The organism is Treponema sp. Marseille-Q4132, assembly GCF_014334835.1.
Lineage (GTDB): Bacteria > Spirochaetota > Spirochaetia > Treponematales > Treponemataceae > Treponema_D > Treponema_D paredis.
In genome coordinates, this window is record NZ_CP060591.1 from 2592732 (window position 1) to 2650402 (window position 57671).

At 49.2% G+C, this 57671-nt stretch carries 50 protein-coding genes, 3 tRNA genes and 5 rRNA genes (2 of these 58 cut by a window edge); 36 read left to right on the forward strand and 22 right to left on the reverse strand.

Annotated features, from left to right (window positions below):
- From H9I35_RS11745 to H9I35_RS11780, 8 genes are all read left to right on the forward strand, one after another.
- Positions 1–369 (forward strand): 23S ribosomal RNA (locus H9I35_RS11745) (it extends 2573 nt beyond the left edge of the window).
- Between the two features lie 144 nt (positions 370–513).
- Positions 514–625 (forward strand): 5S ribosomal RNA (gene rrf, locus H9I35_RS11750).
- A 66-nt stretch (positions 626–691) separates the two neighbouring features.
- Positions 692–764, forward strand: a tRNA-Phe gene (locus H9I35_RS11755).
- A 124-nt stretch (positions 765–888) separates the two neighbouring features.
- Positions 889–2031 (forward strand): undecaprenyldiphospho-muramoylpentapeptide beta-N-acetylglucosaminyltransferase, encoded by a 1143-nt coding sequence (gene murG, locus H9I35_RS11760; RefSeq protein WP_187419538.1) that lies wholly within the window; start codon positions 889–891, stop codon positions 2029–2031.
- Positions 2032–2037: 6 nt separating this feature from the next.
- Positions 2038–2526, forward strand: coding sequence for a CvpA family protein (locus H9I35_RS11765; RefSeq protein ID WP_187419539.1), 489 nt, complete (start codon positions 2038–2040; stop codon positions 2524–2526).
- The gene (locus H9I35_RS11770) at positions 2526–3755 is read left to right on the forward strand and encodes a DNA polymerase III (protein ID WP_187419540.1); all 1230 of its coding nucleotides are present in this window, start codon (positions 2526–2528) and stop codon (positions 3753–3755) included. Before H9I35_RS11765 ends, H9I35_RS11770 begins: the two co-directional genes overlap by 1 nt.
- Entirely contained in the window at positions 3748–5034 is a 1287-nt protein-coding gene (locus H9I35_RS11775; RefSeq protein ID WP_187419541.1) for a two-component system sensor histidine kinase NtrB, read from the forward strand. Before H9I35_RS11770 ends, H9I35_RS11775 begins: the two co-directional genes overlap by 8 nt.
- Positions 5031–6389, forward strand: coding sequence for a sigma-54-dependent transcriptional regulator (locus H9I35_RS11780; RefSeq protein WP_187419542.1), 1359 nt, complete (start codon positions 5031–5033; stop codon positions 6387–6389). The genes H9I35_RS11775 and H9I35_RS11780 overlap by 4 nt, the downstream gene beginning before the upstream one ends.
- 24 nt (positions 6390–6413) lie before the next feature.
- On the opposite strand, the gene H9I35_RS11785 is transcribed toward H9I35_RS11780, so the two are convergent.
- Complete coding sequence (locus tag H9I35_RS11785) at positions 6414–6980, reverse strand: DnaJ domain-containing protein (protein ID WP_187419543.1); 567 nt, start codon at positions 6978–6980, stop codon at positions 6414–6416.
- A gap of 14 nt (positions 6981–6994) precedes the next feature.
- Positions 6995–8284 carry a glucose-1-phosphate adenylyltransferase gene (locus H9I35_RS11790; protein WP_187419544.1) on the reverse strand — a complete coding sequence of 430 codons (1290 nt, stop codon included), beginning with the start codon at positions 8282–8284 and terminating at the stop codon, positions 6995–6997.
- 110 nt (positions 8285–8394) lie between these two features.
- Here H9I35_RS11790 and flgF point away from each other — a divergent pair, with 110 nt between their 5' ends.
- The 3 genes from flgF to H9I35_RS11805 all read left to right on the forward strand — a co-directional run bounded on the left by flgF (position 8395) and on the right by H9I35_RS11805 (position 11479).
- Positions 8395–9195, forward strand: a complete 801-nt coding sequence (flgF, locus tag H9I35_RS11795) for a flagellar basal-body rod protein FlgF (protein WP_187419545.1) — start codon at positions 8395–8397, stop codon at positions 9193–9195.
- Positions 9196–9438: 243 nt separating this feature from the next.
- Positions 9439–10233: a flagellar basal-body rod protein FlgG gene (gene flgG, locus H9I35_RS11800; protein ID WP_016520395.1), complete on the forward strand. Its 795-nt coding sequence runs from the start codon at positions 9439–9441 to the stop codon at positions 10231–10233.
- Between the two features lie 718 nt (positions 10234–10951).
- Positions 10952–11479 carry a rod-binding protein gene (locus H9I35_RS11805; RefSeq protein WP_187419546.1) on the forward strand — a complete coding sequence of 176 codons (528 nt, stop codon included), beginning with the start codon at positions 10952–10954 and terminating at the stop codon, positions 11477–11479.
- Between the two features lie 5 nt (positions 11480–11484).
- On the opposite strand, the gene H9I35_RS11810 is transcribed toward H9I35_RS11805, so the two are convergent.
- Positions 11485–12729 (reverse strand): WG repeat-containing protein, encoded by a 1245-nt coding sequence (locus tag H9I35_RS11810; RefSeq protein WP_187419547.1) that lies wholly within the window; start codon positions 12727–12729, stop codon positions 11485–11487.
- Positions 12730–12857: 128 nt separating this feature from the next.
- On the reverse strand, positions 12858–13004 hold the full coding sequence (locus H9I35_RS11815; protein ID WP_187419548.1) for a hypothetical protein: 147 nt from the start codon (positions 13002–13004) through the stop codon (positions 12858–12860).
- Positions 13005–13054: 50 nt separating this feature from the next.
- On the opposite strand from H9I35_RS11815, the gene murC reads away from it, so the two are divergent.
- The 5 genes from murC to H9I35_RS11840 are packed head-to-tail and all read left to right on the forward strand — an operon-like array spanning position 13055 to position 18036.
- The gene (gene murC, locus H9I35_RS11820; protein WP_187419549.1) at positions 13055–14551 is read left to right on the forward strand and encodes a UDP-N-acetylmuramate--L-alanine ligase; all 1497 of its coding nucleotides are present in this window, start codon (positions 13055–13057) and stop codon (positions 14549–14551) included.
- Complete coding sequence (locus H9I35_RS11825) at positions 14548–15414, forward strand: YicC/YloC family endoribonuclease (protein WP_187419550.1); 867 nt, start codon at positions 14548–14550, stop codon at positions 15412–15414. The genes murC and H9I35_RS11825 overlap by 4 nt, the downstream gene beginning before the upstream one ends.
- Positions 15415–15454: 40 nt before the next feature.
- On the forward strand, positions 15455–16024 hold the full coding sequence (gene cmk / locus H9I35_RS11830) for a (d)CMP kinase (RefSeq protein ID WP_187419551.1): 570 nt from the start codon (positions 15455–15457) through the stop codon (positions 16022–16024).
- A gap of 22 nt (positions 16025–16046) precedes the next feature.
- The gene (locus H9I35_RS11835; RefSeq protein WP_252722669.1) at positions 16047–16874 is read left to right on the forward strand and encodes an HhH-GPD family protein; all 828 of its coding nucleotides are present in this window, start codon (positions 16047–16049) and stop codon (positions 16872–16874) included.
- A 52-nt stretch (positions 16875–16926) separates the two neighbouring features.
- On the forward strand, positions 16927–18036 hold the full coding sequence (locus H9I35_RS11840) for a tetratricopeptide repeat protein (protein WP_187419553.1): 1110 nt from the start codon (positions 16927–16929) through the stop codon (positions 18034–18036).
- Between the two features lie 236 nt (positions 18037–18272).
- Here the strand turns inward: H9I35_RS11840 and H9I35_RS11845 are convergent, their stop codons facing one another.
- From H9I35_RS11845 to nrdD, 3 genes are all read right to left on the reverse strand, one after another.
- Positions 18273–19100 carry an ATP-binding protein gene (locus H9I35_RS11845; RefSeq protein WP_187419554.1) on the reverse strand — a complete coding sequence of 276 codons (828 nt, stop codon included), beginning with the start codon at positions 19098–19100 and terminating at the stop codon, positions 18273–18275.
- Positions 19101–19232: 132 nt separating this feature from the next.
- Complete coding sequence (gene nrdG / locus H9I35_RS11850; RefSeq protein ID WP_187419555.1) at positions 19233–19727, reverse strand: anaerobic ribonucleoside-triphosphate reductase activating protein; 495 nt, start codon at positions 19725–19727, stop codon at positions 19233–19235.
- Positions 19727–21889: an anaerobic ribonucleoside-triphosphate reductase gene (nrdD, locus tag H9I35_RS11855; protein ID WP_187419556.1), complete on the reverse strand. Its 2163-nt coding sequence runs from the start codon at positions 21887–21889 to the stop codon at positions 19727–19729. The genes nrdG and nrdD overlap by 1 nt, the downstream gene beginning before the upstream one ends.
- Positions 21890–22063: 174 nt before the next feature.
- On the opposite strand from nrdD, the gene H9I35_RS12490 reads away from it, so the two are divergent.
- The 4 genes from H9I35_RS12490 to H9I35_RS11870 all read left to right on the forward strand — a co-directional run bounded on the left by H9I35_RS12490 (position 22064) and on the right by H9I35_RS11870 (position 23744).
- Entirely contained in the window at positions 22064–22348 is a 285-nt protein-coding gene (locus tag H9I35_RS12490; protein WP_252722670.1) for a fructosamine kinase family protein, read from the forward strand.
- Between the two features lie 26 nt (positions 22349–22374).
- A complete protein-coding gene (locus tag H9I35_RS11860) occupies positions 22375–22974 on the forward strand; it encodes a fructosamine kinase family protein (RefSeq protein ID WP_252722764.1) in 600 nt (199 codons plus the stop codon).
- Between the two features lie 86 nt (positions 22975–23060).
- Positions 23061–23249 carry a hypothetical protein gene (locus H9I35_RS11865; protein ID WP_016520384.1) on the forward strand — a complete coding sequence of 63 codons (189 nt, stop codon included), beginning with the start codon at positions 23061–23063 and terminating at the stop codon, positions 23247–23249.
- A gap of 69 nt (positions 23250–23318) precedes the next feature.
- A complete protein-coding gene (locus H9I35_RS11870) occupies positions 23319–23744 on the forward strand; it encodes a bacteriohemerythrin (protein ID WP_187419557.1) in 426 nt (141 codons plus the stop codon).
- Between the two features lie 129 nt (positions 23745–23873).
- Here the strand turns inward: H9I35_RS11870 and uvrB are convergent, their stop codons facing one another.
- Positions 23874–25871 (reverse strand): excinuclease ABC subunit UvrB, encoded by a 1998-nt coding sequence (gene uvrB / locus H9I35_RS11875; protein WP_187419558.1) that lies wholly within the window; start codon positions 25869–25871, stop codon positions 23874–23876.
- 120 nt (positions 25872–25991) lie between these two features.
- Between uvrB and H9I35_RS11880 the strand changes: the two genes are divergently transcribed.
- Both H9I35_RS11880 and H9I35_RS11885 read left to right on the forward strand, forming a co-directional pair.
- Complete coding sequence (locus H9I35_RS11880; RefSeq protein WP_187419559.1) at positions 25992–26306, forward strand: hypothetical protein; 315 nt, start codon at positions 25992–25994, stop codon at positions 26304–26306.
- Positions 26303–27376, forward strand: a complete 1074-nt coding sequence (locus tag H9I35_RS11885; RefSeq protein ID WP_187419560.1) for an SPOR domain-containing protein — start codon at positions 26303–26305, stop codon at positions 27374–27376. The genes H9I35_RS11880 and H9I35_RS11885 overlap by 4 nt, the downstream gene beginning before the upstream one ends.
- Before the next feature lie 90 nt (positions 27377–27466).
- On the opposite strand, the gene H9I35_RS11890 is transcribed toward H9I35_RS11885, so the two are convergent.
- Positions 27467–27931, reverse strand: a complete 465-nt coding sequence (locus H9I35_RS11890) for a hypothetical protein (RefSeq protein ID WP_187419561.1) — start codon at positions 27929–27931, stop codon at positions 27467–27469.
- Entirely contained in the window at positions 27915–28565 is a 651-nt protein-coding gene (locus H9I35_RS11895; RefSeq protein ID WP_187419562.1) for a sister chromatid cohesion protein PDS5, read from the reverse strand. The genes H9I35_RS11890 and H9I35_RS11895 overlap by 17 nt, the downstream gene beginning before the upstream one ends.
- Positions 28566–29176: 611 nt before the next feature.
- Between H9I35_RS11895 and tyrS the strand changes: the two genes are divergently transcribed.
- On the forward strand, positions 29177–30421 hold the full coding sequence (gene tyrS / locus H9I35_RS11900) for a tyrosine--tRNA ligase (RefSeq protein ID WP_187419563.1): 1245 nt from the start codon (positions 29177–29179) through the stop codon (positions 30419–30421).
- Positions 30422–30458: 37 nt separating this feature from the next.
- Here tyrS and H9I35_RS11905 read toward each other — a convergent pair whose 3' ends face one another.
- Together H9I35_RS11905 and H9I35_RS11910 are read right to left on the reverse strand one after the other, a co-directional pair.
- On the reverse strand, positions 30459–31328 hold the full coding sequence (locus tag H9I35_RS11905) for an SPL family radical SAM protein (RefSeq protein ID WP_187419564.1): 870 nt from the start codon (positions 31326–31328) through the stop codon (positions 30459–30461).
- Positions 31329–31338: 10 nt separating this feature from the next.
- Positions 31339–32613, reverse strand: a complete 1275-nt coding sequence (locus H9I35_RS11910; RefSeq protein WP_187419565.1) for an SH3 domain-containing protein — start codon at positions 32611–32613, stop codon at positions 31339–31341.
- A 483-nt stretch (positions 32614–33096) separates the two neighbouring features.
- Between H9I35_RS11910 and H9I35_RS11915 the strand changes: the two genes are divergently transcribed.
- The 5 genes from H9I35_RS11915 (at position 33097) to rrf (H9I35_RS11935) (ending at position 40049) form a co-directional block, all read left to right on the forward strand.
- On the forward strand, positions 33097–34266 hold the full coding sequence (locus tag H9I35_RS11915) for an ISAs1 family transposase (RefSeq protein ID WP_187418599.1): 1170 nt from the start codon (positions 33097–33099) through the stop codon (positions 34264–34266).
- A gap of 744 nt (positions 34267–35010) precedes the next feature.
- Positions 35011–36547 (forward strand): 16S ribosomal RNA (locus H9I35_RS11920).
- A 118-nt stretch (positions 36548–36665) separates the two neighbouring features.
- Positions 36666–36739 (forward strand) — tRNA-Ala (locus H9I35_RS11925).
- A 112-nt stretch (positions 36740–36851) separates the two neighbouring features.
- A 23S ribosomal RNA gene (locus H9I35_RS11930) occupies positions 36852–39793 on the forward strand.
- Positions 39794–39937: 144 nt separating this feature from the next.
- Positions 39938–40049: ribosomal RNA gene (gene rrf / locus H9I35_RS11935) — 5S ribosomal RNA — on the forward strand.
- The 16S, 23S and 5S rRNA genes sit together here with 1 tRNA gene alongside, the layout of an rRNA operon.
- A 197-nt stretch (positions 40050–40246) precedes the next feature.
- Here rrf (H9I35_RS11935) and H9I35_RS11940 read toward each other — a convergent pair.
- Positions 40247–40894, reverse strand: coding sequence for an RluA family pseudouridine synthase (locus tag H9I35_RS11940; RefSeq protein WP_187419566.1), 648 nt, complete (start codon positions 40892–40894; stop codon positions 40247–40249).
- 29 nt (positions 40895–40923) lie between these two features.
- Between H9I35_RS11940 and H9I35_RS11945 the strand changes: the two genes are divergently transcribed.
- Complete coding sequence (locus tag H9I35_RS11945) at positions 40924–42114, forward strand: hypothetical protein (protein WP_187419567.1); 1191 nt, start codon at positions 40924–40926, stop codon at positions 42112–42114.
- A 38-nt stretch (positions 42115–42152) separates the two neighbouring features.
- On the opposite strand, the gene H9I35_RS11950 is transcribed toward H9I35_RS11945, so the two are convergent.
- Both H9I35_RS11950 and H9I35_RS11955 read right to left on the reverse strand, forming a co-directional pair.
- Positions 42153–42800: a PTS sugar transporter subunit IIA gene (locus H9I35_RS11950; protein WP_187419568.1), complete on the reverse strand. Its 648-nt coding sequence runs from the start codon at positions 42798–42800 to the stop codon at positions 42153–42155.
- Positions 42801–42902: 102 nt separating this feature from the next.
- The gene (locus tag H9I35_RS11955) at positions 42903–43331 is read right to left on the reverse strand and encodes a cytidine deaminase (RefSeq protein ID WP_187419569.1); all 429 of its coding nucleotides are present in this window, start codon (positions 43329–43331) and stop codon (positions 42903–42905) included.
- A gap of 69 nt (positions 43332–43400) precedes the next feature.
- Here H9I35_RS11955 and H9I35_RS11960 point away from each other — a divergent pair, with 69 nt between their 5' ends.
- On the forward strand, positions 43401–44462 hold the full coding sequence (locus tag H9I35_RS11960) for a WD40 repeat domain-containing protein (RefSeq protein ID WP_187419570.1): 1062 nt from the start codon (positions 43401–43403) through the stop codon (positions 44460–44462).
- A gap of 10 nt (positions 44463–44472) precedes the next feature.
- Positions 44473–45348 (forward strand): M23 family metallopeptidase, encoded by an 876-nt coding sequence (locus tag H9I35_RS11965; protein WP_187419571.1) that lies wholly within the window; start codon positions 44473–44475, stop codon positions 45346–45348.
- Between the two features lie 68 nt (positions 45349–45416).
- Here H9I35_RS11965 and H9I35_RS11970 read toward each other — a convergent pair whose 3' ends face one another.
- The 6 genes from H9I35_RS11970 to H9I35_RS11995 form a co-directional block, all read right to left on the reverse strand.
- On the reverse strand, positions 45417–46208 hold the full coding sequence (locus H9I35_RS11970) for a MetQ/NlpA family ABC transporter substrate-binding protein (protein ID WP_187419572.1): 792 nt from the start codon (positions 46206–46208) through the stop codon (positions 45417–45419).
- 257 nt (positions 46209–46465) lie between these two features.
- Positions 46466–47641: a tRNA 2-thiouridine(34) synthase MnmA gene (gene mnmA / locus H9I35_RS11975; RefSeq protein WP_187419573.1), complete on the reverse strand. Its 1176-nt coding sequence runs from the start codon at positions 47639–47641 to the stop codon at positions 46466–46468.
- A 51-nt stretch (positions 47642–47692) separates the two neighbouring features.
- Positions 47693–48064: a DUF488 domain-containing protein gene (locus H9I35_RS11980; protein ID WP_016519673.1), complete on the reverse strand. Its 372-nt coding sequence runs from the start codon at positions 48062–48064 to the stop codon at positions 47693–47695.
- A gap of 722 nt (positions 48065–48786) precedes the next feature.
- Positions 48787–48859, reverse strand: a tRNA-Gly gene (locus H9I35_RS11985).
- 139 nt (positions 48860–48998) lie between these two features.
- Positions 48999–50414, reverse strand: coding sequence for a threonine synthase (thrC, locus tag H9I35_RS11990; protein WP_187419574.1), 1416 nt, complete (start codon positions 50412–50414; stop codon positions 48999–49001).
- A 49-nt stretch (positions 50415–50463) separates the two neighbouring features.
- The gene (locus tag H9I35_RS11995) at positions 50464–51450 is read right to left on the reverse strand and encodes a hypothetical protein (RefSeq protein ID WP_187419575.1); all 987 of its coding nucleotides are present in this window, start codon (positions 51448–51450) and stop codon (positions 50464–50466) included.
- A gap of 324 nt (positions 51451–51774) precedes the next feature.
- Between H9I35_RS11995 and alr the strand changes: the two genes are divergently transcribed.
- From alr to H9I35_RS12010, 3 genes are read left to right on the forward strand one after another with little or no spacing between them, the layout of a single operon-like run.
- Entirely contained in the window at positions 51775–52917 is a 1143-nt protein-coding gene (gene alr, locus H9I35_RS12000; protein ID WP_187419576.1) for an alanine racemase, read from the forward strand.
- 54 nt (positions 52918–52971) lie between these two features.
- Positions 52972–53202 (forward strand): BrnT family toxin, encoded by a 231-nt coding sequence (locus tag H9I35_RS12005; protein ID WP_371809445.1) that lies wholly within the window; start codon positions 52972–52974, stop codon positions 53200–53202.
- A gap of 37 nt (positions 53203–53239) precedes the next feature.
- Complete coding sequence (locus H9I35_RS12010; RefSeq protein WP_187419577.1) at positions 53240–53575, forward strand: BrnA antitoxin family protein; 336 nt, start codon at positions 53240–53242, stop codon at positions 53573–53575.
- Here the strand turns inward: H9I35_RS12010 and H9I35_RS12015 are convergent.
- The gene (locus H9I35_RS12015; RefSeq protein WP_187419578.1) at positions 53572–54903 is read right to left on the reverse strand and encodes a bifunctional folylpolyglutamate synthase/dihydrofolate synthase; all 1332 of its coding nucleotides are present in this window, start codon (positions 54901–54903) and stop codon (positions 53572–53574) included. The two genes, H9I35_RS12010 and H9I35_RS12015, sit on opposite strands and share 4 nt — an antisense overlap.
- A gap of 312 nt (positions 54904–55215) precedes the next feature.
- On the opposite strand from H9I35_RS12015, the gene H9I35_RS12020 reads away from it, so the two are divergent.
- Complete coding sequence (locus H9I35_RS12020; RefSeq protein WP_187419579.1) at positions 55216–57240, forward strand: aconitate hydratase; 2025 nt, start codon at positions 55216–55218, stop codon at positions 57238–57240.
- A gap of 30 nt (positions 57241–57270) precedes the next feature.
- A protein-coding gene (locus H9I35_RS12025) for a late competence development ComFB family protein (protein ID WP_187419580.1) crosses the window boundary here: on the forward strand, positions 57271–57671 show its 5' portion. It continues 313 nt past the right edge of the window; the window shows 401 of its 714 coding nt (coding positions 1–401); the start codon lies at positions 57271–57273; its stop codon lies off the right edge, out of view.

Sequence of the window (57671 nt, forward strand, 5' to 3'; positions counted from 1 at the left end):
TCCCAAGGGTTTGGCTGTTCGCCAATTAAAGCGGTACGTGAGCTGGGTTCAGAACGTCGCGAGACAGTTCGGTCCCTATCTGTTACGGGCGGAGGATGTTTGAGAGGAGCTGCTTTTAGTACGAGAGGACCGAAGCGGACGAACCTCTGGTATACCGGTTATCCTGCCAAGGGTAAGTGCCGGGTGGCTACGTTCGGAAGGGATAACCGCTGAAAGCATCTAAGCGGGAAGCCCGCCTCAAGATGAGACATCCCTGAGGGTATAACCCTCCTAAAGACCCCGGAGACACTATCCGGTTGATAGGCTGCAGGTGCAGGCACGGCGACGTGCACAGCCGAGCAGTACTAATAGGTCGTGAGGCTTGACCATATTATCGTTCCCGTGCCTATGCGCGAAACACTATACTTACGAGCACATAAAAGCTCGTGTGAAACGACGGCAGGTGATTGAAGGCGTAAAATGTTTTGAGATGCCTGCCCCTTCTTCCTTTTTCTTTTTGTACGGCAATTATTGCCCGGTGGCCATGGCGGGGAGGAAATACCCGTTCCCATTCCGAACACGGAAGTCAAGCTCCCTTGCGCCGATGATACTGCTTATCTAGCGGGAAAGTAGGTAGCTGCCGGGCTCTTTTTTACCCTTTACCTTTAAACCGCTTGACATAAAAATGCAAATAGGGTAAAGTGATAGATATGCCGCTATAGCTCAGTTGGTAGAGCAATGGACTGAAAATCCATGTGTCGTTGGTCCGATTCCAACTGGTGGCATACGAACGGCAGCACGGCTGCCGTTTTTTTTATTCGTGCGGAGGGTTAATATTCCGGCATTCTGCGTCGGGCTTATTGCCGCGCGATCTTACGCATACGGTCGGAACTTTGCACTTAAAACTATATGAAAGACGATAAATCGATTACAGCGGTATTTACGGGCGGCGGTACGGGCGGACACATCTATCCGGGACTTGCCGTCGCGGACGAGCTGCGCAAAAAGGCTGCGGCGCGAGGAGTTGCCGTTACTATCTGCTGGATCGGATCTTCTTCCGGCATGGATAAAACTGTCGTCGAAAAAAACATCGACGAAGAGGGAAGAAAAAGTGCGGACGCATTTTACGGAATTCCTGCAGGAAAACTTCGCCGCTATTTTTCTCTGAAAACCCTTTCCGATACGTTTAAAGTCGTCGGAGGTTTTTTTGCCTCGCTTGCGATTTTAATAAAATTAAAACCCGCCGTTCTTTTTTCCAAAGGCGGTTTTGTGAGCGTCCCGCCGTGCGCGGCTGCAAAGCTGCTCGGCATTCCGGTGTATACGCACGAATGCGATTTTACGCCGGGACTTGCGACGAAAATCAACAGCATCGCGGCAAAGCGTATCCTCGTGTCGTACAAAGAAACCGAAAGATTTTTTAAGGCATCTTACCGCAAAAAGATAATCGTAACGGGGAATCCCGTTAGAGAAGCTTTTTACCGCGCTTCACCCGAACGCGGCCGCGCATTTTTAAATATTTCCGGCAATACAAAGCCCGTTCTCCTCGTACTCGGCGGAAGTTCCGGAGCCGTGCAGATAAACGAACTTGTCAGAGAAAATCTCGACCGCTTGTGTGCGTCATTTTTCGTCGTACATCAGACGGGAGTAAAAAACGCCGACAGCGTCCGGCACGCGGACTACGTGCAGTATCCGTTTTTGTATTCCGAAATGAGCGACGTCATCGCTGCAAGCGATATCGTGCTTTCTCGCGCGGGAGCGAATTCTATTTGGGAATGCGCCGTTTTAAAAAAGCCGCTCGTACTCATCCCGCTTACAGGCTCCGGTACGAGAGGCGATCAGGAAGACAACGCGCGCTATTTTGCGGAGAGGGGTGCGGCTGTCGTGCTTTCGCGGGAAAAAGCGAATTCGGAAGAACTTTTGCGTGCTCTTGAAAAACTTTCATCGAGTGAAGAGCGGCGTCTCATGAGCGAAAACTGCGCCGCTCTTGTCGGAAGCGGAAAGCCTAGTGAAAAGATTGCCGAAATCGTGTATACTGCAATGTTCGGAGGATGATGAGCGATGCCGTATTCCTATGCGCCGGTCGATATCGTTTTTTTATTGATTTTGCTTTTTTTCGTCATAACGGCGGCTTCCCGCGGTTTGATAAAAGAATTTTTCGGTAAAGCAGCCTTTGTCGCAGGCATCGTCGCTGCGGTTTTGTGTACGCCGCTTCTCGAACCCTTTGTCCGCGACGGCATCCGTAACGCGCTCTTGGCAAAAGTCGTTTCGTTTTTATTGATTTTCGTTATCGCCTTTCTCGTCGTAAAGATCATTCAGGAAATCGTGAGCCGTATTTTTTCCGGTGAGATTTTGCAGGGACTCGACCGCGCGCTCGGATTCGTGTTCGGTATCGTCGAAGGGCTTGCCGTCGTTTCCCTCATCATCGTCGCACTCAAAGTACAGCCGTGGTTTGACACCCGTCCGCTCTTCGATTCAAGCATCTTTTACCGTCTGCTCGACGGCATTATCAGAGTTTCGGAAACGAAGCTTCAGGAGCTGCCTGCCTGATGTTTGAAAACATTATCCGACAGGAAGCGTCTTCGCTTCTTGAAAACGACATACGTTCATCGTCCCTTCCGGGCGCTCTTCTTTTTTACGGACCCTCGTCGTCGGGAAAGCTTTCGTGTGCGCTCGAGTGTGCCCGCGTTCTTTCGTGCACGGGAGAAGAAAAAGGCGCGTGGCAATGTACGTGTCCTTCGTGTCTTCGTCATAAAGCGCTCGTTCATCAAAATACGATACTCGCAGGCCCGCGCGACTGCACGCTTGAAATCGCTTCGTGTCTTGCGGTTTTTCTTTCGGCGCACAAAAAGAGCGCGTCCTATGAACGGAGCGCCCGCTATCTTTTTTTGCGCAGTGTGAGAAAATTGACGATGCGCTTTAATCCCGTCGTGCTGCAGGACGACGACAAGCTTTCGAAAATCGCGCCCGTCATCGCTTCCATAGACGAATACATGGAGACGATCGATTTTCCGCACGAATTACCGGACGCAGAAACGCTTGAAAAAACGTGCGGAGAAATACAAAAATTGTGCCGAAAACTCGAATCCGATTTTTTACCGGACGCGATTCCGATCAAACACATACGCGCCGTCTCCGCATGGGCGCATATAAAATCGTCCGAAGGAAAAAAGACGGTCGTTTTGGAAAACGCCGAGCGCATGAACGAAAGCGCGCGGAACGCGCTCTTGAAAATTCTCGAAGAGCCGCCGGAAGACGCGGTTTTTATTTTGACGACGGAAAAACGTTCGTCCGTTATGCCGACGATCCTTTCCCGAGTGAGACCGTATCGATTTCGCGAGCGGACGGAAGCCGAACAGCTTGAAGTCGTGCGCCGCATTTTCCACGACGATGCGTGGAACGGAACTCTCGGCGAATACGTTGAAACTTTTCTTCCCGTCGCTCCCGAAAAAATCAGAGAATATGCGGCATCTTTTTTCAAGAGCATCGCATCGAACGCGATCCCCGACTGCGCAAAGATTTTAAAAGACTGCGCTTCGTTCGAAGTGCGTCTCATGTTCCGTATTTTCCTCGACGGCATCGCGCGCGCGCAAAAGCCGCTTGTAAAAAGCGCTTCGGGCGCCGAAAGTTCGGCAGAATGTATGGCGTCTCTGAGGGAATGTTGGCTCGCCGTTTCCGTCTACAACGAGTCTCCCCTCGCCGCATTGGAAAACCTTACGCGAACGTTTTTTAAAATCAATAAAACGCACGATTTCGTCTTCAAGGCAGCCTATGAGTGATTATTTCAGGCGCGTCAGCGAAAAAATCGCAAAGCTTCCTTCCGAACAGGTAAAAGAATTCCTCGAAGACGTATGCAGCGAAAACGAAATTTTCGATTCGGTTTTGGAGTCTCTTTCGACGGGGCTCGTCATCGTCGATAAAAATTGGAAATTGATTTTGACGAATAAAGCGGCCGAACGCTACGTGCCCTTTTCGATTCGTCCCGACGATCCGAAAGCGGAAAGCATTCCGCTCCCGCGTCTCGTCGACAACGCCGAAATCGCAGATTTTTTAAATGACTGCAGAGAGCACAACCGATCGAACGTTTCCGACGAATTTACGACCGAGACGGCCGGCGGCAGCGTGCGCTTTATCACGCTCACGGTTTTGCCGCTCGTCAAAAAGCGCGAAGTCTCCGGTTCCATCGTTACCGTGCGCGACATCACCGAAAAACGCAACCGGGAGATATTGCTGCGCCGTATGGAAAACCTCGCGGGCTTGACGAACCTCGCGGCGGGCATGGCGCACGAAATCAAAAATCCGCTCGGCGCCATCGGCATTCACGTGCAGCTCGTACAAAAGGCGGTAAAAAAAGCGAGAGAGGGGAGCGGTATGCTGCCCGATAAAAAATTTCTTGAAGCGCACCTCGATACCGTAAACGAAGAGATCGATAACCTCAACAAAAAGGTGATGGACTTTCTCATGGCCGTGCGTCCGGTCAACGCGAAGCTCGAGCTTATCGATATCGGAAAACTTATTAAAGAAACGGCAGCCTTTATTGCGCCCGAATTCCACAACAGCTGCATCACGGTGAGCGTCCGCGTAAGCGAGCGGACGGTGAGACTGCTCATCGACGAAAAACTTTTTAAAGACGTGTTTATCAATATGGCGCAAAACGCTCTTTCGGCGATACAGGAAAAATATTCGGACTGCACGGCGGCAAGATCGGGCGCACAGTGTCCGGGACTCTTTGCCGTCGAAACCTTTGTCAAAGACGACGCTTATATCATAACGATTTCGGACAACGGGATCGGCATGAGCGAAGAAACCGCTTCTCATATCTTCGAGCCTTATTTTACGACGAAAGCGAAGGGGACGGGACTCGGCATGACGATCGCGTATAAAATTATTAAAGAATTTTCAGGCGATATTCAAGTGTCGTCCGTCTCGGGCGAAGGCACCGTTTTCACGATAACGCTTCCCGTGCCGCAGACGGATAGAAAATTGCTCGGCGAACATAAAACGAAACGGATCGAAGACGATTCGGCAAAGATTGCGGACAAGATGGCGAAAAAATGAAATTCACGATCCTTATCATCGACGATGAAAAAAATATCCGCGAAGGGCTCGGCGCCGCTTTCGAAATGGAAGGCTATGAAGTGCGCCTTGCGGCGAACGGAAAAGAAGGGCTCGACCGTATCGCAAAGGGCGACATCGATTTGGTCATCACCGATCTCCGCATGGACGGTATTTCAGGCGAAGAAGTGCTCCGCCGCGTGACGACGGAAACGCCCGGCATACCGGTCATCGTGCTTACGGGACACGGAAGTATCGATGCGGCCGTCGACGCGATGAGAAACGGCGCCTACGATTTTTTGACAAAGCCGCTCAACCTCGACCGGCTTTCGATGCTCGCTAAGCGCGCGCTCGAACGCAGAGAGCTTTCGCTGCAGCATACGCAGCTGAAAGCCGAAGTTTCAAGCGCCCATACGCTCGACAATATGATCGGCAAAAGCGGCGAAATGCAAAAAGTGTTTACGCTTATAAAAAAAGTCGCTCCGACGAAAGCGTCCGTTTTGATAACGGGCGAAAGCGGTGTGGGAAAAGAACTCGTCGCCGATGCGATTCACAATCTTTCTCCGAGAAGCGCTCACGAAATGATAAAAGTGCACTGCGCGGCTTTGAGCGAAACCCTGCTCGAAAGCGAACTGTTCGGCCACGAAAAAGGCGCGTACACCGGAGCCGAAAAAATGCAAAAGGGGCGTTTCGAACTCGCGCACGAAAGCACGATCTTTCTCGATGAAATCGGCGAAGTCAACGCGGGCGTGCAGGTAAAGCTTTTGCGCGTGCTGCAGGATCATAAAATCATGCGTGTCGGCGGAGAAAAAACGATCGACATCGACGTGCGCGTCATCGCCGCGACAAACCGCGATATGGAAAAAGAAGTAAAAGAGGGAAGATTCCGCGAAGATTTGTATTACCGGCTCAACGTCGTACACATAGCCGTGCCTCCGCTTCGCGAACGGCGCGACGATATTCCGCTTTTATTGAATTCATTTTTAAAAGAATATGCAAAGGAAAACGGCAAAAACATCACCGGCATCGATAACCGAGCCCGAGCGCTTTTGTACAAGTACGATTGGCCAGGCAATATCCGAGAGCTCCGCAACTGTATCGAAAGCGCCGTCGTTATGTGCGGCGGAAACGAAATCACTCCGGAAGATTTACCGCCGACGGTGAGCGCATCGATCGCCGCACCTTCGATTACGATACCGGTCGGCACGACGCTTGACGATGCGGAAAAAGCGATCATCTGTGAAAACCTCGCCGCGAATAAGGGAAACAAAAGCAAAACGGCCGACATACTCGGCATAGGCCGGAAAACGCTGCATCGAAAACTGCAGGAATACGGCATAGGGGAAAGCGAAGTTTAAGAGGCTCGTCGTTTTGCGGTGCGTTTAACGGAGCGAATCTTTATACGCGAGTATCGCTTTATACGCTTCGACTATCTCTTCGGTCTTTTTGTGCGCGACGCGCTGCACCGTTTCGTTTTCGGCGTTCGAATCGGGATGAAAAAGCTTGAGTTTTTTGCGGTACGCGCTCCGTATTTCGCTTTCGTCCGCACCCGCTTTTACGCCGAGCGTTTCACAGGCTTTTTTGATATGATCGGGCAGGGCTTCGAAAGGACGCGCCCGCTCGGCTCCGTTTTCGCTTTTGAGCACTTCCCCGATATTTTTTTTATTTTTTGAACGTAAGATATTTTCAATCTTGAGCTTCGTGCCGCCTCTTTGCCCGCCGTGCATTGCCGTACGCAGCGCTTCCGTTTTGTTTTTTGTCCGCTCTCCGCCGTTTGATGCACGAAGCATATCCGCTTCTCCGGATTTGCTCCTCGTTTCGAAACCGTGCGGGCGCTCGTCCGTGCCTGTATTCGTTTCGGCTTTTTTTTCACCGCTTTTCGGGATCTCGCCTTTTTCGAGCGCGGTTTTGAGCAAATCGCCGAGCTTATCGTACATCGAATCCGTCACGAAAAGGAGCCGCCTTAAATCACCGTACCCGAAGGGATGACCGCACCTTTTCTTATGACGATGATGCCGTCTGCGCAATAAAACAAGCCGTGGTCGCCTTCTTCGTACTGATTTCCGCTTACGTTGATGGAGCAGTTGTCGCCGATGTGTACGTCTTTATCGATTATGGTGCGCGCGATGCGGCAGTTTTTTCCGATGCCGAGATCAGGTATATTGTGTTCGGCATTCCAGCGTTTGGACGCTTCGGTTTCGTAGGCATCGGCGCCCATCATGATCACGCCGTCGAGCGTGCTTCCCGTTTCGATGATCGATCGGATGCCGATGACGCAGTGATTGAGGCGGCTTTCGGTGATGATACATCCTTCCGCTGTGATCGAAGCGTTTATGTCGGCTTTATTGATTTTCGACGGCGGAAGGTTCGAAATATGCGTATAAATCGGCTCGTTTTCGTCGTAGATGTTGAACTGCGGAGTCGTTTCGGTCAAATTGATATTCGCTTCGTAAAAACTGCCGATCGTTCCGATATCTTCCCAATAGCCGTCGAAGATGTACGAATTGATTTTTTTCGTTTTTATCGCTGCGGGAATTATCTCTTTTCCGAAATCGGTCATATCGTTGTCGAGCATTTCATCCATGACGGGAGCGTTGAAGATATAGATACCCATCGACGCGAGGTATTCTTTTTCCGGCGGCAGCTTGCCGCGCGAACTTTCGGGAATTTTCCAGTCGTCGATATTCATGTCCCGTGCGGGCTTTTCCATGAATTCCGTGATGCGGTTTTCGCCGTCTATCTTCATAATGCCGAAGCCCGACGCGTCGCTCCGGTTTACGGCCGTTGTCGCGATTGTCACGTCGGCGCCGCTTTCGAGGTGGGATGTCATAAAAGCGCGCAAGTCCATGCGGTACAGCTGATCGCCTGAAAGGATGATATAGTGCGTCGGTTTTTGCGGTTTGAAGTGCGGGAAATTTTTCCGCACCGCGTCGGCGGTTCCTTCGTACCAGCCGGTGTGTTCGAGCGTCTGTTCGGCGGCCAGTATTTCGACAAAGCCGTGTGAAAAGCGGTCGAAATTGTACGAATTGCTTATGTGCATGTGCAGCGAAAACGAATTGAACTGCGTGAGCAGGTATATTTTTTTATAACCCGAATTGATGCAGTTTGAAATCGGCACGTCGACGATGCGGAATTTTCCGCCGAACGGAACGGCCGGTTTTGAGCGGACTTTTGTGAGCGGAAAAAGCCGTGTTCCCTTTCCGCCGCCGAGAATGATTGAAAGAACGCATAAATCTTTTTCTTTATCCGGCATGGTAATTCCCCTTTTTTGTATTTCAGTATAAAGCATGACTGCGTATTTTGCAAATTATTTTTGCTAAACACGGCGTTTTTCTTCGCCGATACAATAAAGAGAGGATATTTATGATACGCGGTTGGTATATAGGCGCAAGCGGCATGAACGGCGAGCAGAACAGACTCGATGCGATTTCGAACAATCTTGCAAACGTGGATACGACGGGCTACAAACGAGATGTCCGTGTGAGCAAATCGTTTTCGGAACTCCTTTTACGGCGGACGAACGCCGACGGTGTTTACGAAACGCCCTTCGGCAGCGCGGATGCCGCTCCGATTATCGGAAAGCTCGGACTCGGTATCGAAACGAACGAACAGTTTACCGATTTCGAACAGGGTTCATTTAAAACGACTGGTACGAAAACCGATTTTGCGCTCGGCGGCAAGGGATTTTTTACCGTGCAGACGCCGATCGGCGAGCGCTATACGCGGAACGGAAACTTTTTTATCGGTAAAGAGCGCATCCTCGAAACGAAAGACGGCTATCCCGTTATGGGCGAAAAAGGCATCATCACGCTTGAAAACGATCGGTTTACCGTGCGGGAAGACGGGAAGATAATCGACGAAGAGGGCAACGAAATCGACAGACTGAAAATCGTACGCTTCGACAACGAGCGCTATTTGAAAAAGATGGGAGAGAGCCTGTACAACACGAACGATATCGCAGGTCCCGCCTATATCGCCGAAGGAAACGAAAGACCGCGAGTTTTGCAGGAATACGTTGAAACGTCGAACGTCAACGTCGTCAACGAAATGGTGCGGATGATCGAAGTGAACCGCGCCTACGAAGCGAATCAAAAGACGATTCAAAGCGAAGACTCGATGATGGAAACACTGTGGTCGCGCGTCGCGCTCTATCAGCACGGATAAAGGGCTGTCTCAAAAGTCGGTTACTTTTTCGACAGCCTGTCGAGTTTAAAATTAAGTCTTTATATTGTAACGACTTAATTTTAAACGTCGCATAGTACATCAAGGAAGCTGGCCAAAAACTGAAGTTTTTGGCCAGGCTCTGCTGGAAACTTCGGTTTTTAGAAGTTCGTAAATATCGATTTTGCCGATACTGCAGGTTTCCGGTGAAAAGTAAAAGCCTTAGGCAAAAAAAGCGAGGACGATATGGTCAGAAGTTTATGGACGGCTGCGACGGGTATGAACGGTCAGCAGACGAATATCGATGCGATTTCTCACAACCTTTCAAACGTCAATACGACCGGCTACAAACAGCAGCGTGTCGAATTCGAAGATTTGATATATCAAACGGCAAAGCTCGCAGGTACGCCCGCGACCGAAGACACGGTGACGCCCGTCGGCATCCAGCAGGGACACGGCGTCAGAGTCGGCGCGACGCAGCGCATCATGCACCAGGGATCGCTCCAGCACACCGGAGTTTCCACAGACGTCGCCATCGTCGGAGACGGATTTTTCCGTGTGCAAAAATACGACGGCAGCTACGCCTATACGAGAGACGGTTCGTTTCAAGTCGATTCGACCGGCCAGCTCCTCACATCCGACGGTAACCGCGTTATGCCGGAAATCATTTTACCGGAAGGCTACGACGTGCAGACCCTCGTCATCAGTCAGGACGGAAGGGTCGGCGTAAAGATAAACGGAGAGACGGAGCCGACGGAAGTAGGACAGCTCGAACTCTACCGCTTTCCGAACGAAATCGGACTCGAAGCCGACGGCGACAACCTCTTTAAAGTGTCGAACGCGTCGGGCGCTCCGATCGCGAGCCGCCCGGGCTTTGAGGGTATGGGAAAACTCGAACACAAATTCCTCGAAATGAGCAACGTATCCGTCGTCAACGAAATGGTCGCGATGATCGTCGCGCAGAGAGCGTACGAGTTTAACAGCAAAGCGATTCAAACGTCCGACACTATGCTCGGCACTGCGGTGAGCTTAAAGCGCTAAACCGCGCACTTGAACGAGCGCGGAGCGCGAAGTTCCCCGAGCAAACGGCAGTGTTGCTGCCGGGAATGTAGTTGATTTTTTATGTTACACGTTATTTTTAGAAAATAGCGCGTCTCATGCGTAAGCCATTGGATATCCGTGATGGGTTACGTATGAGAAATGTATACATAAAAAAGAAGCGTATATACATAAAAAAAGGCGGAACGCGAGGCAGCGGCAATGCCGCCGAGCCGCTCAGACCGAGTTTAAACTGGGCGCTAAAATAGCGCGTCCAGTTTAACTCCAAGTTTGCGAAGCAAACTTGTGTATATGCGTGTGCGCTTACGCGCACGAGTGCGGTATTTTCGAAAATTGACATTTTCTGCAATACCGCACTATGAGGAATGGCAAGCAAAATTTCGAAGAAATTTTGCGCAGTCCGATTCCGATTACGGTCTGCCGCGGTGAACGGCAGTGCTGTTGCCGGGAGTGTAGCCGATTTTTTACGTTACACGTTATTTTTAGAGGATAGTATGTCTCATGCGTAAGACGTGGGATATTCGTACTTTGCGCAAAAGTTTTTTGGAGGAACGATAAAAAGCGGTGTCTAAGATATCGCCGCCGCTTTTTATCTCGAGTTTGCAAGGCAAACTCGACTATTCGACGTGTGCGCTTGTGCGCACATCAAAAAACTTTTTCGAAAACTGAAGTTTTCTGCAAAAGTTTTTTTGGAGGGAAAATGAAAATAAGCAGCGTCAACTCGTCGTTATTGAATGGAACGGAAACGATGCAAAAAGTGCGGGAAGCGGGCGAGGGTGCTTCTTTTTCCGATTTGGTAAAACGCATACGCTCATCCGAAAATTTCAAAGGCGGGGGATCCGTTTCATCGGCAAACGTTATTCAAGACGGGCGGTTGAACGGAGACTTCGCTTCCGGTTTTGCGAATACGTTTACGAGCGAAAGCGATAAAAAAGCGCTTCCCGTAGGAGCCGCGGCAAACGGCGCGGGCGTTCATGCAAAAAGCGCGACGATCGACAGGACGAGCAAACTCTACGAAAAATCGCTCGAACTCGAATCCTACATCGTTAAAATCATGGTATCGTCGATGCGCAGTACCGTTACGAAAACCTCTCTTTTCGGCGGCGACAGTTTCGCTTCGCAAATGTACGAAGATATGATGTACGACGAATACGCGACACAGCTTACGAAAAACGCCGGTTTCGGTTTGGCGGATCAAGTATACTTGCAGCTCAACGTACAAGCGTAATTTTTTCATTTTACACTCTTGAAATCCAAATATTCTTCCGGATCCAAAATTCCTTCACCTTCCTTAAACAACATCCATTTATCGTTGATGAGCACTTGCCAATAGCCGTTGTCAGGAAACGGTTCGATTTTTTCGCATAGTGCATTTAAAATAATTTTTCCTTTTGAATTGATAAAACCGTATTTTTCGTTACTCGTATCAAAATAAACCAAGTAATCGAATTCGCTGTTCGTCGAAAATATGTTGATGTTATTGACTAAAGAATAATTAATGTTTAATTTCAATGATTCTTTTGTTTTTATATTGTGTAATATCCAATAGTCGGAATTATGTTCAATCATCCATAATGCAACAACTGAATCCGTTATCGGTACTATATAATTATATTTTTGTTCAAGAATCCAATTATTATTCAAATCCAGCAGCCCAAATTCCGCTTTCTTTTCCCAAACCGGATCTTTACACGTTTTTGAAGCTGTTGCGTAACCTTGTTTCCTGTACTCTAAATAAGAATATTCACATGGTATTAACAGATTTCCTTCCGTATCGATAAGTCCGTATGATTTGGATAATCCGTAGGTAGTTGACTGTTCATCTTTCATTGCAACTTTTGCATAACCGTTAAAAAAGTTATAACAGTCATCATAATAATTATTATTCGGTAGGTATGAATTCTTAATGATATTAAAATATGTCATTTTTCCGTTTTTGTTGATAATTGCAAAATCACCGAACATAGTAACAATTCCGTTTCGGTTTATTATATTTCCGTTTTTATCTATTACATAAGAATAATCATTTTTATTATCATAAGTTGAATATATTCCATATCCGTAAAAACTTTCATAAACTTCCGGAAGTTCGAATTCCGTATAAGTTTTTCCTGTGCAATCTATTGCAATGTTTGCAGAATAATTTTTCTGTAAATAGCTGAAACCGCCGATAAAAGGAGGAATAATTCCTTCCCCGTATAGAAGAACATTCTTATCTTCGTCAAAAATACCCGAGTATCTTTTGCCTGTTTTACCGTCTGTCATGCTGAATCTTGTGACATTATTGTTTGCTTTTATGATAGGATGCCGTATTGGACTCTTACTGCATGAGAATATGCAGAAATTGAATAATAATATGACGATTAATAGCTTATTTTTTTCCCCATACGTCCGGCCGATTCTTGGAGATACAACCTTATCAGAGGTATAGTGTGAAAAATCTATTAATCCATCATCTCTAACATATATAACGACCATATACGGATCTATAACTCTTCCTTTTTTAACGTTTCATTCCATTTTTTCGTAATCCATTCCCAAGCCCTGCTGCAAGTTGTATCAAATTATACCGGTCGTCGGTAAGTTTTCCGTCTTTATGTGCTTGTTCAATTACACCGAGTGTAATCTTTTCCGGATTTTTTGTCCACTTCGTTATGATATTCTTTTATTGCATTTTTAATTTTCAAATCTCCGTAAAGTTCAAGTTTTTCAAGAGACTTTTCAATCAGTTCCGGATTTGTGTTTTTATTCATGTCCGATTTCCCGCATTGTGCGTTTTTTGCGCTTGTGCTAAAATAGCGCCATGTCATCGATTTCTCTTCCGAAAGATTTTACCGGCGTTCGCGTTCACTTCGTCGGCATCAAAGGCACCGGTATGGCCGCCCTCGTCGAAATCCTCAAAAAACGCGGCGCCCTTATAACCGGAAGCGATGTTGCGGAAAGGTTTTACACCGACGCTGTCCTCGAAAAGCTCGGTATACGCGCCCAAGCGTTTTCGAAAAAAAACATCACAGGCGATATCGATTATGTCATCTATTCGTCGGCATACGATCCCGAAAAAAATCCCGACTTGATCGAAGCGCGCTCTCGCAGCATACCCTGTCTTTTATACACCGAAGCGCTCGGGGAAGTTTCCGCGCAGTCTTACAGCGCCGCCGTTTCGGGCGTCCACGGTAAAACAAGTACGACCGGAATTGTCGGAACGATTTTCGAAGAAACGGATATCCCCGTGCAAGTGCTTGCGGGCTCCTCCATCGCCTCTTTCGGCGAAAGCTGTACGATGACGACGAAAACTTACGACATAAAAAAAGCGCGCAATTATTTTGTCGCGGAAACCTGCGAATACCGACGCCACTTTATGTCTTTCCATCCTCAAAAGATAATTTTGACGAGCGTCGAAAGCGATCATCAGGATTATTATCCGACCTATGAAGACATAAAAAACGCCTTTATCGATTTTATCTGCAAGCTGCCCACAGGCGGCACTCTCATCTATTGTGCGGACGACAGGGGCGCCGTCGAAGCGGCCGAAGCGGCATATAAAAAGAGGGGCGATATCGAAATGATCCCCTACGGCGAGCGCGCGCAAGGCGATTACCGCTTGACGATCGGCAAAACCGAAAACGAAGCGCAGCATTTTTCGATCGGTTTTTTGGGAAAAGCTTCTCTGTGCGTTCCCGGAAAACACGAAGTGCTCGACGCGTGTGCGGCTTCCGCCCTCGTGCGGGAAATTATTAAAAGCGACGGAAAAGATCCCGATCTCTACCGCGAGCGAATCGTACGCGGTCTTGCAAATTTCCGCGGCGGAAAGCGGCGGAGCGAAGTTATCGGAAAAGCGTTCGCGGGCAAAAACTCCGTCGTCTTTATCGACGATTACGGTCATCATCCGACGGCGATCAAAACGACGCTCAAAGGTTTCCGCGAATTTTACGGCGGCAGAAAAATCATCGTCGATTTTATGTCGCACACCTATACGCGCACTGCATCTCTTCTCGAAGAATTCGCTTCGGCTTTTTCCGATGCCGACGAAGTGATCCTGCATAAAATATACGCTTCCGCTCGTGAAAGCGCCGAAGGGAGAACCGTTACCGGAAAAACGCTTTTCGAAAAAACAAAAGCGCATCACGGAAACGTTCATTATTTTGAAGAAGTGCTCGATGCGAAAGACTTTGCGCTTTCAGAATTGGCAAAACCGCTTTCAGCCGATTTTCCGAACGGCTGTCTTTTCGTAACGATGGGAGCGGGCGACAACTGGAAACTCGGCACCGCTCTTTTTGCCGCGTGCAAGGATGCGCTATGACGAGCATGACGGGCTATGCCTACAGCGAAGCGGATAGCGGAGACGCTTCCGTTTCGGTCGAAATAAAATCCGTAAACGCGCGGTTTTCCGATGTGACGATAAACCTCCCGCAGTATTTAAATCGGCTCGAAAAACGTTTCCGTGAAGCGATCGCCGAAAAAGTTGTGCGCGGAAAAGTCGATGTCTTTATCCGCATAAAAGAGACGAATGCCGACTGTACCGTTACCGCCGACATTCCCGCCGCAAAATTTTATGCCGAAGCGATTTCGACGATTGCGTCAGCTGTCGGTGTACAAAAGGATGATCTCCTTTCCATTGTCGTTTCGCAGCCCGGCGTGCTCAAAACCGAAATGAGCTATGACATGGAAAAATATCGGAATATGATTTTTCCGGTTTTTACCGAAGCTCTCGAATCTTTTTGCAATGACCGAAAGCGTGAAGGCCAAAGCCTCGCCTGCGACATAGAAGAAAAACTTAAAACGCTTTTCCATGCCGCGGATTTTTTTAAAAAGCGGCAGGGTGAAATGGAGTCTCTTTTTAAAAAGCAGATTGTGCAAAAATTCAACGAGCTTTTGGGGAACGCTGTCGATGAGCAGCGCATCATGACCGAAACCGCCGCCATGATCGTAAAATATACGATAAACGAAGAAGTCGTCCGCCTGCAAAGTCATCTCGAAGCGCTGAAAAACGAAATGCTGACAAACGCCGCGCCCGGTAAAAAAATCGATTTTTTGTGTCAGGAAATAAACCGTGAAATCAATACGATCGGCAGTAAAAGCCAGTTCGCCGACGTCAGCGCACAAGTGATCGCCGCAAAAGACGCCCTCGAAAACATACGCGAGCAGGCTCGAAACGTCGAATAAATTAATAATAATCGATAAAAAGAAAATATAAGGAAAATGTATGGCACGGTATAAAATCAAAGACGGCAGGGAACTCCGCATCGCTGTTTCGGGAAAATCCGGCTGCGGCAATACGACGGTGAGCTCGCTCCTTGCGCGTTCTCTCGGCATCAAACTTGTCAATTATACGTTCCGTCAGCTCGCCGAAGAAAGAGGGCTTACGCTCGAACAAGTTATCGAAAACGCGAAAAGCGACGACGGCTATGACAGATATATCGATACGCATCAAGTGGAACTTGCCGAAAAGGAATCCTGCGTACTCGGCTCGCGCCTTGCGATTTGGATGCTCGAAAAAGCCGACATAAAAGTCTATCTCAAAGCGAGCGATTTTTCGCGCTCTCGGCGCATCTTCAAACGCGAAGGAGGCGATCTGCAGCGCATAGCCGATTTTACCGCGATGCGCGACAGAGAAGATACGAAACGCTATAAAAAAATCTACGGTATCGACAACGACGCCTACGAAGAAGTCGCCGATATGGTCATCGACACCGAACGCAAAACGCCGGAAGAGATCGCGGACGATATCCTTTTGGAGCTTGCATCGCGCGGCTTTGTCGAAAAGGTCGGTTAAGCGGATGCCTTGCGGAAAAAACATGACATTGACTCAAGATGCGGTCGACGATTTTCGCTCGGCGATTATTAAAAATTATAAAGAGAGCGCGAGAGTTTTTCCGTGGCGGAAAACGCGCGACGCGTACAAAATACTCGTTTCGGAAATGATGCTGCAGCAGACACAGACGCTTCGCGTCGTTCCGAAATACGAAGCGTGGATCGAAGCGTTTCCCGATGCGCCCTCTCTCGCTTCGGCGCCTTTTTCGGATGTGCTTGCGCTCTGGAACGGACTCGGCTACAACAGGCGGGCGAAGTATTTGCAGGAAGCGTGCAGGGAAGTGTGCGCTTTTTACGGCGGAAAATTTCCCCGCGAAAGAAAACTCCTCGAAACTCTTCCCGGGATCGGACCGTATACGGCGGGCGCCGTAGCGGCCTTTGCGTTCAACAAAGCCGAAGTCTTTATCGAAACGAATATCCGCTCCGTGTTTATTTTTTTCTTTTTCGGAAACACAAGCGAAAAAGTATCCGATGCGGAAATTCTTCCTCTCGTCGAACGGACGCTCGACAAAACAAATCCGCGCGAATGGTATTACGCTCTCATGGATTACGGAGCCGAGCTTAAAAAGCGCGTGCAAAATCCGTCGCAAAAAAGTGCGCACTATGTGCGCCAGTCCCCTTTCCGCGGCTCTCTCCGCGAAGCGCGCGGCGCCATCGTTCGGCAGCTTACCGAAAAAAAATCGGCCACGCTTTCGGAAATCGCGCGCTCGGAGCGCATCTCTCTTTCGCGCTTGGAAAAGGCCGCCCTTCATTTGCTCGAAGAGCGCTTCGTGTGCGAAACGAAGGGCGTGTACCGCGTGCGGGAAGACTGAGCGGGAGCCGTATATTTATGTGGCGGCGTTATGTAACTTTAAGAGGGAAGGGATGAAAAAAACTATCATTATTATAGCCGCGGCAACGATATTGTCTTCTTGCGGAACGCTTACACTGTCGGACGGAGCTGTCGATATCCTTATGAGAGGTGCAAAGACGGCAACCGAAGTGGGCGCCTATGAAGATGCCGTTCATTTCTATTCGAGGATATTGTTTCAATATCCGGATGACGATGCGGTACGTTTAAAACGCGCTCTTATTTATTACCGGACATTATATATGCAAAATGCCATCGATGATTTAAGTTATCTCTTGAAAAAAAATCCGGATGATAAAACGTTGTTGTTAAACAGGGCTCTTGTCTTAACCGATATGCGTGATTACGATGCCGCCCTTCGCGATGTGAAAAGGATTCTTCAAGATAATGATAACGATGCTGCCGTGATTGAATTGAATGAAAACTTACAAATGCTTCACGATAGAGATACGAAAACTATTTCCGACTATAATATGATTCTTTCCGAAACCCCTGATGATCCTATTGTATTGTATAAACGCGGTATGTTCTTTTTCGATTCCGGCGATACGGAAACGGCGGTATCTGATTTGACAAAATTCGTTTCGTTGTCCGATGACGCTGTTATGCTGAAAGACGCTTATACGATATTAGGCGATATCTTCGCAATGGAAAATATGTATAATGATGCGCTCGTATATTATGAAAAAGCATATGCGCTGCAAACCGCTGATGCGGAAATTTATAAACGTATAGGATATATGCATTATTGCAATGCCGATTATGAAACAGCTATAACATATTATAATCGAGCGATTAGAATAATAAAAAAATCCGATTTTCTGTATGGACGGGGATTGTGTTATTATGCGTTAGGAAAATATAAAAAAGCGCTTTCCGATTTCAATGCATGTATTTTTAATTACGACATCAGTTTTAATTTTTGTAATTCTGAATTTTATAAGATTCGTGCATTGACGTATGATAAAACAGGAGCTAAAGATCAAGCGAAAATCGAATATCGTAACGTATCGCGTTATATGAACGTTAAAGCGGATTGCGGACATCGCCTTTTTATGGGCATCTCGAAAAACTCACCTTTAGTGATTTTTCAAGCGAGCAAAGTAAAAAGAATTTCGCAATAGACCGTATATTTATGCAATGGCGCGGGCAGTAAAAATTAATAATTTTTTTTCCGAATTTGCAAAAAAGTACGAAAAATCCGCCTGTTTTGAGAGGATCGGAGTGATTTTCATTCGGCGATTTGATTGTATAAATATACGATATCAAAGTATATTTATACGTATTTAAAACCGATCTGTAAAGCGATGCACCCGCTGACATTATGCGCGAAGCGTTCAGCGATTGCACCCGCAGTGCTTCACTCGTCCAAAATACGGCCGTCGCATGAAACGGTGACGACTTGCCACGGAATAAATTTTCCGCTCGCTTTAAGCGCGTGTACCGCAGCGTTTTCGATGCCGCCGCAGCAGGGCACTTCCATGCGGACGACGGTGAGGCTTTTGATATTGTTTTCGCCGATAATCGCAGCAAGCTTTTCCGTGTAGTCGCCTTCGTCGAGTTTCGGACAGCCGATGAGCGTCGTTTTACCTTTAATAAAATCGTTGTGAAAATTCCCGTATGCGTAAGCGGTGCAGTCCGCCGCGATCAAAAGATGTGCGCCGTCGAAATACGGAGCGCGGAGCGGGGCGAGTTTGATCTGTACCGGCCACTGCCGAAGCTGCGATGAGGGGACGTGCATAGCTTGAAAAGACGGGGAGGGCGAAGCGCCGGCGTCTTCTCTGTCAAACGCTCGGAGTGCGGAACCCGGACATGCAGTCTGACGGTGTACATGCAGGGGGAATGCGGCATTTCGATCGAAGGTGTGCGAAGCGGATCCGGGGCAGCCTCCCGCACGGTGAAAACTTCTTTCGGGTCTGCTCTCGCTCTCCCGCCCCTGAAGAGAAGCGCGTGCGGCTTTGTGCGCTTCGACCGCTTTTTCATCATAGGCTGCAGCTTCTCTTTCTTCAAAGGTGATAGCTCCCGTCGGGCATTCGGGAAGACAGTCTCCCATGCCGTCGCAGTAATCGTCGCGGATGAGTTGCGCTTTGCCGTCTACCATGGCGATAGCGCCTTCGTGGCATGCAGTCACGCATGCGCCGCAGCCGTTGCATTTTTCCTCATCGATATGAATGATTTGCCGTTTCATAATTTTTCCGTAAAAGTTTCCGTGTGATAAACGCGCGTTTTTAAGCGAACGTTGTTGATTGAATTGTATCGTTTTTTATGAAAGTAATATGTTGTAAAAGCAACACAATATAAAAAATATGCGGCCGGCAATTTATTCGCTGCGGTTTTTCAAATACAGGATGCGCTGGTTTCGTGAGCCTCGGAACGCGAGCGTTATGTCCCGTTCTTCTTCGATAAAAGGTCCGTCGATAAGCACGTCGATGAGGGAAAGCATTTCATCCGTCGCTTCGCAGTGTTTCCGTCCTCCGGAAAGTAAATCCGCTTCGTACACGTAGCCCGTGTAGCACCATATCGTTTTGTGAGGAAAAGCTTTTTTGACGCGTCGCAAAAAGGGGAGGATATCCCGCTGGTTTTCTTCTTCGAAGGGTTCTCCTCCGAGCACGGTGAGACCCGCGATATAATCGGGTTCGAGTGCACAGAGGATTTCATCTTCGGTTTCCTTTGTGAATTTCTTGCCGTAGAGGAAATCCCACGTCTCTTTTTGGAAGCATCCCTTGCAGCAGTTGCGGCAGCCGGAGACGAAGAGCGAAACGCGTACTCCTTCTCCGTCGGCCACATCCGTTTTTTTGATGGCGCCGTAGTACATTATAAGTGCAGCACACGCTCTTTTATCTCCTGCGTGCGTCCCTGATTCCAGTACTGCGTGCCGATATAGCCGCAGGTACGGCGCGCTACGTTCATCTTCGCCTGATCGCGGTTGCCGCAGTTGGGGCATTCCCATACGAGCTTGCCGTCGGTATCGGAAGCGATACGGATTTCGCCGGTAAAGCCGCAGCTTTGGCAAAAATCGCTTTTCGTATTGAGTTCGGCGTACATGATATTGTTGTAGATGTGTTTTAAAAGCGCCATAACCGCTTCCATATTGTTTTCCATGTTCGGCACTTCGACATAGCTGACCGCACCTCCGGGAGAAAGCTCTTGGAACTGCGATTCGAATGTCAGCTTTGCAAACGCGTCTATCGGCTCGGTGACGTGCACGTGGTAGCTGTTGGTGATATAGTTTTTATCGGTAACGCCCGGGATGATGCCGAAGCGCTGTTTTAAACACTTGGCGAATTTATACGTCGTGCTTTCAAGCGGCGTGCCGTACAGCGAAAAGGCGATAGTCGTTTCTTTTTTCCATTCGGCGCACGCATCGTTTAAGCGGTGCATGATTTCCATTGCAAAGGGCGTCGCTTCGGGATCGGTGTGCGATTTTCCCGTCATATAGCGCACGCATTCGCAGAGTCCCGCGTATCCGAGTGAAATCGTCGAATAGCCGTTGAACAAAAGCTTATCGATTTTTTCACCCTTTGCCAGGCGCGCGATCGCTCCGTTTTGCCACAGGATCGGAGCCGCATCGCTTTTCGTTCCGAGAAGACGTTTGTGGCGGATCATGAGCGCGCGGCGGCACAGTTCGAGCCGTTCATCCATAATGCGCCAAAATTTTTCCGTATCGCCGCCTGAAGAGCAGGCGACGTCGACGAGGTTCAGCGTGACCACGCCTTGGTTAAAGCGTCCGTAAAATTTCGGCTTGCCGTTTTCGTCGCGATAAACCGTGAGGAAAGAGCGGCAGCCCATACACGGATAGCAGTTGCCTTCTTTGAGTTCGAGCATCTTTTTTTCGGAAATATAATCGGGCACGAGACGCCGCGCCGAACACTTCGCCGCAAGCTCGGTGAGATAATAATATTTCGAATTACGCTCGACATTGTCGTCTTCGAGCACGTAGATGAGCTTCGGAAAGGCGGGCGTGATCCACGCACCAGCTTCGTTTTTGACACCCTGATAGCGCTGCTTGAGCGTTTCTTCGATGATGAGCGCCAAGTCCGCTTTTTCCTGCGCGCTTTTCGCTTCGTTCAGATACATAAAGACCGTGACGAAGGGCGCCTGCCCGTTCGTCGTCATCAGCGTAATCACTTGGTATTGGATCGTTTGCACGCCCCGTTTTATTTCATCGCGCAGGCGGTTTTCGACCATGTATGAAAACTGCTCATCCGTTACGGAAAGCTTTGTCGTCGCGATCATCTCTCTCGTTTCTTTTTCGATTTTTTTGCGGCTCACATCTACAAAGGGCGCGAGGTGTGCGAGCGAAATGCTCTGTCCGCCGTACTGACAGCTTGCAACTTGAGCGATGATTTGCGTCGCGATATTGCACGCGGTCGAAAACGAATGCGGCCGGTCGATTTTCGTATTGCTGATGACCGTACCGTTTTGCAGCATGTCTTCGAGATTGACGAGATCGCAGTTATGCATGTGCTGCGCAAAATAGTCGGCGTCGTGAAAGTGGATGATGCCTTCGGCGTGCGCTTTTGCGATATCTTCGTCGAGCAAAAATCGCCTCGTGATGTCTTTGCTCACTTCTCCGGCCATATAGTCGCGCTGGACGCTGACGACCGTCGGATTTTTGTTCGAGTTTTCCTGTTTGACTTCTTCGTTGTTTTCATCGAGCAAACTTAAAATCTGCGCGTCCGTCGTATTCGCTTTTCTCATGAGCGCGTGGCGGTAGCGGTACGTGATATAGGTTTTTGCGACGTTGTATGCGCCGCACCTCATGATACCGTTTTCCACGCGGTCCTGAATCGTTTCGACATCGAGCGCGTGTCCGCTTTTCGCACATTCGATTTCTATGTCGTCGGCGACGGAATCGATTTGAGCTTGCGTGAGCCGCTCGGTTTCCGGCACCTGTTCGTTTGCTTTTGAAATCGCAACCGTTATTTTCGATCGGTCGAACGGAACTTCCGCGCCGCTTCGTTTTATGATTTTCATATATTCCCCTTATTTCCCTGATATTTTTTGGTGAAATCAATATAAAATTGATATCGGTGTAATTTTAGCGCTATATATAGCGCCTACTTGTAAACAATCTACCAGGTATAGCGCTTTTAGTCAAGCGAAAGCGTAAATATATTAAAAAAAATCGATTTTTGCTATACTTGCCCTATGACCGAAGCGTTTTTACATTATACATCGCTCGCGCATGCGCTCACTGATATATTCGGGGGCGGCATTTCGATTTCGCATACCGATCGGCTTTCGGGCGGCGACATAAACAAAGCGTACGCACTTTCGCTTTCAGACGGTAAGCGTATTTTTATGAAAGCGAACGCAAAAGAAAATGCGGCTTTTTTTACCGCCGAAGCGGCAGGTCTTTTTGCGATCGCATCGACGGGAACGATTGCCGTTCCGCACGTTTTGGGCGCGGGTACGGACGACGGAGAGCAATAGGCTATTCTTTTTTACTCCTCGACTATATCGCTTCCGGTGAAAAAAGCGCTTCGTATTGGGAGACTTTCGTCGGCTCTCTCGCAGCGCTGCATAGGGCGGACTGCACTTCTTTTTCTTCCGGCAAAAAATTCGGCTTTATCGAAAACAATTTTATCGGAGCGGCCGAACAGATAAATACGCCGTCCGATTCATGGGTCGATTTTTTTCGTGAATGCCGTCTCGCTCCGCAATTTAAAAAAGCCTCTCGGTATTTCGATACGGCGATGAACGGAAAAATCGTTAAACTGCTCGACCGTTTGGAAAGCTTTATCACGGAACCCGCGTCTTCTTCGCTCTTGCACGGCGATTTGTGGAGCGGGAACTTTATGTGCGATTCCCGCGGCAAGGCGATGCTCATCGATCCGGCATGCTATTGCGGAAACCGGGAAGCGGATATTGCGATGACCGAGCTTTTCGGCGGATTTCCGCCGGTATTTTACGATGCGTATAACGAAGCCTTTGCGCTTGAAGAGGGCAGAGAAGAGCGGCGCGATTTGTACAATCTCTATCATTTGTTAAATCACTTGAACCTTTTCGGCGGAACATATTTTTCCGCCGTGTGCGACATCGTAAACGAATATGTTTGATATGCAAACATATTTGACATGATTTGAAAATGCAGTTATGATAAAAAAATCAGCCGATGCTGAAAATTATCTTGAGAGGTATAGATATGAAAACAAATGCACCGAAGTCGATGACGTGGTGGATCTCCGTTATTTTGATAGCCGTCGGCTTTATCAGCGTCGTGCTGATGGGCCGTGTCAATTTGGGCTTTTTGCAGCAGGGACGCTGCTATTATTGGCTTACTTTTGCAGGCGGCGCTTTGCTCGCGGTAAGCACGGTTTTAAAGGGTCTTTGAATTAATAATTTTTTCTGTGCGGAATTTTTTTAGCGCAGGTTTTTTGTAAAAATTTTTATGGGGGTATGTATGGAAAAGGTTGCAAAGGTAGAATGGGACGATTCTTATCTTTTGAATATACCGGAGATTGACGGACAGCATAAACGTCTGATCGCTATTGCAAACGAACTCTACGATGCAGTGGCGGGATCTCCCGACGATTACAAACTGAAGATGTCGAAAGTGCTTAAATCGCTGACCGATTACACCGTTTACCACTTTACCGAAGAAGAAAAATTTATGGCGAAATACGGTTATCCCGCGACGAGTACGCATAAGGTTGCACACGACGCATTTGTGCGCGAAGTCGAAATACAGATTCGAAGACTCGACGGCGGTACGCAGGAAGATGCGCTCAAACTTTATTCGTTTATCGTAAACTGGGTTTTAATGCACATCGCGCGCGCGGACCGCATTTGGGGAAAATTCGTTTCGCAAAAATTGGAACAGGAGTAAAAGCGTCGGAAAAAAACGGCACGCTTACGGGACAGAGAATCGGCGCATTTTACGATCCGTGTTCCGTAAGCGTAAACTTCGCAAAAAGGGCAGGCTTCAAAAGCCGCTTGCTTTTTCGCGGGCCTGAGGCTACGAGCCGTATTGATTTTCGATGTCGCGTATTTGATCGCGGATGACGGCGGCTTTTTCGTATTCGAGACGGTCGGCGGCTTCCGCCATTTCTTTTTTCAAAGCGGCGATAAGCTTTTTGCGCTGAGAGGGCACAAAGAGATTCGCGCTTTTTTTCAGGACGGCCAGTTCGACTGCGGCCGTTTCTTCCGCTTCCTTTTCTTCATGTACTAAAATATCTTCCACCGCTTTTGCGATCGTTTTCGGCGTAATGCCGTGCTCTTTGTTGTACGCTTCCTGTATTTCCCGCCGGTGTTTCGTTTCGTTCAGTGCTTCCTGCATCGCATCGCTCATCCTGTCCGCATACATGACGACCGTTCCCTCCGCATTCCGCGCCGCCCGTCCGATGATTTGGATCAAGCTCGTCGCCGATCTCAAAAAGCCGATTTTATCCGCATCGAGGATCGCAATGAACGACACTTCCGGCAAATCGATTCCTTCGCGCAAAAGATTGATGCCGATGAGCACGTCGAATTCTCCCGCGCGCAGTCCTTTTAATAATTCGACGCGCTCGAAAGTTTCGACTTCGGAGTGAATGTATTTTACTTTGAGCGAAAGGCCGAGCAGGTAGTCGGTCAAATCTTCGGCCATTTTTTTTGTCAGCGTCAGAACGAGACTGCGTTCGTTTTTTGCGATGCGCTTTTTGATTTCGTTGTAGATGTCTTCCATCTGGCCTTCGCTCGGCCGCACGTCGACGATCGGATCGAGAAGGCCCGTGGGTCTGATAAGCTGTTCGACCACTTGCGTACTCTGTTTTACCTCTTCTTTCCGCGGCGTCGCGCTCACGTAGATGACTTGATTGAGCTTTGCCGAGAATTCGGCAAACTTGAGCGGGCGATTGTCGAGCGCGCTCGGCAGACGGAATCCGAAATCGACGAGGTTTTGTTTTCGGCTGCGATCTCCTTCGTACATCGCGCCGAGCTGCGGGACGGTGACGTGCGCTTCGTCGAGCATACACAAAAAATCGTCCGGGAAATAGTGGAGGAGCGTCGCAGGAGGTTCTCCCGTTTTTCGTCCCGTGATCGGTGCGGAATAGTTTTCAATGCCGGGGCAGTAGCCCATCTCTTTCATCATTTCGATGTCATACGTCGTGCGCGTTTTGAGGCGCTCGTATTCGAGCGGCTTTTTTTGCGCTTCAAGTTCGGCGAGGCGCACGTCCAGTTCTTTTTGTATGCGCTCGGTTGCGGCGACGAGCAGTTCCTGCGGTACGACAAAGTGACGTGCGGGATAGATGACCGTTTCGTCCAAATCTTCGATCGTCTTTCCCGTCATCACGTTGAAGCGCTTTATCTTTGCGACTTCATCCCAATCGAATTCGATTTTATACGCTTCATCCGTTTCCATGTACGCCGGGAAGATTTCCATAACGTCGCCTCGGATTCTGAAATTGCCCCGCTCGAGTACGGCGTCGTTGCGCTTGTATTGCAGCGCAATCAGTTCTTCCGCGATCGTATGCGTAGTGCGCGATTCTCCCTTTTCGATATGTACGCGCATCTCTTTGTATAAGTCCGGCATACCCAGGCCGTAGATGCACGACACCGTTGCGACGACGACGACATCGCGCCGCTCCATAAGGCTGTACGTCGCAGCGAGCCTCATCCGGTCGATCTCATCATTTATCGATGCATCTTTTTCTATATACAAATCCCGTGCGGGCACATATGCTTCGGGTTGATAATAATCGTAGTAGGAAACGAAGTATTCGACGGCGTTGTCGGGAAAAAACCTTTTAAACTCGCGGTAAAGCTGCGCCGAAAGAGTTTTGTTGTGGCTGATGATGAGCGTCGGACGCTGCACTCGTTCGATGATTTTCGCCATCGTAAAAGTTTTGCCGCTTCCGGTAACGCCTTTGAGCGTTTGATATTTGTCGCCTCGTAAAAAACCTTCGGCGAGCGTGTCGATCGCCTGTTTTTGGTCGCCCGCCGGTTCGTACGGAGACACTACGTGAAATTTGCGCATACAGTAAATATACCGCACCGTACAAAAAAAAGCAAAAACGAGCGTCCGCAATTGCATAAGCCGTCTTTTTAAAGTACAATTATTTTCGGTTTTAAATTTTCTTATTCATGAGAGGAATTCATGATCGGACTTATAATTTTTATAATAATTGCGGTATTGATTGCGATTTTTACCGGCTTCAATCTCGGCAATGTCTGCGACGTTAATTTGATTTTCCACACGTTTCACCGCGTGCCGGTGTTTATCACGATTATCGTATCGTTTATCGCCGGTATCGTTGTCGCGCTGCCCTTTTCGTTCGGCAAAGGCAAAAGCATCGCCGCGAAAAAAATCGATAAAATAAAAGCGAAAGCGGCAAAGGATGCGCTGAAAAACGCTGAAAGTGCGGACGTTAAGACGCCGGCGGATCTTCGAAAACCGCAAGAAAAAAAATGACGCGTGAACATCGCTTGTTTGTTTTTTTATTATTAATAATTTTTCTTTCGCCCCTTGGAGCGGATGAAGCGCGTCCGCTTACCGCCCGAGCAGTCGCCGACGCCGCGGCGGCAAAGCCGAACGTCGACGCGTCGATCGCGTATATCGCGGAAAACTTGCTGAAAGTTTCCGATCCGAAAGAAAAGCGTGCGCTTTACGCGTTTTTCGGCTCTCTTCAGGAACAGCTTGCGCGTTTCGACGATGCGCGCACTTCTTATGCCGAAGCCGCCGCTATCAGCGCAGGCGATGCCGAGAGCATGCCGAAAAAATCGTCGGAGCAGCTCGTCCTCGATGCGGTGCGCTGTGCACTCAGCTCAGGCGATTATACGACGGCGGAGCGCTATCTCAATTCGGCGGTGCGCAATTCGAACGACGAAGCGATTCAGGCACGGGTCAAACTCTATGCGCTTTGGGCAGACCTTTGCCGCGCGAATGTAAGCGCCGATTTGGATGAAAGCGTCGTCATGCTGAAAGCGTATATATCGCTCAAGTCGATGGCAAGCGTAAAACCCGCAGTCCTTTTGACGCTGTGGTATCTTACGGGGGAGCCATCCTATGCTGCGGCGTTAAAAAAAGAATTTCCGGCATCGCTTGAAACGGGAATCGTAAAAGGGGGCGTACAGCTTCTTCCGGCGCCGTTTTGGTATTTTTTGCCGAGAAAAGAAGCGGTGCTCCCGGAAATCGATTCGAGCGGAACGGAAAAAATTGCAAGTACCGAAAAAGACGCGGTAGCGGCTGCGGTGCAAAAAACGGAATCGAAAAAAAATACCGCTCAAATGCAGACCGCGCAAAGCGCGGAAGCCGTACAAGGGCGTGAAAGTTCGCTTCGCAGATTACAGCTCGGCTTGTTCCGCGAAAAAGCGAATGCCGACAGGCTCGTCTCCGCTCTGAAAGATAAAGGCTTTACCGCCGCCGTGACGACTGAAACGAGAGCGAGCGGCACGACGTATTATATCGTAGCGGTCGATGAAACGGACGGCAGCATCGGCGATAAGCTCAGAACTGCGGGATTTGAATTTTATCCGCTGTGATCGATAATAGCGTTTTTAATTGAAATTGTTATACGTCTCCGATCTGCACGATAGTTTGCAGTTTACGCTCCTCATCCTGCCGTATATTTATTAAAAAACTGCTATTTCTCCCGTGTATTCAAGCGCTTTTTGTATCAATGCACCTTTAGCGCCCAATGTAAATGCGATGTCGCTGCTTCGGATCGCCAACAATTTGTCTCCGACTTTTATATCCAGCGTCTGCATCAATGAAGGCGTAAGTCGAACTCCGTTATCTTTCAGGGAAAGCCAGCCGTATTTTCTTCCTTTGTATGAAATCAATTCTCCCTCTTTTAAACTCCTGTCCGCAAGGTTCGGATTTTCTTTCAGGATGTGATTCAGCTTTGAGCGGGAAAGCAGCGGTTCGCTCATTACGCAAAATCCGCCCGTCTGTTTGCTGCCGGAAACTATGTAAATGTACCGTTCTTTTTGTAATTTATATTCTTCTACTGCCGATGCCGGAAAAATTATTTTTCCGTTTTCCCGTATGACCGACCAGCCGAAAATATATTTTCCGCCCTTACTCATTTGCGGCATGCTTGCTTTTCTCCAATACTTTTTTCGTTATGCGGATTGCACCGCTCGTGTGAATACGAACAACGGGATGCGGATCATGTTCGGAAAATCGTTCCAATTTTTTCAAATACGGCTCGACGGAATACGGCAGCCGTTTTCCCATCACTCGAAACATTTCGGGTGCTTCGATTCGTACTCGCTCTCCCTTATCCGATATCAACGCATAAAACAAATCCAATTTGTCGCAAAAAAACTCCGGCGCATTCGTTGCAATATTTTCACAAGCCCACACAAACGCAAGCCGTACCGCCTCCTCTGTGTCGCAGCGCATATCCATCAATGTATCAAAATAGGGGAGTATTAAAGTTTTGTCCGTTCTGCCTATTCGTCCCAATGCGTTTACCGATCGTTCCCTCAGTTTCGGATTGTCGTCTCTCAGATAATCGGCCATTTGTTTAATATACGGTTGTATGTGTGAAGGATAATGTAATCCCATTTCACCGAGAAGCCACAAAGCTTTTGCTTTTACATCTTCCGAATATTGTTTACCGAGTTTTGCTGCGACATCATCGATTGCCGTTTTCCAATTTGCCTTATCTTTTGTTATCGCTCTTAATTCTTTCAGGATCGTTTTATCGGTTGTTTTATTCGGCACAGCTTATTATTCTCCGTACATATTCTTTGTAAAGTATATAACACCAAAGTGCGGTTTGCGTCAAGGAATGGTTGTGTGATAGGAGACGCGCGCAATCCTGCGCGGGGAACTTCGCGCTCCGCGCTTGTCGCAAGTCGCGCGGAGAACTCCTTCAATGCACGGCACGGATGCCGTGTCACATCTTAGCACAGCAGCTGCGTATTTTTGCAGAGCAAAAATACGGTAGTGAGGGGTACAGGGATGTACCCCGAACGACCACTGCTCGGATTTGCTTTGATAAGTCGAAAGACGAAAAACGCTTGGCGCGTTTTTCTTTTATAGGAGACGCGAAAAAATCCTGCGCACTGCTCGGATTTGGTTGATGAAGTCTGGAGTTGAAAAACGGCCGAGCCGTTTTTCTTTTATTAACACGCTCGCGATTTCTCCGCACTGCTCGAAATTATTTTTTAAAGTCTGAAGTTGAAAAACGGCTGAGCCGTTTTTCTTTTATAAGAGACGCGAAAAAATCCTGCGCACTGCTCGGATTTTTTCGCTCTTGTCTTAATTCTCTCAATCATATAAAATCGAAAACGTATTTTTGAAAAATCTATTTTAATAATTAAGGATGCCGTATGAACAGCACGCTTGCCGAATTGAAAGCGCGGGGATTTTATTCTCAATGTACCGATATCGATTCTCTTTCTTCCCGCATGGACTCAGGTCCCATTACTTTTTACGTCGGCTGCGATCCGACGGGGCCGAGTCTCCACATCGGGCACATGGTTCCGTTTTTTGCGCTGCGGCATCTGCGTTCTGCGGGAAATGTCGGTATCGCGCTCATCGGCGGCGGAACTGCGCGTATAGGGGATCCGAGCGGCAAAACGGAAATGCGCAAAATGCTTTCGTATGAAGAGCTCGACAAAAACGTCGCGCGCATAGAAAAGCAGCTCGACGCCTTTATCGGTTTTGACGGTAAGACGGCGTTTTCGGACAACAATAAAAATTGGCTTGCGGATTTGAACTATATCGATTTTTTGCGCGATATCGGTTCATGCTTTTCCGTCAATAAAATGCTGTCGTTCGAAGCGTATAAAATGCGCCTTGAGCGGGGGCTTTCGTTCATCGAATTCAATTATCAGCTTTTGCAGAGCTACGACTTTCTTATGCTGCACAAACGGCACGGCTGTATTTTGCAGATCGGAGGCGACGACCAGTGGGGCAATATCACTGCGGGCGTCGATTTGATCCGGAGAAAGCTCGGCGGCACGACGGAAAAAAATATCGAGCATGAATGCTTCGGTTTGACCTTTCCTCTCATCATGCGCGCGGACGGGCAAAAGATGGGCAAGAGCGAACACGGCGCGGTATTCCTCGACGCTTCGCTCACGAGCGTGTACGATTTTTTCCAATATTGGCGGAATGTCGCCGATGCGGACGTGCGGAAATTCCTTTTGCTGTTTACGTTTTTGAGTATCGAAGAAATCGATAAAATCTGCGGCGGTAATATCAACGAAGCGAAGGAGCGGCTCGCATACGAAGCGACCGCCGTAATTCACGGCAAAGCTGAAGCCGACAAAGCGCTTTCGGGCGCAAAGGCCGCATTCGGCGGAGAAGGCGACAAAGCGCATATGCCGACGGCGGAAATCGCAAAGCAGGCGATCGAAGAGGGGGTCGGTGTAGTCGATCTCTTTGCAATCGCACAGCCGGGCACTTCAAAAAGCGACAACCGCCGCCTTATCGAGCAGGGGGGGGCGCAGGTAAACGGCCGCGTCGTAAAAGACGTTCACGCGCTCATCACGATAAAAGAAGCGGATGCGGACGGCGAGTTTATTTTGAAAGCGGGCAAAAAGCGGATCATCCGCGTCATCGTAAAATAAAACGCGCGAGAGCGGAACGTTCAAACACCGCGCGATGTTAAAACAGCGTTAACTGCGCGCCAGTTTGTTTATCTTCAAAATCCGACAAATACGAAAATATTTTATCGGGATTCGTTTCCATGCCGTTTTCTTTACACCGCGTGCGGAATAAATTCATAAGGCACGCATTGTGCGCACTCATAAGGGAATAGCTCTTGCCGTAGCATCGGATATATTTTTCTTTTAAGCCGGGAAAAAATTTATCGAGGTTTTTGTAAAAATATTCGCGGTTTCCGTCTCTCAGCGTTACGCCCATGCCGAAGCAAATCACGCCGATCACTTTTGCTTCGATGCAATAGCGCAAAATGCCTTCGATGTTTTCGGCCGTATCATTGATAAACGGAAGAATCGGCGTGAGCCAAACAACGGTGGGTATACCTGAGTCGCGCAGGGTTTTGAGCGCCGCAAACCGTTCGCTCGTAACGGCGACATTCGGCTCGAGTATTTTGCACAAAGCGTCGTCGTATGTCGTAAGCGTCATCTGCACGACGCATTTTGCTTTGCTGTTTACGGCCTGTAAAAGATCGAGGTCGCGCAGTACCCGCGGCGATTTTGTTATTACGGTAAAACCGAAACCGCGGCGGTATACGGTTTCCATTGCTTTCCGCGTCATACCGATTTTTTCTTCAAGCGGCATATACGGGTCGGTCATAGAACCCGTACCGATCATGCACTTATTGCGTTTCCGGCTCAAAGCGTCTTCGAGCAAATCTATCGCGTTTTCCTTTATTTCTATGTCTTCAAAATCGTGCGCAAACCGATAGCATTTGCTGCGCGAGTCGCAATAAATACACCCGTGCGTACAGCCGCGGTATAAGTTCATGCCGTTTTTAGCCGATAAAATTACTTTTGCTTGAACAAAGTGCACATCAAACCCCTTATTCCCAAAAATCATCGTCGGGTTTAGGTTCCTCTATTCCTCCTTCAACCGAAACATCAATTTGTGTAATTATATTATTGCCGTCAAATATAAATTCCATTATTGTCGCGGCATAAAAAATGTCATAGGGCGGATTAAAATGTTTTACATACATAACTTTATAATAATCGATACAATTATCAAGAGTCCGATCCGGCTTTCCCAATAATGCGTATACATCGTCTATGGGCATCCCGATTTTGATTTTTGAATCGCCGAGCAATTCATTATTGTAAAAAGTTGTACCCGCTCCGAAAATTTTATTTGATTTATACTCTTTATCCAAATTCGGATATTTTTTATTTTCATTATTTTGAACAATCAATACGGTCTTGGTTCTGAAATATTTTAATAAATTTTCGTATGTCCCGTTTTGGGAATTATATGCGTTTTCTCTTTGTTCCTTGAGTTTTTTCATATATTCTTCTTGGGGATCCGAATTTAAATTTTTACTGTTGAAAAAATATGCAAAAGAGCCCCCGAACTCATTTCCGTAATAAATTCTGTCTTTATCTTTTCGCATTATCATAATTTTTAAGATATCTTCGGTTGTTCTCGGCGTACCGATTACTTTTTCCAGAATTTTAGAATAATCATTTGTTACCTTTGCAATAAACACGCCGAAGTTTCCGTCATAGGTTTTATATAGGCCGGAAATTATTTTATCGGTTCCGTTATCTATTTCAACATACAAATCATTCATTAACATTTGAATTTTTTGTTTGTAATCGATTTTATCCAAGGCAAAAATATAAAAGCCCGCCCAGTCGCTGCCGAAATCCGCCGGAACAAGATTTCCGTAATTTGTTTTAAAATCCGTATAGAGGACACTGTTTAATTCCTGCAAATCTATTTCAGGGACGATAAATTCCTTTAGGTAGCCGCCGAAAACCCAACCGCGCAATTCACGATAATTTATGTAATACCAATGAGAAGAAATACCGTCGACACTATCAACCCTTTCCGTTTTTTGTGTTGCATGTGCTATTTGTTCATTTTTTAGGAGACCGACTTTTTCACTGGCCAAATCGGGCGTTTTTCTGACTCTGAGACCTTCACTCGATTGCACGGAAAAATAACAATTGATTTTTTCAGTCGATCCCGTTACGGTTTCCGGCCGATTATCAAGCGGCTTACTGTTTTCAACTAAATTCTCCGCTTTTTTGTTATTACAGTTTACAATGAAACAAATTAAAAAGAACACTGATACATATATTTTATAATTTCGCATCATTGGCATCGGTAATACGGCCTGCTTTTACATCAAGTTTGATGCCGTAATTATACCCGTACAAAGTCATACTGTCTACAACAAATTATACTTTACGAGTCGATAAGCGACAGCGTTAATAATCGATTTATATACAACAAACGTAAACGGCGTTATAATACGCGATGAAAATGAAAAAGATTTTTTTTAGTATAGGTATTGCTTTATTCACCGTTGTGCCGCTGTGCGCGCAAATCGATTTCAAGCAGGAGATGGAAAATCTTGAACATATTATACTACTGTCAAAGATAACATAGAAAATTTTAAAGTCTGTAATTCGTGATATAGTTAAGTTAGTACACAAAACAATATCACATAAGGAATTACAGACATGAATAAATATAACACAAAACTCGAACAGTTGCTATCTTTACTAGAGCGACCTCACGGAAATCAATTTTTGCTCGAGTATTGTTTAAAAAGTTGATAAAGTGCTAAAGTAAGTGTATGAGGTGGGAAACATTAGAAGAAGCACTTGCAGTGCTTGAGACGGAACGGGAATACGACGGGTATTTTTGCAGCGTACAAGACGCGGTTATCATCGTGATTTTGGGAAGCTTGTGCGATTTGCAAAGCGTAAAGAAAATCCACGAGTGGGCAACGACCGAACATGTCAGAACATTTTTGGCAGAAACGTTCGGAATCAAACGAATACCGTGCTATTGGTGGCTGTTAAGCCTGCTTGGAATCATACGGCCGGAATCATTGAATGAGTGTATGAAACAATGGGTAGCTTCGGTTGTACCGGCTCTTGCAGCAAAACTTGAGACGGAAGAGAAAGAACAAAGCGCGAAGAAAAAGAAGCAGCCGTTGACGATAGCCATAGACGGAAAAGCTATCCGCTCAACGGGAAAGATGAAAAAATACGACAGTCCCTTGCATATCATCAGTGCACAGATAGGGGAATTGGGGTTGACGCTTGCCCAAAGAACGGTCGAATCAAAGAGTAATGAGATTCCTGCCGTACCGGAATTGATAAAAGAGCTTGAAATTCAGGGCTGTATGGTGGTCGCGGACGCAATGAACTGTCAAATAGAGACTGCCGAGGCGATAATTGAGGCAAAAGCGGATTATTTGTTAAGTGCGAAGGGCAATCAGGAAGCACTTATGAACGATATCGCGGAGTATGTTCAGGATACAAAGCTGAGAGTGACGATGGACAGCATCACACGAACGGAAAAGGGACATGGGCGGAAGGAAAGGCGCAGTGCGTATACGAGTGCAGATGTTTCATGGCAGCCGGGAGGACGAGTATGGCCGGAACTCAAATGTATTGGAGCAGTGCATACACGATTTGAGACGAGTAAAGGGGTGACGGAAGAATGGCATTATTATATTTCAAGTAAAGCGTTACGAGCGGAAGAGCTGCTCCATCATGCAAGAGAGGAATGGTCGGTGGAATCGATGCATTGGCTGTTGGATGTACATTTTGACGAGGACAGATGCAGGGTGCAGAGTAAGAACGTACAACAGAATCTCAATATGCTGCACAAGTTTGCGCTTAACATAATCCGCATACACAAACGTGAATCACAATCGAAGCTGCCTTTAAACGGGATTATGTTCCGTGCACTTATGAATCCTCAAGCATTATTACCGCTTTTGGGCAAAACTTGATTTCCGTGAGGTCGCTCTAGTAAAGATAGCAACTGTTCGAGTTTTGTGTTATATTTATTCATGTCTGTAATTCTTTATGTGATATTGTTTTGTGTGCTAACTTAACTATATCACGAATTACAGACTTTAAATAGTATCTAATTTATCTTGGACCGTAGTGATTTAAAAATGAGTTTATAAAAAAATGTCCGGCCGTATTGGATCATCCGGGGTAAAATTAATAATTATTAATATTGATCAATAGCGCGGGTATTCCGTTTTGCGTATGTGAGTGCTTTGCCGGTATGTATATCTTCGTACGGTTTCGTGTGCGTATGTGTATACCCCGCGCAGCCTGCCGCGCGCTCATTGTTTGCAGTACATATTGCCTGTGCGGCCGCGTCTATGTGTCGTGCAAACGCTGTGGAAGACGGACTCGTCGTCTGAGAGAATAGGGTTTTTGCGCGGGCTGCGCGGTGTTTTCAAGCTGCATTTGGGGGCAGGGTGCGAGTGCCGGCGGGTGTGTGGGGTAGTGAAAAAAGGTTTGAAAAAAGCGGTAGGAAGTACTTGACACACAAGGGGAAAAAGCGGTAAATTACAAGCTACCCGCGAAAACCGCAGGTGCGCTGTTTGACAGGCAAAGGGAAGGAAAGAAAGCAAGACGCATGCGGAGACACAAAAGTCTCCCGAACTAAACTTAAGCGAGAGCAAAAAGGAAGCGGGGACAAACGAACGAAATTAGACCCGGAGCAATCCGGGAACATAATGATGGAGAGTTTGATCCTGGCTCAGAACGAACGCTGGCGGCGCGTCTTAACCATGCAAGTCGAGCGGCAGGCAGCAATGCCGAGAGCGGCGGACTGGTGAGTAACACGTGGATAACGTACCCCGCTGACCGGGACAGCCTGTAGAAATAGAGGGTGATACCGGATAGATCACTGTTTACGGAAGGTAGACAGCGGGAAAGGAGCTTCGGCTCCGCGACGGGATCGGTCTGCGGCCCATCAGCTAGACGGCGGGGTAATGGCCCGCCGTGGCGAGGACGGGTATCCGGCCTGAGAGGGCGGACGGACACATTGGGACTGAGATACGGCCCAGACTCCTACGGGAGGCAGCAGGTAAGAATATTCCGCAATGGGGGAAACCCTGACGGAGCGACGCCGCGTGAACGAAGAAGGCCGGAAGGTTGTAAAGTTCTTTTCTGTCCGAGGAATAAGTGTTGGAGGAAATGCCGACACGGTGACGGTAGGGCAGGAATAAGCACCGGCTAATTACGTGCCAGCAGCCGCGGTAACACGTAAGGTGCGAGCGTTGTTCGGAATTATTGGGCGTAAAGGGCATGCAGGCGGGTCGCCAAGCTTGGTAAGAAATACCGGGGCTCAACTCCGGAGCTATATTGAGAACTGGCGAGCTAGAGTTGCCGAAGGGTATCCGGAATTCCGTGTGAAGGGGTGAAATCTGTAGATATGCGGAAGAACACCGATGGCGAAGGCAGGATACCGGCGGACGACTGACGCTGAGGTGCGAAGGTGCGGGGAGCAAACAGGATTAGATACCCTGGTAGTCCGCACAGTCAACGATGTACACTGGGCGTGTGCGCAAGAGCGTGCGTGCCGAAGCAAACGCGATAAGTGTACCGCCTGGGGAGTATGCCCGCAAGGGTGAAACTCAAAGGAATTGACGGGGGCCCGCACAAGCGGTGGAGCATGTGGTTTAATTCGATGGTACGCGAGGAACCTTACCTGGGTTTGACATACACAGCGATCATATAGAGATATGTGAGCGTAGCAATACGGCTGTGAACAGGTGCTGCATGGCTGTCGTCAGCTCGTGCCGTGAGGTGTTGGGTTAAGTCCCGCAACGAGCGCAACCCCTACTGCCGGTTACTAACAGGTAGAGCTGAGGACTCAGGCGGAACTGCCTGCGACAAGCAGGAGGAAGGCGGGGACGACGTCAAGTCATCATGGCCCTTATGTCCAGGGCTACACACGTGCTACAATGGCCGCCACAGAGCGGAGCGAAGCCGAGAGGCGGAGCAGAACGCAGAAAAGCGGTCGTAGTCCGGATTGAAGTCTGAAACTCGACTTCATGAAGCTGGAATCGCTAGTAACCGCACATCAGCACGGCGCGGTGAATACGTTCCCGGGCCTTGTACACACCGCCCGTCACACCATCCGAGCAGGGGGTACCCGAAGCCGGCAGTCCAACCGCAAGGGGGACGCTGTCGAAGGTACGCTTTGTGAGGGGGGTGAAGTCGTAACAAGGTAGTCGTACCGGAAGGTGCGGCTGGATCACCTCCTTTTCCAAGGGAAGAGGAGCGCGCAGTGTACGCGCGCAAACCGCATGTGTCAGGCTGTTCGAGCCGTATCGGTTTTTGAACAGTTTTCGCTTTCTTTCTTTCCCTGTGCCGTAAACGGCGAGGGGATATAGCTCAGCTGGCTAGAGCACCGGCTTTGCAAGCCGGGTGTCAGGGGTTCAAATCCCCTTATCTCCATAAATCTTTTATTAATAAATTTAATAAAGATATGCTCTTTGAAAATGCAGGGAAGGGAAGAAGGTTTGAGCGTTTGAGCGGTTGGAAGCTTAAAGCGCGGGAAAGAGAATATGGTCAAGCAAGTATAGGTCTGTGGCGGATGCCTGGGAGCTGTCCGGCGAAGAAGGCCGCGGTAAGCTGCGAAAAGCTGCGGGGAGGAGCAAACATCCAGAGATCCGCAGATAGCCGAATGGGGTAACCCGTATGTCGCAAGGCATACACCGCGCGCGGGAAGAAGATACTGCGGCGGAGCGAGACTGCGTGAAGTGAACCATCTAAGTAACGCGGGAAGAGAAATCAAAAGAGATTGCGCAAGTAGCGGCGAGCGAACGCGCAGGAGCCTAAACCCTTTATAGGGTGTTGCAGGGCCGCACGGGGATGACCCGTGGAGTTAGGAAAAAACCGATTTTTAGCAGAAGCGTCTGGAAAGGCGCGCGAGACAGCGTGAAAGCCGCGTAAGCGAAAAGGATCGGACTCCATGGTGCGGTACCTAAGTAGGGCGGGGCACGAGAAACCCAGTCTGAATCCGGGTCGACCACGATCCAAGGCTAAATACGAGACAGCTACCGACAGTGCAGCAGTACCGTGAGGGAAAGGCGAAAAGAACCCCGGTGAGGGGAGTGAAAGAGAACCTGAAACCACAGATCGACAAGATGTCACGGCTCGCAAGAGTTGTGGCGTGTCTTTTGTAGAATAAACCTGCGAGTTGCGTTGCGCGGCGAGGCTAAGGGTTGGAAGATCCGGAGCCGGAGCGAAAGCGAGTGTGAAAAGTGCGAAAAGTCGCGTGACGCAGACCCGAAGCCAAGGTGATCTAATTATGGGCAGGCTGAAGGCAGGGTGAAACCTGTTGGAGGGCCGAACAGTAATCTGTTAAAAAAGGTAGTGATGACCTGTGATTAGGAGTGAAAGGCTAAACAAACCTGGAAATAGCTGGCTCTCCCCGAAATGCCTTTAGGGACAGCCTCATGCAAAGCGGAAGGAGGTAAAGCACCGGATGGGATAGGGGGCGTCACAGTCTACCGACACCAATCGAACTCAGAATGCCATCCGCCAACGCATGGGAGTGAGACTGTGTGCTCCAAGGTTCATAGTCGAGAGGGAAACAGCCCGGACCGTCGGCAAAGGTCCCAAAATAACGCTCAGTGTGAAATGAGGTGCGTCTACACAGACAGCCAGGAGGTTGGCTTAGAAGCAGCCATTCCTTAAAAGAGTGCGTAACAGCTCACTGGTCGAGCAGGCGTGCGCAGACAATGTAACGGGGCTAAGCGTTATACCGAAGCCGCGGGTCCGCATTGTAAGATGCGGGCGGTAGGGGAGCATTGCGCTAACCGGAGAAGGCGTACCTGTGAGGGGCGCTGGAGGAAGCGGAAGAGAGAATGCAGGCACAAGTAACGAAAAGACGGGTGAGATTCCCGTCCGCCGAAAGCCTGAGGATTCCCGGGTAAAGGCAATCTGCCCGGGGTAAGTCGGCCCCTAAGGCGAGGACGAAAGTCGTAGTCGATGGGAAATCGGTTCAAAATCCGATACCCGGCTCAGTTTTGAAGGCAGGACGCATGAGGTGAAATCCGGCAGGAGAACGGTAGTTCCTGTCCAAGCAGTGAGGTGTTGAGAGGGCGGATAAAAGAGCTCTTGAGCTGAGCTGTTACGGGGAGCGGAGCGCAGGCGAAGCGAAGCGGACGTAATCAAGGTGCCGGGAAATACTGTCTAAAGTTAGGCTGAGTCGGACCGTACCGGAAACGGACACACGCAGGCAGGATGAGTAATCTAAGGCGCACGAGCGACCCCGCGTTAAGGAACTCGGCAAAAAGCACACGTAACTTCGGAAGAAGTGTGGCTCACGCTGATAAGGATGTGAGCGGCAGAAAGCAGGCCCAGGCGACTGTTTATCAAAAACACAGCCATCTGCGAACCAGTAATGGGACGTATAGGTGGTGACACCTGCCCGGTACCGGAAGGTTAAGGGGAGGGGTTAGCAGCAATGCGAAGCTCCGAACCGAAGCCCCGGCAAACGGCGGCCGTAACTATAACGGTCCTAAGGTAGCGAAATTCCTTGTCGGGTAAGTTCCGACCCGCACGAATGGTGTAACGATTCTGGGCGCTGTCTCAACGCGGGACTCGGTGAAACTTATATTCCGGTAAAGAAGCCGGATACCCGTAATTAGACGGAAAGACCCCGTGAACCTTCACCGCAGCTTATCACTGGGATTCTATCCGCCATGTGTAGGATAGCCGGGAGGCTATGAAGCGTGCGCGTTAGCGTGCGTGGAGCCGTTGGTGAAATACCGGCCCTGGCGGATGGGATTTCTAACTCCGGTCCGTGAAGCCGGATGGGGGACAGTGATTGGCGGGCGGTTTGACTGGGGCGGTCGCCTCCTAAAGGGTAACGGAGGCGCGCGAAGGTCTCCTCGCGGTGGTTGGAAATCATCGTACGAGTTTAAAGGCACAAGGTGGCTTGACTGCGAGTGAGACATCACGAGCAGGTGCGAAAGCAGGCCTTAGTGATCTGGCGGTTGCAAGTGGAAGCGCCGTCACTTAACGGACAAAAGGTACTCCGGGGATAACAGGCTGATTTTCCCCAAGAGTTCACATCGACGGGAAAGTTTGGCACCTCGATGTCGGCTCATCGCATCCTGGGGCTGGAGCAGGTCCCAAGGGTTTGGCTGTTCGCCAATTAAAGCGGTACGTGAGCTGGGTTCAGAACGTCGCGAGACAGTTCGGTCCCTATCTGTTACGGGCGGAGGATGTTTGAGAGGAGCTGCTTTTAGTACGAGAGGACCGAAGCGGACGAACCTCTGGTATACCGGTTATCCTGCCAAGGGTAAGTGCCGGGTGGCTACGTTCGGAAGGGATAACCGCTGAAAGCATCTAAGCGGGAAGCCCGCCTCAAGATGAGACATCCCTGAGGGTATAACCCTCCTAAAGACCCCGGAGACACTATCCGGTTGATAGGCTGCAGGTGCAGGCACGGCGACGTGCACAGCCGAGCAGTACTAATAGGTCGTGAGGCTTGACCATATTATCGTTCCCGTGCCTATGCGCGAAACACTATACTTACGAGCACATAAAAGCTCGTGTGAAACGACGGCAGGTGATTGAAGGCGTAAAATGTTTTGAGATGCCTGCCCCTTCTTCCTTTTTCTTTTTGTACGGCAATTATTGCCCGGTGGCCATGGCGGGGAGGAAATACCCGTTCCCATTCCGAACACGGAAGTCAAGCTCCCTTGCGCCGATGATACTGCTTATCTAGCGGGAAAGTAGGTAGCTGCCGGGCTCTTTTTTTTACAAACCAACTGCTCAAAATTAATAATCCTGTTACTCGGTATATGCAGGATAAAATTTTCGCTGTTCTCAAATTATTATTAATTTCCATAACTTGTGTTTGAAGCGTTATTTGCAGTTTTCCCATATCGTTTATTAAAACTATCCATGCTAATTTTTAATAATCGATTAGGATATGAGGAAGCGATATCATTCAAAAATTGCACCGAATGATTCCGGCAGTTCTATGCGCACGGTTTTTTCTTTTCCCGAAAGCGGAAAAGAAAGCTGCGATGCGCACAAGAGCAGCCGTTTTCCGCGGCAGTATTTTTTTAATAATTTATTTTTTGCAAAGTTTCCGTGTTTGTCGTCGAATGCAATGGGACATCCTTTTTTTGCCAAGTGGATGCGTATTTGATGCATGCGCCCCGTTTCGAGCGTCAGATGGACGAGAGAAAGCGAAAGTTTTTCTCCTCCGCAGTCGATTTCGAAAACTTCGTTTACCGTATATTGCGTAACAGCCCGTTTTCTCTCTCCGTGCTGCACGACATCATCCGTTATCACGCCCTTTCGTTCCGAAAAAGTTCCGATGCACATTGCATCGTATTCTTTTTTTACCGCGCGGGAGGCGACGAGCTTTGACCACTTGGCGGCAGCGGTCTTTGTTTTTGCCGCGATCATAAGACCCGACGTATCTTTATCGAGGCGATGTACGAGAAAAATTTCGTGGCCGGTCTGTTTGGGAAGCTCTTTGTCGAGAGGATGAGTGACACCTTCGCCGCCCTGTACCGAAACGCCTGCGGGTTTGTTTATAATGATGATCTCTTCATTTTCGTATACAATGGGGATCGCATTCATTTCGATAACTATAGACGAGGTGCCGTAAAATGACAAGAAGCTTTGTGCGTTTTTTTTCCGCAGTCTGCGTATTTTTTATCCTCTTGTGTATCGAAAGCCCCCTTGCTTCGGAAACTGTCGTCGATAACGAATACGGCTGGTCGCTCGATATGCCTGAAGGTTTCAAACTTTCGGACGCGACGGAAGACGGCACGTCCTATCTCTTTTCATACGCGAACATTCCGGTCGTCACTGCGATAAAGCTTTATAAAAACGGTACTTATGAATCGAGCGGCCAGGCCTTCGACGGCGCCGTCGGAAAATTGCCGGGCGGAAAGGGAGAAAAAGAATCGTTCGAATGGAGAAGTGCGGATTCTTCGCTCGGAACCTTTTCAATGAAGCTCGGCGGCGTCCGCTATAAGGGCTGGGCGCTTGCGGTCGAACTCCCGTTAAACGGCGCGCACATCGTAGTTTTGTGCTATGCGAATGAGCGGAGCGAAAAAAACTGCGAACCTTTTATCTTATCGATTTTAAATTCTCTCGCCGTTGACCGCGGAAGCTATAGGGAAGAAGGCATCGTCGCGCGCTATGCGTATCCCGCAGCCGAACGGAAAGACATAGAGCTTTCGATCAACGGACGAACGATTCGCACGAGCATCGGTGCGGAAGACGAACAGGCATCCGACTTCGTCATCGATATGGAATTCGCGGTTTTAAAAATGTACGCGGCAAGTCCGCTGTGGAAAGAAGCATGGCAGCGCTATTACCGCGCGATTTTCCGCGACGGCTTCGGCCGCTTAAAGCGGACAGCCTTCGATGTGCAAAGCGCGCTTCAAGAAGATGCTGCGTCCGTAAATCCCGAACACCCCGATACCGCTTTCGCATCGCTCCTTTTGACTTGGGTGCAGGGGTTTCGCTATGAGCGTAAAATAAATGCCGCGGATTTTACATCTCTTCCCGCCGCCCTCACCGGAAGCGGATCGGACTGCGACACGCGAAGTCTTTTGCTCTGCACTCTTCTTGAAAACGCGGGAACGAAGTGCGCGCTTTTCGTATCGCGCGATTACAGTCACGCCCTTTTCGGCGCTCTCGTTCCGTCCGTATCTCCGAAAGAAAATGCGCGTATGAGCTCGGGCGGAAAAGATTTTTTACTCGGAGAGACGACGGCTCACGTGTCCCTCGGTTTGATCGCTTCGGATTTCAGCGATACGAAAAAATGGATCGCGGTGGAACTGCCGTAAATACCTGCCGTACCGAACACGCTTATCATCGATCACGCTTACGCTTCGATTAATAATTTGTATACGTCGTCGGTCGTCGCGGCGTTTAAAAGGCCGTCGCGGAGCTCCTTTTTTTTGAGTTTTGCGGAAAAATACGAAAGCGTCTGCAAATAATACGAATGCTGGTTGTAAGCTGCGGCGATCATAAACAAAAGGGATACGGGCATATCGTCGATGGGGTGAAAATCGGTGACGGGCGTTTTGCACACGCCGACCGCCATGACCAAATCGGTGACCGATGAAAGGCGTACGTGCGGGATCGCGATGCCTCGTCCGATTGCCGTGGACATAAGCTCTTCCCGCTTTAAGATTTCGGAGACGAGTTCGTCGGAACGTTTTACCTGAGGCGCGCTCGAAAGCGTATTTGCAAGTTCGACGAGAGCGTCGTGCCTTGAAGTTTGCGAGATAAAGATAACGCGGTTCGGTGCGAGGATATTTTTTACCTGCATGACATCGTCTTTTATGCGCTTATCCGAAGAAGAGAGTCGATCATTGACCCATTTTTCGACTTCCGATTTTTTAAATCGCCATACGGTTCCGATTTTTCCTGCGGGGATTTCGCCGCGCTGCGCCCAATCGTAAACGGTGCGGTCCGAAACGCGGAGATAATTTGCAACTTCTTCGATTGTGAGGATCGTGTCTTCCATAATTGGATAATTTTGTACTATTTGCGATATCTTGTCAATATTTGCATTGTTTTCATAAAAACGGTATTGTTTTGCATTCGATCGGCGCCGAAATCGCAGATTTCAGAGACTGCCGCCGTTCGATGCAAGTTCGTGCAAACTGTCGTAGGGATACAGTACGCCGAGCGTCGTTTTGACGCTGCGCTTCCAGTCGGGGCCGAATACGACGGGCGTTTCATCCGGTGCGAATTCGCTGAGTACTTGCCGGCACGCGCCGCAGGGACCGACCGGATAATCGGATGCGGGCGTTGCGATCGCGATCGCGATAAAAGTACGTATGCCTTGTGAGGCGGCGGTAAAAATCGCGCTCCGCTCGGCGCAGTTCGTAAGCCCGAAAGATCGGTTTTCGATATTTGCTCCGGTGATGATTTTTCCGTCTTCCGTGAGCAGGGCGGCTCCGACGGGAAAATGCGAATAGGGAATGTATGCATGCTTTGAAGCTTCGAGCGCTTTTTCAAAGAGCAGCTGCAATTGTTCGTCGGTTATTGTCATAAAACCTCCATAAGATTCCGCATCAAGTCATTGACTTGTTTTCCGTATTACTATAGCATATTTTCCATCATGAAACATAAAAAAGGTGCCGCTTTTTATGTCTTTTTGGGCATCGTATTCAGCATCGTATATATTATTTTAGCTGCCGAACCTCTTGCAAAAGAGCATCAGTTTATACCGCAATGGAAACTCGATGTGAACGCGCAAATACAAAAGGCTGATGCCTCGGGCGAAAAGCCGCTGTATTTCAAACTCGGACAGACGATGGGGTATTTTACCGAAAGCGGCAAACTTTTATCGGTCGAAACATTTCCGTTTAAAGCTGCGATTTCGGAACGATATTATGCTCCGTACAATACTTACGGTTCGTCGATCGAATTTTTTACGCCCGACGGAGAAAAGGCCGGCACGCTAACCGAAAGCGGTTTTCCGCTCTTCGATAAAGACCGCATCTTCGTTTTTTTGGCAGGGGGCGCTTCGTTCGTCGAGTGCGATTCCGACGGAAAACGCAAATGGGAATACAACGGCACGGTTCCGATCACCGCTTTCGATTCGTCGCCTTCCGGCTGCGTTGCGGGATTTGCCGACGGGACGGTGAGACAATTTTCTTCTGACGGGACGGTGATTCAAAAATTCTCGCCCGGCGGAAGCGACTACCAAGTGATCCTCGGCGCCGCTCTTTCTTCCGACGGTTCTATGATCGCGTTGGTTGCCGGACAAAACCGGCAGCGTTTCGTGTTGATGAAAAAATACGATGCGCAAACGAAGATCGTATTTCACGAATACATCGCGCAAAGCGACCCTCGTCAGCGTCTCGTCGAGTTCAGCAAAGACGGATCTACCGTGTGGTACAATTATAAAGACACGCTCGGCATCGTCGATACGAAGAGCGGCAAAGCATCTCATCTTCCGATCCGAGGACAGGCGATTTCGCTTGAAGAGTGCGGCGATCTCGTGTTCGTGCTTACAAAAGACGATACTCAGTATACGGTATATGCGATCGAAAAATTCGATACGATGAACGGTTCGTTTTCGTTTGAAGCGCAATCCGCATTTATCCGTACGGACGGTGAAAACCTCTTTGTCGGAAAAGATTCGACGATCTCTCGAATGACGATTATAAAAAATTAACGGGAAAACTATGAAACGAAAATCGATATGTACCGTACCGCTGCTCGCACTGTTGCTCCTTGCAGCTTTGCCGCTTACTGCGTTCGACTGGCCGCAGGATGAAGTGATGTCGGATACGTTTTATTCGTATTTCGGTCAGCTCCGCGGCGGCATAATCAGCACGTCTCTCATCTTTGCCGATACGTCGGATATAAAAGCCGCCGATAACGGATATGTCGTTGCGATCATAAACGAATACGAAGACGATTCCGTGTTTTTTCCGTCGGCGCTCGGAAACGCCGTCATACTCGCGCACGGAGACGATCTCATGACGGTGTACGGAAATATCGACAAAGAAACGATTCCCGCTTCTCTCTACGACTCGGAAAAAGCGGAGACGGGAACGGTCTTCGGTTCGAGCGGAAACGCCGGCTGGCAGCAGGGGCGTTCGAGCCTCGAATTTCAAACGATCGATACGGCAAACGGAAATGCGGTAAATCCGAGAGTTCTCATGCCGAGAGTCGGTAAAGAACTCGCGCTTTCGCTTTCAGGTATCACGCTTGAGGGTAAGGGAGTGCGCTACGATTTGCTTGTTCAGCGAACGCTGCCTGCAGGCTCGTATCGAGTTTACCGTCAGCGGCAAAGCGTCGCCATTCCGTATAAGACGCGCGTCGTCGTAAACGGAATAGTTGCCGATGAAATCTCGTATGACCAGCTTATCCAAAACGGAAGTGTCGTCTACGTCGTCGGGCGGAAAAATTATCCGAAAGAAGCGCTTTATCCCGATGCGCGTCTGCAGCTTTTAGGAGAAGCGACGCTCACGCCGGGAAAAAACACGCTCGGTATCGCCCTCACCGATATATTGGGGGATGTGACGGCGACATCGTATTCTCTGACGATTTATTAAAATTAAAATAATTTATTAATAAATTTAAAAAGGCATCGAAAAACAGAAATCTTTCGATGCCTTCGATGTTAAAACACCGCGACGACTTCGCCGTTCGGATAATGTTCGGCTATGTAATCTTTTACCTTTTGGCTCGTCATTGCTTTGACAAGAGCTTTGATGCGTTCGTCGTTTTGAACGCCGTCTTTGACGCAGAGTATGTTGACATAGGGCGAATCCGCGCCTTCGACGAGGAGTCCGTCTTTTGAAGCGGTGAGGCCTGCGGGAAGCGCGTAATTTCCGTTGATAACCGCGGCGTCGACGTCGTCGAGCGTGCGGGGAAGGGATGCCGCTTCGATTTCGCGGAATTTGAGATTCAAACGGTTTTCGGTGATGTCGGCGGGAACTGCGGTGAGGCCGGCTTTATCGTCGAGTTTGATCAAACCATTCGACTGCAGCAAAAGCAGCGCACGGCCTTCGTTTGTCGGATCGTTCGGGATCGCGATCACCGATCCGCTTTTGAGATCATCGGTACTCTTTATTTTGTGCGAATACAATGCGAGCGGTTCGATGTGAATGCCCGCAACGCTTACGAGATGGAAGCCGCGTTCTTTGTTAAAGGATTCCATGTAGGGAAGATGCTGAAAATAATTCGCATCGATCTGTCCCGATTCGACCGCTTCGTTCGGCACGACGTAATCGGTGAATTCCTGCACTTTCAGCGTAATGCCTTCTTTTGCAAGATCGTCGACGAGCAGATTGAGGATCGCCGCGTGCGGTTCGGGCGTTGCGCCGACCGTCAGCACTTTCGTTTCCGATTTTTTCGAGCAGCCGACCGATACCGCGGCGGCCGCTGCAATCGCTAAAATACTCTTTTTCATGATAGTATCTCCTGATATTGTCTATAAAGAAACGCTTCAGCGTTTTTTGTTTCCGAACTTTAGTGACGCCGATATTTCAGACGTCGCTTTTTATTATGTCCATTAATAAAAAAATCGGGAAACTTCCGTCGGGAAATTTCCCCCTAACCGTATGTAAATAAAGCGCCCCGGAATGCCGGCGATGCCGATAGCGGCGACTATATATAGTATTTCCTACTTTGTCAATAGGTTAAATATTGATTTTCGGATCATGCCGTTTACGCGTCATTGTCGGTTCTGCGGATAATGCCGCCTCCTGCGATAACGCCGTCGATGTAGAGTACGGCGGACTGTCCCGGAGCTGCGGCGTGGGCGTTTTCCCTGAATGCGATGCGGTACGGTTTACCGACAAAGGATTCCCCTTTTTGCGCCGTATAAGGTTCGATTCGCGCAGGTATCGGACGGGAGGCGAGGCGGATTTTTACAAAAGCGTCGAACGGCGCGTCCGGCGCGACATTGCCCGGCCACACGAAATCGTCGGCGATAAGCGCGTTCGCGTTCAAATCTTCGCTTCCCGAAAGGATGACGAGATTGTTTGCCGCATCGATCGAATGGACGTACAGCGGTTTTACCGACGATACTCCGAGTCCTCGCCTTTGACCTACCGTATAATGTTCGATACCGCGGTGACGGCCGAGTACGCGTCCGTCGAGATCGATGATATCGCCCGGAATCGATTCTTTATCGGAAAATAACGCATCGAAATATTCGGGAGGAATAAAATCCTGACTTTCGGCTTTTTCCGCGGCAGCGAGGCGATTTTCACGCGCAATGCGGAACACATGCATTTTTTCAAGTTCCGCAAGCGGAAAGCGCACCCTCTCGAGCGTCGCGGACGGAATCCGATATAAAAAATACGTTTGATCTTTCGCACTGTCGAGAGCGGTCGCAATCATCGCGGGTTTCGCATCGGTATGCCAAAGCCCCGTTTCAGGCCGTACGATGCGCGCATAGTGACCGGTGCAAAAATAATCGTAGGCGATGCCCTGCCTTTGTACGCCTTCGAGCAGCGCGCCGAATTTAACAAAACTGTTGCAGCGGATGCACGGATTCGGCGTCCTGCCTGCGCGGTATTCCGATTTGAAATAATCGAGCACTTGTTTTTGATATTCGTCTTTTACGTCTATGACGCGATAGAGTATATCGTTTTCTTTGCAGAATTTTTCACATCCCGCTATATCTTCCGATTCGTCGGGACCGTAACACGAAGAACGCAGTTTTTTTCCGTCGGGCAGTTCGGGTAAATCGCCCTTCCACATCGACATGGTCACGCCGATGACATTGCAGCCTTTTTGCTTGAGAAGCAGGGCTGTGACCGTCGAATCGACGCCGCCTGAAAGACCTACGACAACGGTATCGCCCGCTTCAGGCAGTTTTTGCATAATAAAATTCATATCGGCAGTGTAGCGAAAAAAGCGGATTTATAAAAGGGCGCGCATTTCGCATTATTGTTTAATTTTTTGCAAAATCCAATCGCGGAGTACGACGGCATTATTGTTTTCGCTGTCCTTTGCACCGTAGAGCAGCGTTACGTTTTTCGTTTTAAGCTTTTGCGCGCATTCGAGTGCAAATCGTTTCGCTTCATCGTTTTTTGCAAGTTCCTTTTTATATGCTGCGCGGAATGCCGGAAATTTTTCCGGTTCGTGATTGAAATCTTTTCGTATTTCGTTCGACGGAGCGATATCTTTGAACCAGCCGTCTATGGCGGCATTTTCTTTTTTCAGTCCCCGCGGCCACAGGCGGTCTACGAGACAGCGCTCTCCGTCGTCGTCCGCAGCCGGAAGATATACCCGCTTTATAAGCAATTTTCCTTTCATAGTTATTATAATGATACGGCTTTCAGGTAGAAAAATCAAGTTTTGCCGAAAAAGTCGAGGCGATGATACGGTTTATTTAAAATAAAAAAAAGAGTCTGCAACTCGCAAACTCTTTTTTTCAGCGGTAGAAGGGAGTCGCCTTTCGGTCGCGTACATCCTGTACGCTCCCTGCAGGCCGGTCACAGTGCCTGACGACGGCATCCTTGCCGTCTTTTCGCGGCGCCTGCCGCGCGGCACTGTGCCTTCGACTCCCGTATAGCAATGTTTATATATCGAAATAAAAAAATAAAAACCGGCTTGCATATTACAAACCGGTTTCCTAAGCGGTAGAAGGGAGTCGCCTTCCGGTCGCGTACATCCTGTACGCTTCCTGCAGGCCGGCTTACTCACTTCCGGCGGCATCCTTGCCGCCTCTCCCTCGCTTTGCTCGGCGCTCGTTCGCTTCGACTCCCTTATCTAAAAAGCAGGAATCATATTGAAAATAAAAAAAAGAGTCTGCAACTTGCAAACTCTTTTTTTCAGCGGTAGAAGGGAGTCGCCTTCCGGTCGCGTACATCCTGTACGCTCTCTGCAGGCCGGTCACAGTGCCTGACGACGGCATCCTTGCCGTCTTTTCGCGGCGCCTGCCGCGCGGCACTGTGCCTTCGACTCCCGTATAGCAATGCTTATATATCGAAATAAAAAAATAAAAACCGGCTTGCATATTACAAACCGGTTTCCTAAGCGGTAGAAGGGAGTCGAACCCTCGTCTCCAGCTTGGAAGGCTGGGGTAATGAGCCGTTATACGACTACCGCAAAAGTGATACTACTATATCGAAAACGGCGGAGTGTGTCAACGGCGCGTTTTGCTTATATGCGCCGAAGCGCTTCCGATTCTGCACGACAAGTTTTTGTCTGTACTCGGCGGCGCTTCACTCCGCGAAAGCGACGGTACTTAGGCCAAATGCGATGTGAGCCAGGATTTGAACGCTTCGTAATCGTTTTCCATCGGGACGGCGTTGTCGGGGAGCTGCATCACTTGCATGAGTCTGTCGGGTATGGGCGGCTCTCTTCCGCAGGCTTTGGCGACTGTTTCGCTGAACTTTGCGGGATCGGCCGTTTCAAGGATGATGCCGACGCTCTTTTTTTCCGCGACGAAGCGAGCCCAATCGGGGACGTTCGGCGTGAGGCCGGGCTTTTCGCTTGCGCCTTTGATGCCGCCCATGAGATTTTGCATGGAGCCGCTTCTGATATCGTCCCACGCTTTCCACGCGATCGCTCCGTGCGGATCGGTGATATATCCCGTTTTTGCATGGCACGATCGGACGGCGTTCATAATGCCGTCGTTGTCGAGCCAGTACGATGCAAAGAGGCTTCGTACTTGTTCGAGCGAATACATTGCGGCGATGCGCTCGTAGTTGCTCGGAGCGCCGACGTCCATCGCGTTTGCGTACGTTTCGACGGACGCGCGCGCGCGGTATTCTCCGGTGGCGATCCAGTCGGGAACGGTATGATTCGTATTCGTCGCGGCGATGAAACCGGTGATCGGCGCTCCCATTTCGCGCGCGATGAGGCCCGACGTGAGATTTCCGAAATTGCCCGACGGAACGGACATGATGAGGGCGGGAGAGTCGATTTTGCTGTCGAGCTTTACTCTGTCGCGAGAAGCGAGAGAAGCGTACATATAATAAAAACTCTGCGGCAAAAGGCGTGCGATGTTTATGGAATTTGCGGAAGAGAGCCGGAAATTTTTTCGCAATTCGGCATCGGTAAAGGCGGTTTTGACAAGCTTTTGGCAATCGTCGAAAGTACCGCGTACTTTGAGCGCCCGCACGTTTCCGGTAAAGGTTGAAAGCTGTTTTTCCTGAAGTGCGCTCACTTTTCCTTCGGGATAAAGGATCGTCACGTCGAGACCCGCTACGTTATGGAACGCGCTTCCGACGGCGCTTCCCGTATCGCCCGAAGTTGCGACGAGGATATGAAGCGTACCTTTTTCGGTTTTATTAAAAAACGACATCACGCGCGCCATAAAACGTGCGCCGAAATCTTTAAACGCACATGTCGGTCCGTGAAAGAGTTCCAGCACATAGGTGATAGAATCGAGGGGAACGAGTTTCGGCGAAAACGGATATGCGTCTTCGATAATGCCTTTGAGTTCGTCGTCCGGTATTTCCCCTTCGACGTAGGGCTTGGCCATATTGAATGCGATATCGCGGAAACACGGTGCGGGCGTTTTATTGATAAGCGCCCGATCGATGTGCGGAAAGGATTCGGGCATATAGAGTCCGCCGGTTACGGGGTTCATGCCGCCCATGACGGCGGTTCGAAAATCGGTTTTTACACTTGCATCTCGCGTGTCGGTGTACTTCATACCATCTCCTTTCGAAAATTAATAAAAATTAATAATATCGATTTTATCGTTACATTCCGTAGAGTATCGCGCGTACCGTTTGCGAAGCGATTTTTTTACGGCATGCTTCCGCAGCGAGATACTGCGATGTCCCCGTTTCCGATGCCGTCTGCCGCGTTTTATACAGTACTTCTCCGTTTCGCATATCGATGCACACAATGTCCGCGACGAGGGTACTCGTATACGTGCCGTCATCTCTGCGTTCCGAAGGTTCGGCAAATTTTATCGAACCCGATACCATAAAACCCGCCGAATCTCCGACGATGGCGCGCGTCGTTTTGTAAAGAGCGTCGATGCTTTTGTTCAGATAATTCGGAGAGGGGATGGGAGAGTTTCCCGAGCGGACACCGGAATTGATAAAGTCTCTTAAAATGTAGCGCGAATTGGTAAGTGCGCGGCCGTTTTCATCGAAATCGAATACGTAGAGGATGCCGCTTTTTTTTGCCAAGTCGGTACGGACTTTGTAAGGAGCGGTCACGCTTGCAGCCAGAGCGGCTTCGACGGTTTCGGGATTCGAATTGACGGGTGTCGGATAAAAGCTTAGAACTTCGTCGAACGATGCGGTCGGTACGGCGGGCATAAAATCGATGCGGCCGTTTTCATCGGTTGTCAAAACGGCTGTATCGTAGACGATGGCATCGTCCGAGCGCGATGCGGGGTACGAAACGGTTATCGACATGCCTGCCGCTTCTTTTCCGTCGGCGTCTTTTACGAGGAGCGTATATGCCGAAGGAAAAGGGACGTGCTTTACCGTTTGCTTCGGAAAAGAGACGACGTTCAAAGCGATGCCGGAAATCTTCGTTAAGAATTCGTTTTGTTCGATGCCGTCGGGGCTCGGCGTTTCCGGCTCTTCCGCAGCGGCTTCTTCGACCGGTGCGGGAAGGGGTTTTTCCGCCGATTTTGCACCTTTTTTCGATGCGTGTGCGCCCGATAAAAGCGCTGAAAAAAGCAATGCCGCCAGAGCGATCGGACGGCACTTGTTTATTAAAATAATCATACGGTTCCTTGTTTATTGAAATTATTAATTTTAAAATCGAATGCACAAATATCCGAAAACCGATGTTTTCAGACAGCCTCGCTCCCCATAACGCTTTATATAAAATAGTATATCGTCTTTTTGAAAAAATCTCAAGTTTCCGTGATTTGGATTTTAAGCAGGGAGTTGAAAAACGGCCAAGCCGTTTTTCTCTCATAGGAGACGCGAAAAAAACCTGCGCGGGGAACTTCGCGCTTCGCGCTCGTTGCAAGTGACGCACTGCTCGGATTTTTTCGCTCTTGCCCTGTTGCCCAAAAGGCGCCGTCTATCTAAAATAGGCGTACTATGAGAAGTACACGGGCGGTCGTCTATAAAAACAATTTGATACATAATCTTTCCGTCGTTAAATCCTTTATTAAAAAAGATGTGAAAATCTGCGCTGCGGTGAAAGCGAACGGTTACGGTTCGGGCGCTGTTTTTGCCGCAAAGACGGCGCTTGCTTTCGGTGCAGCGTTTTGTGCCGTTGCGACCGTCGACGAAGGGATCGAACTCCGAGAAAGCGGCGTCGCCTCTCCGATTTTGCTTTTGAGTTTGTGTACGCCCGACGAGATGAAAGACGCCGTTTTATATAAGCTTACCCCTCTCGTGTGCGATGAAGCCTATGCCGAACTTTTCAATGCCGCTGCCGGAAAATACGCTTCGGGGAAATTTTCCGTGCACATTGCTGTCGATACCGGTATGCACCGCATAGGATGTTCCGTCGATGAAGCTTCACGTTTTGCAAAGCGCATCGTAAATTTGCCGCATCTTTCGCTCGGAGGTGTGTGTACGCATTTTTCTTCTGCGGATGAAACGGATGAGGCGGCGAGGCGGTATACGGACGATCAATTTTCGAATTTTATGCGCGCCGTCAAATCGATCGAAGACGAAGGTATCGATCCGGGCATCAGACATTGCGCGGCTTCTGCGGCGCTGATCGACCGGCCGGAAATGCAGCTCGATATGGTGCGGCCCGGAATCGTTATGTACGGCTATTTTGACGGGAGCATCGACGGCGCTTACTGTGCCGAGCGGGGAAAGCCGTGTACGCTTGAGCCCGTGATGGCTCTTGAAAGCGAAGTCGTTGCGATCAAATCGATAAAAAAAGGGGAGGCGGTTTCGTATAACCGCACGTGGACTGCCGAATGCGATACCGCCATTGCAACGCTTCCGATCGGTTACGCCGACGGATTGCCGCGGAACTTGTCTCCCGGTCTGTGCGTTGCGATCAACGGAAAAAATTATCCCGTCGTCGGGCGCATCTGTATGGATCAGTGTATGGTCGATGTCGGTTCAAGCGGCGTGCATCGCTGGGATAAAGCTCTCATATTCGGCCCTGAAAATTCCGGCGCGCTGCAAACGGCGGCGGACATCGCAAAGGCTTCCGGTACGATTTCGTATGAAATTCTGACGGGCATTGCAAAGCGCGTGCCGCGTACGGAAGTCTAGCGCGGAAAATCTTGTTTGCGTACACGATTATGTGTATACTGATAGCGGCGGAGGATGCGGAAGGTGTTATCATTTGAGTGGGATCCGGATAAAGAAAAGCGCAACATTGAAAAACATAACGGGATCTCATTCCGAATAGCGGTTAAAGTTTTTTCCGACAACAAACGTATTGAAAAATATGATTCACAGCATTCAACATTCGATGAAGAGAGATGGGATGTAATCGGTATGGTTGATGATATTCTTTTTGTTGTTTATACGGAAGTGGATGAAAATAGAGTCTGAATTATTTCTGCGCGCCCTGCGGAAAAGGAGGAAATCGATGAATACTTTAATAACTATGACGCTCGATGAAGTGAAAAAAAATCCGCTTACCGAAGAAGAAAAGAATGTTATCCGCCGCGCAGCAGCTCAGGTTCGTGCCGGTACTGCAGAAGACGATCCTGATTGCCCGAAGCAGACAAAAGAGGAACTCGCAAAATTTCGTCCATGGTATGAAGTTCATCCCGAATGGCGCGAAGCGAAAAAAACGGGAATTCATTTGCAGATCGATACCGATGTTCTCGAATGGTACAAATCGCAGGGCAGGGAATACCAAACAAAGATGAATGATGTTTTGCGTGCGCATGCGTTTTTACAAAGACGCGCGGAACATTAACAAAAATTCATAATGCGCTTCACATCTGCAGCGAGGTAAAAAGAGCCTGAAACGAGCAGGACGGCGGAAGCGGCTTCGGCTTTTTTGAATGCATTATGTACCGCCTTTTCAAAATCGCTTTCACAGGTAAACGAAAGACGTGCATTTTTACATGCAGCGGCTGCACGTTCCAGGTCGCCGTGTTTTGTAAGCCCGGGTTTTGTCAGCGTAATCGAATGAAAGGTACCGCGGAAAAGAGGTACGATCGCTTCGGCGTTTTTGTCGGCTGCGAGCGCAAAAAGCAGATGGCAGCTTCGCTCCGGGAAGAGTGCGGTAAGGACAGAAAGCGTATTTTGCATGCTCGAAACCGTATGCGCTCCGTCAAAGACGACGGCGGCATTGCGGTACGGCACGATTTCAAAGCGTGCGGGAAGACTTGCCTTTGCGAGTCCCTTTTCGATAAGGGCTTCGTCAAGCGAGGGAATCGCCGTTTTTACCGCGAGGGCGGCTTGCGCCGCATTTTGCGCCTGTGCCGAGCCGAGCATGCGCAGCGTCGTCCGTACGGGGCGGGAAAACAGCGGACTTTCGAAACACACGTTCATGCGGTAATCGTCCGTATAGGATATATCGCGAAATCTTATTATATCATCTGTAAAAGCGCATCGCGCATCGGCGCTTTGTGCGGCTTGTTGAAACACTCGGCTGACCGATATGCTCGATTGATGAGAAACGACGACAGAGGTAAGGGGCTTTATGATGCCCGCTTTTTCAGCGGCGATTTTTTCAATCGTGTCGCCGAGATAGTCGGTGTGTTCGAGTTCGATCGGCGTGATGCAGCAGAGTTTCGGCGTGACGACGTTTGTCGCGTCGAGCCTGCCGCCCAAGCCGACTTCAAATACGTTCCAATCGGTACGCGCACGGCGAAAGCACAAAAACGCGTAGAGCGTCACAAGTTCGAACCACGTAAGGGTGCGGGGAATTCTTTTTTCGCTTTCAGCCGATTGCACCGCATTCATCAGTTCCGCTGCGGCACCCTCGTAGACGGCATCGTCGAAAAAGCCGTCGGGCCGTGCTATGCGTTCACGGAAATCGCTTACGTGCGGAGAGGCATAGAGGCCCACGGAAAAACCCGCTTCCTGTAAAATGCATGCGATCATCTTTGAAACCGAACCTTTGCCCTTTGAGCCTGCGATGTGAAAGCATGGAGATGAGTTTTCGGGATGCCCGAGCCGTTCGCAAAAAAAACGCATCGTGTCGAGCCAAAACATATTCTTTTGAGGAAGCTTTTCAAAATTGATAAACGAATCGAGCCACGTTTCAAAGCTGCGCATCGCGGGGGAATTTTCCATGACGGCGAGTATAGCACGGATTTGCTTTTAAGTGCAGGGGCGAAAACGCTGCGATGATTTTGGGGAGCATCGTTTTTACCGTGATGAATTTTTTCGGACAAAAATATATCGTTTTTAAAAAGTGATGACGGCACTGCGGCACACCGTATCCGAGACGTCGTTATGTATGCGTAACGGTAAAGACGATAGGAAAAATCCGTTCGTTGCAGCACAAATTCGAAATATAAATTCGTGAGCATAAATCCCTGCGCGTTGAAAAGAAGTACGAAATCTGTTAAAATGCATTTCGTGTAAAAATATCGAGGTAACGCTATGTCCTTAACGCTCACGGAAAAAATATTGCAGGCGCACATCATTCCCGACGCATGTCCCGACACGAGATTCGTACCGGGAGAGCCGATACGGAGAGGAGACGATATCGCGATCCGCATCGATCAAACATTGACGCAGGATGCGACGGGAACGATGACCTATCTCCAATTCGAAACGATCGGCGTCCCCCGCGTCAAAACGGAAGTCTCGGTTTCTTACGTCGATCATAATACGCTGCAAACCGATTTTAAAAATATGGACGATCACCGTTATCTGCAGAGTGTTGCCGAAAAATACGGTCTTTATTTTTCGCGGCCGGGAAACGGCATCTGTCATCAAGTACACCTCGAACGTTTCGGAAAGCCGGGTAAAACGCTGCTCGGCAGCGACAGTCACACGCCGACCGGCGGCGGTATCGGCATGATCGCGATCGGAGCGGGCGGACTCGACGTTGCCGTCGCAATGGGCGGCGGCGCCTTTCACTTGGCGATGCCGAAAGTCTTCGGCGTACAGCTTACCGGATGCCTTCGAAAAGGCGTTAGCGCAAAAGACATCATCCTCGAAGTGCTGAGGCGTGAAACGGTAAAAGGAGGAGTCGGCGCGGTCTACGAATATTTCGGTTCGGGCGTCGAAACGCTTACCGTTCCGCAGCGCGCAACGATTACGAATATGGGAGCGGAGCTCGGCGCAACCTGTTCCGTTTTTCCGTCGGATGCCAAAACAAAAACCTTTCTCGCGTCGATGGGGAGGGCAAAAGATTGGACGAAACTGGAAGCCGATATCGGCGCCGAATACGATAAAATCATCCAAATCGATTTGACAAAACTGTCGGCGCTCGCCGCTCAGCCGCATTCTCCCGACGCCGTCACTGCGGTAAAAAATCTTTCGGGTAAACCTGTAACGCAGGTCGTCATCGGTTCGTGCACGAACAGCTCCCTCGACGATTTGGAAACGGTCGCTGCGATCGTCAAAGGCAAACACATAGCGCCGGGAGTTGAAGCGGGCATAGCGCCGGGAAGCAGGGCGACACTTATGATGGCGGAAAAAGCGGGCATACTCGGCACTCTTATCGAAGCGGGCTTCCGTATCCTTGAAAGCGCGTGCGGTCCGTGCATCGGCATGGGCTTTGCACCGAACAGCGAAGGGGTGTCGCTTCGCACGTTCAACCGCAATTTTAAAGGCAGAAGCGGAACGGCCGATGCAAAGGTCTATCTGGTTTCCCCCGAAACGGCCGCCGCATCCGCGGTTACGGGCGTGTTCACCGAAGCCGAAACGCTTTCGTATACCGACCGCGCATACGTGCGCTCCCGCCGCGTGAGTCTCCTCGACGGAAACGACGCGCGCCTCGATGCAAAAATTATTAAAAAAGCCGCGAAAGACGAAGGTCTGCTCATCCCTCCGCTCCCGCCGGAAAAAGCGGAAAAGATCGAAGTGATCCGCGGACCGAATATCAAAAAATGTCCGCCCTGTCCGCCGTGTGCGTCGTCGCTCAAATTGCCGGTGCTGTTGAAAGCGGGCGACAATATTTCGACCGACGATATTATGCCTGCCGGAACGAAAGTGCTTCCGTTCCGTTCGAATATTCCCGAGATAAGCAAATTTACTTTTTCTCGTATCGATGAAACTTTTTACGACCGTGCGGAGCAAATGCGTTTTGCAGGCTGTTTTATCGTCGCAGGCGAAAATTACGGACAGGGGTCTTCACGCGAACACGCCGCCCTCGGGCCGATGTATCTCGGCGTGCGCGCGGTCATCACAAAAAGCTTTGCACGCATCCATAAGGCGAATCTGATAAACTACGGCATCATTCCGATGGAATTTACAAATCCCGCCGATTATGAATCGATCAGGCAAGGCGATGTGCTTGAAATCGGAAATATCGCCGAAGCGCTGAAGACGGGATGCCCGTTCGAAATATCCGTCAACGGAAAAAAAATCATCGGTACGAACGAGCTCGCCAAACGCAGCCGCTTAATCCTGCTTGCCGGAGGGCTTGCATCTTATACCCGTAAGGGCGGAAATTAATAAAATATGTTTTTTTAGTGCGGGAGAAATATGAAAGTTCACAACGTAATGGAAGAATTGATAACGGCGCGTGCAAATCTCATGTACGAACGTCTCAATGAAACGAAGCCGGCATGGCTTACATGCGACTGTAAAGATTGCAGACTTGATGTCGTATGTTATGTGCTGAACCGCATTCCTCCGCGTTATGTCGTTTCGGGCAGGGGCGTCGTGCATACGATGAAGCTTGTTCCGACGCCGCAGATAAAAGCCGATGTCGATGCGCTTGTCATAGAAGCCGTACGAGCAATCAATTCGACCAAGCGTCCGTATCACAAGGATATTGCGCCGAGCGCACGTTCTCAAGTACCCGAAGTTTCGTTCAATTTTCCGATTTTTTCGGGAAGCGTTTTCGACGGCGCGTCTTTCGAGCCGCTTATCGATTGTACGAT

Excerpts from the sequence above, each read along its gene's own strand:
- H9I35_RS11790 (WP_187419544.1), bottom strand. The coding sequence starts at position 8,284 with ATGCCGGATAAAGAAAAAGATTTATGCGTTCTTTCAATCATTCTCGGC.
- nrdD (WP_187419556.1), bottom strand. The coding sequence starts at position 21,889 with ATGAAAATCATAAAACGAAGCGGCGCGGAAGTTCCGTTCGACCGATCG.
- H9I35_RS12490 (WP_252722670.1), top strand. The coding sequence starts at position 22,064 with ATGACCGAAGCGTTTTTACATTATACATCGCTCGCGCATGCGCTCACT.
- H9I35_RS11950 (WP_187419568.1), bottom strand. The coding sequence starts at position 42,800 with ATGGAAGACACGATCCTCACAATCGAAGAAGTTGCAAATTATCTCCGC.
- H9I35_RS11960 (WP_187419570.1), top strand. The coding sequence starts at position 43,401 with ATGAAACATAAAAAAGGTGCCGCTTTTTATGTCTTTTTGGGCATCGTA.
- H9I35_RS11815 (WP_187419548.1), bottom strand. The coding sequence starts at position 13,004 with ATGAATAAAAACACAAATCCGGAACTGATTGAAAAGTCTCTTGAAAAA.
- H9I35_RS11910 (WP_187419565.1), bottom strand. The coding sequence starts at position 32,613 with ATGATGCGAAATTATAAAATATATGTATCAGTGTTCTTTTTAATTTGT.
- cmk (WP_187419551.1), top strand. The coding sequence starts at position 15,455 with ATGGCACGGTATAAAATCAAAGACGGCAGGGAACTCCGCATCGCTGTT.
- H9I35_RS11980 (WP_016519673.1), bottom strand. The coding sequence starts at position 48,064 with ATGAAAGGAAAATTGCTTATAAAGCGGGTATATCTTCCGGCTGCGGAC.
- H9I35_RS11865 (WP_016520384.1), top strand. The coding sequence starts at position 23,061 with ATGAAAACAAATGCACCGAAGTCGATGACGTGGTGGATCTCCGTTATT.
- H9I35_RS11770 (WP_187419540.1), top strand. The coding sequence starts at position 2,526 with ATGTTTGAAAACATTATCCGACAGGAAGCGTCTTCGCTTCTTGAAAAC.
- H9I35_RS11845 (WP_187419554.1), bottom strand. The coding sequence starts at position 19,100 with ATGAAACGGCAAATCATTCATATCGATGAGGAAAAATGCAACGGCTGC.
- H9I35_RS11805 (WP_187419546.1), top strand. The coding sequence starts at position 10,952 with ATGAAAATAAGCAGCGTCAACTCGTCGTTATTGAATGGAACGGAAACG.
- H9I35_RS11890 (WP_187419561.1), bottom strand. The coding sequence starts at position 27,931 with ATGCCGCAAATGAGTAAGGGCGGAAAATATATTTTCGGCTGGTCGGTC.
- H9I35_RS12005 (WP_371809445.1), top strand. The coding sequence starts at position 52,972 with ATGCGGAAGGTGTTATCATTTGAGTGGGATCCGGATAAAGAAAAGCGC.
- H9I35_RS11880 (WP_187419559.1), top strand. The coding sequence starts at position 25,992 with ATGATCGGACTTATAATTTTTATAATAATTGCGGTATTGATTGCGATT.
- H9I35_RS11765 (WP_187419539.1), top strand. The coding sequence starts at position 2,038 with ATGCCGTATTCCTATGCGCCGGTCGATATCGTTTTTTTATTGATTTTG.
- H9I35_RS11775 (WP_187419541.1), top strand. The coding sequence starts at position 3,748 with ATGAGTGATTATTTCAGGCGCGTCAGCGAAAAAATCGCAAAGCTTCCT.
- murC (WP_187419549.1), top strand. The coding sequence starts at position 13,055 with ATGTCATCGATTTCTCTTCCGAAAGATTTTACCGGCGTTCGCGTTCAC.
- H9I35_RS11780 (WP_187419542.1), top strand. The coding sequence starts at position 5,031 with ATGAAATTCACGATCCTTATCATCGACGATGAAAAAAATATCCGCGAA.
- H9I35_RS11995 (WP_187419575.1), bottom strand. The coding sequence starts at position 51,450 with ATGATTATTTTAATAAACAAGTGCCGTCCGATCGCTCTGGCGGCATTG.
- H9I35_RS12015 (WP_187419578.1), bottom strand. The coding sequence starts at position 54,903 with ATGGAAAATTCCCCCGCGATGCGCAGCTTTGAAACGTGGCTCGATTCG.
- thrC (WP_187419574.1), bottom strand. The coding sequence starts at position 50,414 with ATGAAGTACACCGACACGCGAGATGCAAGTGTAAAAACCGATTTTCGA.
- H9I35_RS11835 (WP_252722669.1), top strand. The coding sequence starts at position 16,047 with ATGACATTGACTCAAGATGCGGTCGACGATTTTCGCTCGGCGATTATT.
- H9I35_RS11810 (WP_187419547.1), bottom strand. The coding sequence starts at position 12,729 with ATGGTCGTTATATATGTTAGAGATGATGGATTAATAGATTTTTCACAC.
- H9I35_RS12020 (WP_187419579.1), top strand. The coding sequence starts at position 55,216 with ATGTCCTTAACGCTCACGGAAAAAATATTGCAGGCGCACATCATTCCC.
- H9I35_RS11955 (WP_187419569.1), bottom strand. The coding sequence starts at position 43,331 with ATGACAATAACCGACGAACAATTGCAGCTGCTCTTTGAAAAAGCGCTC.
- uvrB (WP_187419558.1), bottom strand. The coding sequence starts at position 25,871 with ATGCGCAAATTTCACGTAGTGTCTCCGTACGAACCGGCGGGCGACCAA.
- H9I35_RS11840 (WP_187419553.1), top strand. The coding sequence starts at position 16,927 with ATGAAAAAAACTATCATTATTATAGCCGCGGCAACGATATTGTCTTCT.
- H9I35_RS11965 (WP_187419571.1), top strand. The coding sequence starts at position 44,473 with ATGAAACGAAAATCGATATGTACCGTACCGCTGCTCGCACTGTTGCTC.
- H9I35_RS11870 (WP_187419557.1), top strand. The coding sequence starts at position 23,319 with ATGGAAAAGGTTGCAAAGGTAGAATGGGACGATTCTTATCTTTTGAAT.
- tyrS (WP_187419563.1), top strand. The coding sequence starts at position 29,177 with ATGAACAGCACGCTTGCCGAATTGAAAGCGCGGGGATTTTATTCTCAA.
- H9I35_RS11885 (WP_187419560.1), top strand. The coding sequence starts at position 26,303 with ATGACGCGTGAACATCGCTTGTTTGTTTTTTTATTATTAATAATTTTT.
- mnmA (WP_187419573.1), bottom strand. The coding sequence starts at position 47,641 with ATGAATTTTATTATGCAAAAACTGCCTGAAGCGGGCGATACCGTTGTC.
- murG (WP_187419538.1), top strand. The coding sequence starts at position 889 with ATGAAAGACGATAAATCGATTACAGCGGTATTTACGGGCGGCGGTACG.
- H9I35_RS11825 (WP_187419550.1), top strand. The coding sequence starts at position 14,548 with ATGACGAGCATGACGGGCTATGCCTACAGCGAAGCGGATAGCGGAGAC.
- alr (WP_187419576.1), top strand. The coding sequence starts at position 51,775 with ATGAGAAGTACACGGGCGGTCGTCTATAAAAACAATTTGATACATAAT.
- H9I35_RS11945 (WP_187419567.1), top strand. The coding sequence starts at position 40,924 with ATGACAAGAAGCTTTGTGCGTTTTTTTTCCGCAGTCTGCGTATTTTTT.
- H9I35_RS11970 (WP_187419572.1), bottom strand. The coding sequence starts at position 46,208 with ATGAAAAAGAGTATTTTAGCGATTGCAGCGGCCGCCGCGGTATCGGTC.
- H9I35_RS12010 (WP_187419577.1), top strand. The coding sequence starts at position 53,240 with ATGAATACTTTAATAACTATGACGCTCGATGAAGTGAAAAAAAATCCG.
- H9I35_RS11915 (WP_187418599.1), top strand. The coding sequence starts at position 33,097 with ATGAGGTGGGAAACATTAGAAGAAGCACTTGCAGTGCTTGAGACGGAA.
- H9I35_RS11940 (WP_187419566.1), bottom strand. The coding sequence starts at position 40,894 with ATGAATGCGATCCCCATTGTATACGAAAATGAAGAGATCATCATTATA.
- flgG (WP_016520395.1), top strand. The coding sequence starts at position 9,439 with ATGGTCAGAAGTTTATGGACGGCTGCGACGGGTATGAACGGTCAGCAG.
- flgF (WP_187419545.1), top strand. The coding sequence starts at position 8,395 with ATGATACGCGGTTGGTATATAGGCGCAAGCGGCATGAACGGCGAGCAG.
- nrdG (WP_187419555.1), bottom strand. The coding sequence starts at position 19,727 with ATGTACTACGGCGCCATCAAAAAAACGGATGTGGCCGACGGAGAAGGA.